The sequence below is a fragment of the Kitasatospora sp. NPDC051705 genome (assembly GCF_044453265.1).
In the GTDB taxonomy this organism is placed as follows: domain Bacteria; phylum Actinomycetota; class Actinomycetes; order Streptomycetales; family Streptomycetaceae; genus Kitasatospora.
Map to the genome: position 1 here is coordinate 171274 of NZ_JBITCO010000010.1, position 56856 is coordinate 228129.

49 protein-coding genes (1 of these 49 only partly in view) are annotated in these 56856 nt (G+C 74.6%); 32 read left to right on the plus strand and 17 right to left on the minus strand.

Annotated features, from left to right (window positions below; all coding sequences use genetic code 11):
* The 6 genes from ACIA8Q_RS15890 to ACIA8Q_RS15915 all read left to right on the plus strand — a co-directional run.
* Positions 1 to 2418 carry the 3' portion of a M28 family peptidase gene (locus ACIA8Q_RS15890; protein WP_396317318.1) on the plus strand. It extends 789 nt beyond the left edge of the window, so 2418 of the gene's 3207 nt are visible here — the last part of the coding sequence; the start codon falls outside the window, past its left edge; it ends in the stop codon at positions 2416 to 2418.
* Positions 2419 to 2611: 193 nt separating this feature from the next.
* Positions 2612 to 3859: a cytochrome P450 gene (locus ACIA8Q_RS15895; RefSeq protein ID WP_396317319.1), complete on the plus strand. Its 1248-nt coding sequence runs from the start codon at positions 2612 to 2614 to the stop codon at positions 3857 to 3859.
* Between the two features lie 117 nt (positions 3860 to 3976).
* Positions 3977 to 4279: a muconolactone Delta-isomerase family protein gene (locus ACIA8Q_RS15900; RefSeq protein WP_360208486.1), complete on the plus strand. Its 303-nt coding sequence runs from the start codon at positions 3977 to 3979 to the stop codon at positions 4277 to 4279.
* A complete protein-coding gene (locus tag ACIA8Q_RS15905) occupies positions 4276 to 4635 on the plus strand; it encodes an SgcJ/EcaC family oxidoreductase (protein WP_360208483.1) in 360 nt (119 codons plus the stop codon). Before ACIA8Q_RS15900 ends, ACIA8Q_RS15905 begins: the two co-directional genes overlap by 4 nt.
* Before the next feature lie 99 nt (positions 4636 to 4734).
* Positions 4735 to 5241 (plus strand): carboxymuconolactone decarboxylase family protein, encoded by a 507-nt coding sequence (locus ACIA8Q_RS15910; protein WP_387899729.1) that lies wholly within the window; start codon positions 4735 to 4737, stop codon positions 5239 to 5241.
* 167 nt (positions 5242 to 5408) lie between these two features.
* Positions 5409 to 5918: a hypothetical protein gene (locus ACIA8Q_RS15915; RefSeq protein WP_360208480.1), complete on the plus strand. Its 510-nt coding sequence runs from the start codon at positions 5409 to 5411 to the stop codon at positions 5916 to 5918.
* A 91-nt stretch (positions 5919 to 6009) separates the two neighbouring features.
* Here ACIA8Q_RS15915 and ACIA8Q_RS15920 read toward each other — a convergent pair whose 3' ends face one another.
* The gene (locus tag ACIA8Q_RS15920) at positions 6010 to 7290 is read right to left on the minus strand and encodes an FAD-dependent monooxygenase (RefSeq protein WP_360208477.1); all 1281 of its coding nucleotides are present in this window, start codon (positions 7288 to 7290) and stop codon (positions 6010 to 6012) included.
* Between the two features lie 393 nt (positions 7291 to 7683).
* Between ACIA8Q_RS15920 and ACIA8Q_RS15925 the strand changes: the two genes are divergently transcribed.
* Together ACIA8Q_RS15925 and ACIA8Q_RS15930 are read left to right on the plus strand one after the other, a co-directional pair.
* Entirely contained in the window at positions 7684 to 8055 is a 372-nt protein-coding gene (locus ACIA8Q_RS15925) for a peptidase inhibitor family I36 protein (protein WP_360208474.1), read from the plus strand.
* 7 nt (positions 8056 to 8062) lie between these two features.
* Positions 8063 to 8959 (plus strand): hypothetical protein, encoded by an 897-nt coding sequence (locus ACIA8Q_RS15930; protein ID WP_387899735.1) that lies wholly within the window; start codon positions 8063 to 8065, stop codon positions 8957 to 8959.
* A 59-nt stretch (positions 8960 to 9018) separates the two neighbouring features.
* Here ACIA8Q_RS15930 and ACIA8Q_RS15935 read toward each other — a convergent pair whose 3' ends face one another.
* The 4 genes from ACIA8Q_RS15935 to ACIA8Q_RS15950 all read right to left on the minus strand — a co-directional run bounded on the left by ACIA8Q_RS15935 (position 9019) and on the right by ACIA8Q_RS15950 (position 17967).
* A complete protein-coding gene (locus ACIA8Q_RS15935; protein WP_360208469.1) occupies positions 9019 to 9735 on the minus strand; it encodes a hypothetical protein in 717 nt (238 codons plus the stop codon).
* Positions 9732 to 13976 carry an NEW3 domain-containing protein gene (locus tag ACIA8Q_RS15940; RefSeq protein WP_396317320.1) on the minus strand — a complete coding sequence of 1415 codons (4245 nt, stop codon included), beginning with the start codon at positions 13974 to 13976 and terminating at the stop codon, positions 9732 to 9734. Before ACIA8Q_RS15940 ends, ACIA8Q_RS15935 begins: the two co-directional genes overlap by 4 nt.
* A 48-nt stretch (positions 13977 to 14024) precedes the next feature.
* Entirely contained in the window at positions 14025 to 16472 is a 2448-nt protein-coding gene (locus ACIA8Q_RS15945; protein ID WP_396317321.1) for a discoidin domain-containing protein, read from the minus strand.
* A 340-nt stretch (positions 16473 to 16812) separates the two neighbouring features.
* The gene (locus ACIA8Q_RS15950; protein ID WP_387899739.1) at positions 16813 to 17967 is read right to left on the minus strand and encodes a LacI family DNA-binding transcriptional regulator; all 1155 of its coding nucleotides are present in this window, start codon (positions 17965 to 17967) and stop codon (positions 16813 to 16815) included.
* Positions 17968 to 18136: 169 nt separating this feature from the next.
* Here ACIA8Q_RS15950 and ACIA8Q_RS15955 point away from each other — a divergent pair, with 169 nt between their 5' ends.
* From ACIA8Q_RS15955 to manA, 7 genes are all read left to right on the plus strand, one after another.
* Entirely contained in the window at positions 18137 to 19426 is a 1290-nt protein-coding gene (locus ACIA8Q_RS15955) for a sugar ABC transporter substrate-binding protein (RefSeq protein WP_360208457.1), read from the plus strand.
* Between the two features lie 99 nt (positions 19427 to 19525).
* A complete protein-coding gene (locus ACIA8Q_RS15960; protein WP_360208454.1) occupies positions 19526 to 20398 on the plus strand; it encodes a sugar ABC transporter permease in 873 nt (290 codons plus the stop codon).
* Between the two features lie 4 nt (positions 20399 to 20402).
* Positions 20403 to 21374, plus strand: a complete 972-nt coding sequence (locus ACIA8Q_RS15965; RefSeq protein ID WP_396317322.1) for a carbohydrate ABC transporter permease — start codon at positions 20403 to 20405, stop codon at positions 21372 to 21374.
* A 67-nt stretch (positions 21375 to 21441) separates the two neighbouring features.
* Positions 21442 to 22698 carry a glycosyl hydrolase gene (locus ACIA8Q_RS15970; protein ID WP_360208450.1) on the plus strand — a complete coding sequence of 419 codons (1257 nt, stop codon included), beginning with the start codon at positions 21442 to 21444 and terminating at the stop codon, positions 22696 to 22698.
* 36 nt (positions 22699 to 22734) lie between these two features.
* Complete coding sequence (locus ACIA8Q_RS15975; RefSeq protein ID WP_396317323.1) at positions 22735 to 25779, plus strand: alpha-mannosidase; 3045 nt, start codon at positions 22735 to 22737, stop codon at positions 25777 to 25779.
* A gap of 135 nt (positions 25780 to 25914) precedes the next feature.
* Positions 25915 to 26865 carry an ROK family protein gene (locus ACIA8Q_RS15980; protein WP_396317324.1) on the plus strand — a complete coding sequence of 317 codons (951 nt, stop codon included), beginning with the start codon at positions 25915 to 25917 and terminating at the stop codon, positions 26863 to 26865.
* Positions 26866 to 26889: 24 nt separating this feature from the next.
* Complete coding sequence (gene manA / locus ACIA8Q_RS15985; RefSeq protein ID WP_396317325.1) at positions 26890 to 28224, plus strand: mannose-6-phosphate isomerase, class I; 1335 nt, start codon at positions 26890 to 26892, stop codon at positions 28222 to 28224.
* Here the strand turns inward: manA and ACIA8Q_RS15990 are convergent.
* From ACIA8Q_RS15990 to ACIA8Q_RS16020, 7 genes are all read right to left on the minus strand, one after another.
* Positions 28188 to 28583, minus strand: a complete 396-nt coding sequence (locus tag ACIA8Q_RS15990) for a DUF2267 domain-containing protein (protein ID WP_360208441.1) — start codon at positions 28581 to 28583, stop codon at positions 28188 to 28190. The genes manA and ACIA8Q_RS15990 overlap by 37 nt on opposite strands.
* A gap of 291 nt (positions 28584 to 28874) precedes the next feature.
* Positions 28875 to 29420 (minus strand): thioesterase family protein, encoded by a 546-nt coding sequence (locus tag ACIA8Q_RS15995; RefSeq protein ID WP_360208439.1) that lies wholly within the window; start codon positions 29418 to 29420, stop codon positions 28875 to 28877.
* Entirely contained in the window at positions 29417 to 29728 is a 312-nt protein-coding gene (locus tag ACIA8Q_RS16000) for a hypothetical protein (RefSeq protein ID WP_360208437.1), read from the minus strand. The genes ACIA8Q_RS15995 and ACIA8Q_RS16000 overlap by 4 nt, the downstream gene beginning before the upstream one ends.
* A gap of 265 nt (positions 29729 to 29993) precedes the next feature.
* Positions 29994 to 30953, minus strand: coding sequence for a DUF6528 family protein (locus tag ACIA8Q_RS16005; protein ID WP_360208435.1), 960 nt, complete (start codon positions 30951 to 30953; stop codon positions 29994 to 29996).
* 111 nt (positions 30954 to 31064) lie between these two features.
* Positions 31065 to 32453 (minus strand): NAD(P)/FAD-dependent oxidoreductase, encoded by a 1389-nt coding sequence (locus tag ACIA8Q_RS16010; protein WP_396317326.1) that lies wholly within the window; start codon positions 32451 to 32453, stop codon positions 31065 to 31067.
* A 105-nt stretch (positions 32454 to 32558) separates the two neighbouring features.
* On the minus strand, positions 32559 to 33056 hold the full coding sequence (locus ACIA8Q_RS16015; RefSeq protein WP_360208431.1) for a flavoprotein: 498 nt from the start codon (positions 33054 to 33056) through the stop codon (positions 32559 to 32561).
* A 134-nt stretch (positions 33057 to 33190) separates the two neighbouring features.
* Complete coding sequence (locus ACIA8Q_RS16020; RefSeq protein ID WP_360208428.1) at positions 33191 to 33676, minus strand: cysteine/serine endopeptidase inhibitor; 486 nt, start codon at positions 33674 to 33676, stop codon at positions 33191 to 33193.
* Between the two features lie 255 nt (positions 33677 to 33931).
* Between ACIA8Q_RS16020 and ACIA8Q_RS16025 the strand changes: the two genes are divergently transcribed.
* Positions 33932 to 34129: a hypothetical protein gene (locus ACIA8Q_RS16025; RefSeq protein ID WP_360208425.1), complete on the plus strand. Its 198-nt coding sequence runs from the start codon at positions 33932 to 33934 to the stop codon at positions 34127 to 34129.
* A gap of 102 nt (positions 34130 to 34231) precedes the next feature.
* On the opposite strand, the gene ACIA8Q_RS16030 is transcribed toward ACIA8Q_RS16025, so the two are convergent.
* A complete protein-coding gene (locus tag ACIA8Q_RS16030) occupies positions 34232 to 35272 on the minus strand; it encodes an enolase C-terminal domain-like protein (protein WP_360208423.1) in 1041 nt (346 codons plus the stop codon).
* 498 nt (positions 35273 to 35770) lie between these two features.
* On the opposite strand from ACIA8Q_RS16030, the gene ACIA8Q_RS16035 reads away from it, so the two are divergent.
* The 9 genes from ACIA8Q_RS16035 (at position 35771) to ACIA8Q_RS16075 (ending at position 46741) form a co-directional block, all read left to right on the plus strand.
* Positions 35771 to 36721, plus strand: coding sequence for a TauD/TfdA family dioxygenase (locus ACIA8Q_RS16035; protein WP_360208420.1), 951 nt, complete (start codon positions 35771 to 35773; stop codon positions 36719 to 36721).
* Between the two features lie 22 nt (positions 36722 to 36743).
* The gene (locus ACIA8Q_RS16040; RefSeq protein ID WP_360208417.1) at positions 36744 to 37988 is read left to right on the plus strand and encodes an ROK family protein; all 1245 of its coding nucleotides are present in this window, start codon (positions 36744 to 36746) and stop codon (positions 37986 to 37988) included.
* Positions 37989 to 38067: 79 nt separating this feature from the next.
* Entirely contained in the window at positions 38068 to 39654 is a 1587-nt protein-coding gene (locus ACIA8Q_RS16045) for an ABC transporter substrate-binding protein (RefSeq protein WP_396317327.1), read from the plus strand.
* 18 nt (positions 39655 to 39672) lie between these two features.
* Positions 39673 to 40617, plus strand: coding sequence for an ABC transporter permease (locus tag ACIA8Q_RS16050; RefSeq protein WP_360208411.1), 945 nt, complete (start codon positions 39673 to 39675; stop codon positions 40615 to 40617).
* 4 nt (positions 40618 to 40621) lie between these two features.
* Positions 40622 to 41476 carry an ABC transporter permease gene (locus ACIA8Q_RS16055; RefSeq protein WP_360208409.1) on the plus strand — a complete coding sequence of 285 codons (855 nt, stop codon included), beginning with the start codon at positions 40622 to 40624 and terminating at the stop codon, positions 41474 to 41476.
* Complete coding sequence (locus ACIA8Q_RS16060) at positions 41473 to 43059, plus strand: ABC transporter ATP-binding protein (RefSeq protein ID WP_360208406.1); 1587 nt, start codon at positions 41473 to 41475, stop codon at positions 43057 to 43059. Before ACIA8Q_RS16055 ends, ACIA8Q_RS16060 begins: the two co-directional genes overlap by 4 nt.
* Positions 43056 to 45422 (plus strand): arylsulfatase, encoded by a 2367-nt coding sequence (locus ACIA8Q_RS16065; protein WP_360208403.1) that lies wholly within the window; start codon positions 43056 to 43058, stop codon positions 45420 to 45422. Before ACIA8Q_RS16060 ends, ACIA8Q_RS16065 begins: the two co-directional genes overlap by 4 nt.
* 178 nt (positions 45423 to 45600) lie before the next feature.
* Positions 45601 to 46254, plus strand: a complete 654-nt coding sequence (locus ACIA8Q_RS16070) for a 4'-phosphopantetheinyl transferase superfamily protein (protein ID WP_360208401.1) — start codon at positions 45601 to 45603, stop codon at positions 46252 to 46254.
* Between the two features lie 103 nt (positions 46255 to 46357).
* Positions 46358 to 46741, plus strand: a complete 384-nt coding sequence (locus tag ACIA8Q_RS16075) for a barstar family protein (protein ID WP_360208398.1) — start codon at positions 46358 to 46360, stop codon at positions 46739 to 46741.
* A gap of 126 nt (positions 46742 to 46867) precedes the next feature.
* Here ACIA8Q_RS16075 and ACIA8Q_RS16080 read toward each other — a convergent pair whose 3' ends face one another.
* Positions 46868 to 47866, minus strand: coding sequence for a polysaccharide deacetylase family protein (locus tag ACIA8Q_RS16080; RefSeq protein WP_396317328.1), 999 nt, complete (start codon positions 47864 to 47866; stop codon positions 46868 to 46870).
* A gap of 352 nt (positions 47867 to 48218) precedes the next feature.
* On the opposite strand from ACIA8Q_RS16080, the gene ACIA8Q_RS16085 reads away from it, so the two are divergent.
* Complete coding sequence (locus tag ACIA8Q_RS16085) at positions 48219 to 49787, plus strand: CehA/McbA family metallohydrolase (RefSeq protein ID WP_396317329.1); 1569 nt, start codon at positions 48219 to 48221, stop codon at positions 49785 to 49787.
* Between the two features lie 244 nt (positions 49788 to 50031).
* Positions 50032 to 50556, plus strand: coding sequence for an ATP-binding protein (locus tag ACIA8Q_RS16090; protein WP_360208390.1), 525 nt, complete (start codon positions 50032 to 50034; stop codon positions 50554 to 50556).
* 21 nt (positions 50557 to 50577) lie between these two features.
* Here the strand turns inward: ACIA8Q_RS16090 and ACIA8Q_RS16095 are convergent, their stop codons facing one another.
* On the minus strand, positions 50578 to 51036 hold the full coding sequence (locus ACIA8Q_RS16095; RefSeq protein WP_360208550.1) for a DinB family protein: 459 nt from the start codon (positions 51034 to 51036) through the stop codon (positions 50578 to 50580).
* A 349-nt stretch (positions 51037 to 51385) separates the two neighbouring features.
* Here ACIA8Q_RS16095 and ACIA8Q_RS16100 point away from each other — a divergent pair, with 349 nt between their 5' ends.
* Positions 51386 to 52198, plus strand: a complete 813-nt coding sequence (locus tag ACIA8Q_RS16100; RefSeq protein WP_387899770.1) for a class I SAM-dependent methyltransferase — start codon at positions 51386 to 51388, stop codon at positions 52196 to 52198.
* Between the two features lie 196 nt (positions 52199 to 52394).
* Positions 52395 to 52907, plus strand: coding sequence for a DUF5994 family protein (locus ACIA8Q_RS16105; RefSeq protein WP_396317330.1), 513 nt, complete (start codon positions 52395 to 52397; stop codon positions 52905 to 52907).
* A gap of 142 nt (positions 52908 to 53049) precedes the next feature.
* Here ACIA8Q_RS16105 and ACIA8Q_RS16110 read toward each other — a convergent pair whose 3' ends face one another.
* On the minus strand, positions 53050 to 53253 hold the full coding sequence (locus ACIA8Q_RS16110; protein WP_360208382.1) for a cold-shock protein: 204 nt from the start codon (positions 53251 to 53253) through the stop codon (positions 53050 to 53052).
* Positions 53254 to 53678: 425 nt separating this feature from the next.
* On the opposite strand from ACIA8Q_RS16110, the gene ACIA8Q_RS16115 reads away from it, so the two are divergent.
* Positions 53679 to 53906 (plus strand): hypothetical protein, encoded by a 228-nt coding sequence (locus tag ACIA8Q_RS16115; protein WP_360208379.1) that lies wholly within the window; start codon positions 53679 to 53681, stop codon positions 53904 to 53906.
* 73 nt (positions 53907 to 53979) lie between these two features.
* Here ACIA8Q_RS16115 and ACIA8Q_RS16120 read toward each other — a convergent pair whose 3' ends face one another.
* A complete protein-coding gene (locus ACIA8Q_RS16120; RefSeq protein WP_387899772.1) occupies positions 53980 to 54129 on the minus strand; it encodes a hypothetical protein in 150 nt (49 codons plus the stop codon).
* A gap of 190 nt (positions 54130 to 54319) precedes the next feature.
* On the opposite strand from ACIA8Q_RS16120, the gene ACIA8Q_RS16125 reads away from it, so the two are divergent.
* Together ACIA8Q_RS16125 and ACIA8Q_RS16130 are read left to right on the plus strand one after the other, a co-directional pair.
* Positions 54320 to 55720 carry a condensation domain-containing protein gene (locus ACIA8Q_RS16125; RefSeq protein WP_396317331.1) on the plus strand — a complete coding sequence of 467 codons (1401 nt, stop codon included), beginning with the start codon at positions 54320 to 54322 and terminating at the stop codon, positions 55718 to 55720.
* 118 nt (positions 55721 to 55838) lie between these two features.
* Positions 55839 to 56810: an NAD-dependent epimerase/dehydratase family protein gene (locus ACIA8Q_RS16130; protein ID WP_396317332.1), complete on the plus strand. Its 972-nt coding sequence runs from the start codon at positions 55839 to 55841 to the stop codon at positions 56808 to 56810.
* The last annotated feature ends 46 nt before the right edge of the window (positions 56811 to 56856 follow it).

Here is a 56856-nt window from a genome sequence, read left to right on the forward strand (position 1 = left end):
AAGGAGACCGGCTGCGGCGACGCGATGTTCGCGGCCCAGAAGGAATGGGACATGCTCCGCGACTGGCTCGGTCGCAACGGACACGACGGCAACGGCGGCAGCTGGCCGGTCAAGGTCGGCCTGAACGACGTCAACGCCTACTGGGACGGCAGCTCCATATCGATCGGCCACAGCCAGGCCAACGAGTGGATCGCCGCCATCGACGTGGTCGGGCACGAGTTCGGCCACGGCATCGACCAGTACACCCCGGGCGGCGCCAACAACGAGAACGGCCTCGGCGAGGGCACCGGCGACATCTTCGGCGCGCTCACCGAGGCGTACGCCAACGAGCCCTCCCCGTACGACAACCCGGACTACACCGTCGGCGAGATGATCAACCTCGTCGGCAACGGGCCGATCCGGAACATGTACAACCCCTCGCTGGTGAGCAACAACCCCAACTGCTACTCCTCCTCCATCCCGAGCACCGAGGTGCACGCGGCGGCCGGCCCGCTCAACCACTGGTTCTACCTGCTCGCCGAGGGCTCCAACCCGGGCGGCGGCAAGCCCACCAGCCCCACCTGCAACAACTCCTCCGTCACCGGCGTCGGCATCAAGGACGCCGGCCGGATCTTCTACGGCGGCATGCTGCTCAAGACCAGCGGCATGACCTACAAGCGCTACCGCACCGCCACCCTGACCGCGGCCAAGAACCTGGACCCCTCCTGCACGACCTTCAACCGGGCCAAGGCCGCCTGGGACGCCGTCAGCGTCCCCGCCCAGAGCGGTGACCCGACCTGCACGCCGTCCGGCAACAACGACTTCTCGCTCGCGCTCGGCCCGGCCTCCGGCTCGGTCCAGCCCGGCTCGTCGGCCACCGCGACGATCAGCACCGCCGTCACCTCCGGCACCGCGCAGACCGTCAACCTGACCGCCTCGGGCGCCCCCGCCGGAGTCACCGCGACGGTCAACCCCTCGTCGGTGCAGGCCGGTTCCTCCGCCACGCTGACCCTCTCGGCCTCCTCCTCGGCGGCCCCGGGCACGTACGTGATCACCGTCACCGGGACCGCCGGCGCGGCCACCCACACCGCCCAGTACACCCTGACGGTCGGCGGCGGCACCCCCGGCGGGCCCGCACCCGACATCGACGTCGCCAAGGTGCAGGCCCACCTGACCCAGCTGAACACCGTCGCCAACCAGAACGGCGGCAACCGCCGGGCCGGCACCGCCGGGCACAGCCAGTCCCTGGCCTACATCAAGGGCAAGCTGCAGGCGGCCGGTTACACCGTCACCGAGCAGACCTGCACCTCCTGCACCTACCAGTCCAACAACCTGATCGCCGACTGGCCCGGAGGCCCGACCGACCAGGTCACCATGTTCGGCGCCCACCTGGACAGCGTCTCGGCCGGCCCCGGCATCAACGACAACGGCTCCGGCTCCGCCACCCTGCTGGAGAACGCCCTCGTCCTCGCCCAGCAGAACCCCGGCCTGACCCGGCACGTCCGGTTCGCCTGGTGGACGGGTGAGGAGCAGGGCCTGCAGGGCTCGCAGTCCTACGTCGGCCAGCTGAGCTCCACCCAGCGCTCCGCGATCAAGGCCTACTACAACTTCGACATGATCGGCTCGCCCAACGCCGGCTACTTCATCAACAACATCGGCTCCGCCGCGTCCGCCCCGATGAAGGCCTACTGGGACTCCCTCAACCTCCAGCCGGAGGAGAACGTCGAGGGCCAGGGCCGCTCGGACGACTACTCCTTCCAGCAGGCCGGCATCCCCACGTCGGGGTACGCCGCCGGCGCCAGCGACACCAAGAGCTCGGCCCAGGCGGCCAAGTGGGGCGGCACCGCGGGCCGTTCCTACGACTCCTGCTACCACCAGTCCTGCGACACCACGGGCAACGTCGACGCGACCGTCCTCAACCGCAGCGCCGACGGCGTCGCCTACACCATCTGGAAGACCTCCGTCGGCGGCACCACGCCGACCAACGACTTCTCCCTCGCGGTGAACCCGTCCGGCGCCACCGTCACCCCCGGCGGCAGCGCCACCGCGACCGTCTCCACCGCCACCACCGCCGGCTCGGCGCAGACGGTCAACCTGACCGCCGCGGGCGCCCCGGCGGGCGTCACGGTCTCCTTCAACCCGTCCTCCGTGCAGTCCGGCGGCTCCGCGACGCTCACCGTCTCCACCGCCTCCTCCACCGCGGCCGGCACCTACACCATCACCGTCACCGGCACCGGATCGGCCACCCACACCAGCACCTTCTCGCTGGTCGTCGGCACCGACCCGGGCAACCCGGGCGGCACCTGGAAGGCCGGCACCACCTACCAGGCGGGCGACGTCGTGACCTACAACGGGATCAGCTACCGCTGCATCCAGGGCCACACCGCCCAGGTCGGCTGGGAGCCGCCGATCGTCCCCGCCCTGTGGCAGCAGCTGTGACCCGCGCGGTCCGCAGCTGACGCCACCACCGACGCTGCGCCGCGGTCCGTCGAGGGGGACGGACCGCGGCGCAGCCGCATGCCCGGGTGGCGGAAGCGCACGCCCGGGCGCCCCCGGCGGGCCGGCCCGGCCGGCCGCGGCCTGGCATAGAGTCGGCACGGACGCCCCGTCAGCACGTCGGAGGAGAACACCCGTGACCACGGACCCGCGCCCCGTCCCGGAGCTGGCACCCGAGGCCGTCGAGGAGTGGCGCGCCGAGGAGGCCGAACTCGTCGACCTGCTCGCCCGCGCCCGGCACCGCGTCGGCGGCGTCGCCGCCTTCCGACTCGGACCGACACCGACCGTCCTGGTCACCGACCCGGCGGCCGTGCAGCACGTCCTCGGCCGCCACCCGGAGCGCTACGTCAAGCGCTCGCACCGCGCCCGGATGCTGGTCGGCGACGGCGTGCTCTCCGCCACCGGGGACGCCTGGAAGCGCCAACGACGGCTGCTGCAGTCCCAGTTCACCGGCACCGGGATACGCCGCTACGAGCGGCGGATCGCCGCCGCCGCCCGCCGCACGGCCGACCGCTGGGAGGGGTACCGCCGCAGCGGCGCGACCTTCGACCTCGCCGAGGAGATGCGCGGCTTCGCCCTGGACACCGTCTGGCGGGCCCTCACCGGGCTGCCGCTGGACGACCACACCGACCGCGAACTCCGCGCGGTGGAGCGGGTGGTGGCGGTGATGCCGACCCTGCCGAGCAACGCCGCCGACGCCCGCGACGCCGTCGCCGGGGAGCTCGCCCGGATCGACGCCGTCGCCCAGGCCGCCATCGACACCGCCCGCGCGGCCGTCGACACCGAGGAACCCGGCGTGCTGCGCGTCCTGCTCGACGCCGCCGACCGGCACCCCGAGTACACCGACCGGCTGATCCGCGACGAGCTGGTCACCCTGCTCGTCGCCGGCCACGAGACCACCGCCACCACCCTGACGTGGCTCTACCTCCTGCTCGACCGCAACCCCGCCGCCCACCGGGCCCACCGGGACGACCCGCAGGCCCTGGTCAGCGAGACCCTGCGGCTCTACCCCTCCGCCTGGCTGCTGCCGCGCCACGCGGTCGAGGACGACGTGCTCGCCGGGCACCGCATCGCCGCCGGCACCGACGTCCTGGTCTGCCCCTTCCTCACCCACCGCGACCCGGCCCTGTGGCCCGACCCGGAGCGCTTCGACCCGGCCCGCTTCACCGCGGCCGGCACCCGCCCCGGCCCGCTCGGCGCCTACCTCCCGTTCGGCCTCGGCGCCCGCGCCTGCCTGGGCACCCAGTTCGCCCTCCGCGAGACCACCGCCCTGCTGGAGCTGCTGCTCCCGCTCGGCCTGCCCACGTTCCACTCCATCCCCACCGGCGCCTCCTACAGCATCACCGTCCGCCCCGACGGCCCCACCCCCGCGGTGCTGCGGTAGCGCCCGGCGGCCCGCGCCCCGCCTCCGACGCCCGACACGCGCCCCCGACGGCGTGGCACCGCCCCTCGCCACGGGCCGCCCCCCGATACTCCGGGTGACCCGTACGAGAGGACACCGATGGAATTCCTGGTCGACATGGTGACCACCGTCCCCGAGGGCACCTCCGCGGAGGCGGTCGCCGACATCCGCACCCGCGAGGCCGAGCGGGCCCGCGAACTCGCCTCCCAGGGGAACCTGTTGCGGCTCTGGCGGCCCCCGCTGACCCCGGGCGAGTGGCGCACCTGGGGGCTGTTCTCCGCCCCGGACGCCGAACGGCTGGAGCAGCTCCTCGCCTCGATGCCGCTGCGGGTGTGGCGGCGGGACACCGTCACCCCGCTCACCCCGCACCCCAACGACCCCGGATCCGCAGGTGCCCGATGAACGACGAAGCCGTCCTGCACGAGGTCCTCGACCGCTGGAAGGGCGCCGTCGACGCCCACGATCCCGACCGGGCCGCCGCCTGCTTCACCGAGGACGCGATCTTCCAGGGCCTGCACCCCTACTCCGTCGGACGGGCGGGCGTCGCCGGGTACTACGCCTCCCAGCCGCTCGGCATGACCGCCGCCTACCGCGTCCAGGAGACCCGCCGCCTCGCCGACGACCTCCTCCTCGGCTACCTCGCCGTCGACTTCTCCTTCACCGACCGCCCCACCCTGACCGTCAACCTCGGCGTCCTGCTCCGGCGGACCGCCGACGGCTGGTCCATCGCCCACTACCAGGTCTCGCTGCTCCCCTGACCACCCGCCGTCACAGAACTCCCGACCGGCCCCCGTCACAATCCCCCGCCGTGATCCGTCGGACCTCCGGAAGCACCGACCGCCCCGAGAGGAACCGCCGTGGAAACCCGATCGATCACCACCGAGATCCCGCTCCGCCCCCGCATGACCCAGGACCCGGTCGAGCTCGTCCCCGAGCTCGCCGAGGTCTCGGCCGCGCTGTTCAAGGCCACCGGCAACCGCACCGTACCCCGCACCACCATCAGCCTCGTCCAGCTGCGGGCCGGCCAGCTCGCCGGAAGCACCTACCTGACCGTGCTGCACACCGGCTTCCTCCGCAAGGCCGGCGAGTCCGAGGAACGCATCACCTCGGTCTCCTCCTGGCAGGACTCGCCGTACTTCAGCGCCCCCGAGCGCGCCGCCCTCGCCCTCGTCGAGGCCGTCCTGCAGCCCAACCCCCACGGCGAGCGCGTCACCGACGCGCTCTACGCCGAGGTCGCCGCGCACTACGACGAGCGGGCGCTCACCACGCTGACCGCGGCCATCGGCCAGGTCAACTTCTTCACCGCCATCGCCCTGATCGCCAAGCCCGTCCCCGGCCGCTCCTTCACCGATCCCTGGGCCTGACGCCCGGGCGGGCCGGGGTGGGGCGGGGCCCGGTGGACCGTACCGGTCACCGTCCTCAGCCGTTCGGGGGACAGCTCGGCACCCGCCGTGCGCCGCCCGCCCCACCCGGGCATCCGTGACCCCGCCCGGCCCTGCGAACACCCGGAGGGCGGCAGCGAGGAGACACCATGGACGACGAGCAGGTCGTGCCCGCCCAGGACGCCGCATTCATCTCACTGAGGGAGTACGCCACACCCGAAGCCGCCCCCGCCCTGCACCGACTGCTCGCCGGGATCGACGCCTCCGACCACCCGCTGGCGCTCCCGCTGTCCTTCTCCGGAGTGAAGGTGCTCGGCGACGTCGTCACCGGCGACGCCACCGTCAACCTCTCCCTCGGAGAGGAGCCCACCGGATCGTTCTGGGTGCTGTTCTTCACCCCCCAGGACGACACCGGAATCCCCCTGCCCCCTCCCCACGGCGACCGCACCGGCGGCACCGCCATCCTCTTCCCCGGCGCCACCAGCGTCCTCTCCCCCGCCGCGCCGGCCGCCGACCGCCGCCGCGGCTACTGCGTCGAGGCCCCCCAGGTCATCACCTCACCGGCCGGCGTGCTCGTCGCCGGCCGGTGCGACCTCTTCGGCGACCACACCCTGCTGGGCGGGCTCGGCTTCCAGGTCACCCTGGGGCTGCTGCCGTAGTACGGCCCGGGCCCGGGTGCCGGTGGCGCACCCGGGCCCGGACCGCAAGGGGCCCGCCGCACCGCGGCCGACGCGCGGCGGGCCCCGGCCCTCAGTAGTCCACCAGGTCGAACACGGTGGCCGCCCGGAACGCCTCCTCCATCTCCGGACCGGGCCGCTCGAACCCCGCGAGGCCTACCGGCCCTCCCTCCTCCGCGGGCTCGGCGTCCCCGCCGAAGACGTCACCGGTCAGTTCCAGGATCGCCTGGTTGGCCGCCACGTGGTCGCGCAGCCGCCGCTCGTAGGCCGGGAACGCGGACAGGTGGTCGCCGTCCGCCGCGGACAGCTCCCCGGCCAGGACGTAGGCGGCCGTCAGCGCCACGCTGGTGCCCTGACCGGTCAACGGCGAGCAGCAGAAGCCCGCGTCACCGACCAGCGCCACCCGCTCCTTCCACCAGCGCTCCATCCGGACCTGGGCGACGACGTCGTAGTGGAAGGCCTCCGACTCCCACATCTCCCGGAGGAACCGCGGCACCTCCCAGCCCAGGTGGGCGCAGCGCTCGGCGACCAGCCGGCGCTGGTCGCCGCGGTCGCGGGGCAGCATCCGGTCGAGCGGCTCGTCGCTGCGGAAGCCGACGAAGACCCGCAGCTCGGTGTTCTCCCGGGCCGTCATCACCAGGCAGTTCCACCCGGTGTCGCCCCCGTTCTGGTGGAGCACCTCCCAACGGTCGAGGCCGAGGTGGTTGGGGACGCTCCAGCCCGCGATGAAGGTGTCGAGGGGGTGGAGGAAGTCGCCCTCCGGGCCGAAGACCAGACGGCGGGTGTTCGAGTGCAGGCCGTCGGCGCCCACCACCAGGTCGAAGGCCTCCTCGGCGCCGCCGCGGAACCGGACCTGCACGCCGTCCCGGTGCTGCACCAGGGTCTCGATCGAGTCGCCGAACCGGTACTCGACGCCCGGGCCGGTGGCGCCCGCGATCAGGCCCGCGAGCTCGTCGCGCAGGATCTCCACGTCGGGCCCGCCGACCGGGCCGCCGCTGGCCGTCCACTCCGTGGTGCGGCCCAGCTCGCGGCCCTCGCCGTCGACCAGGGACATCCCGCGCAGGCCGGTCCGGCGCGCCCGGACCTCCTCCAGCAGGCCCATCCGTTCGACGACCTCCAGCGCGTTGCCGCGGATGTCCACGGCCTGGCCGCCGCCGCGCAACGACGGCGCGCGCTCGACGACGGTGACGCGGAAGCCGTAGCGCTCCAGCCAGTAGGCCAGCGCGGTGCCGGCGATCCCGGCGCCGGAGACCAGGACCGAGGTCGTCCGGGCGCCGCGCGGCGGAGTGGTCCCGTCGGGCAGGGCGGTGACGTCAGGCGGGGTGGTTCCGTCGGGCGGGGTGGTGTTCGACATGCTGGGTCTCCCGTGGGTCGGTGCTGCATCCGTCGACCACCCTCGCCCTGCCCGCTCACAGCACACGAACAAACCGCTGACACCACCGGCAGCCCGCTGACAGCATCCTGACGTTACGTCATGTCGCGCCTGGCGCGGCACCGTCGAGCGCTCGGCCGGACCCCTCGATCGGCGCACCACCGCCCCGGGGACGTCCCTCCTTCGGCCGGGACGGCCGGGGGACGCGCTGCTCAGGCGCGTGGGACGGAATCCCGCCGTCCCGGGACGCAGCCGGTGGATGGCGATCTTTCCGACCCCTGCCACAGGCTGGGCGTCGCCGACGGGGCGTCACACCCGTCGGTGCAAGGCACCTTCACTGAACGGCACCTTCACTCGATCACGGGGAGCCACCACATGTTCAAGAAGACCGTCGCCTCACTAGCCGTCGCCGCGAGCCTCGCCCTCGGCGCGGGCGTCGCCCTCGCCCCCGCGGCCCAGGCGGCCCCGTCGGGCTGCAACTCCGGCGGCCTGTGCGTCTACTGGAACTCCAACTACGGCGGCGCGGTCCAGACCGTCTACCAGGACAACAACGACCTGAGCCAGTACAACAACTTCGCACACAGCTACGGGGGTTCGGCGTACAACAACGGCAACAGCTGCAGCGTCGTCGTCTACGCCCAGAAGAACGCCCAGGGCCAGGGCTGGATCCTCTACCGCGGCCAGGGCTGGACCTTCATCGGGGACAACCTGCCGAGCATCCTCTCCAACCGCTGGTGCACGGTCTGACCCGGTCGTGAACACCAGGATCGCTCTCGCCCTCGCGGCGTCGCTCCTGGGCCTCGGTGCCGCCGGATGCTCCTCGTCCGGCGGCACCACCACGCCCGGGGCCCAACCACGTCCCTTCGACGGCGTCACCCACTACGACGAGCAGCAGCGCCTCGCCCTGCACGGCGCCGAGGAGAGCCTCGTCGCCTCCTGCATGCGCGGGCGCGGCTTCGACTACCGCCCCGCGGGCCTCACCACCGGGGACCACCGGGTCGACGCCAACCCGTACGGCCTCCTCACCGGCGCCCAGGCCGCCGCCGACGGCTTCGGCGTCATCAGCACGGCGCTGGACCTGAAGCCGGCCGCCGACCCCAACCAGGCGCACGCCGGGGAGGAGCCCTGGCAGGCCGCACTGCTGGGGACGGAGGCGCACCGGGTCACCGTCGACCTGCCCGACCGGCAGCAGTTCTTCTACAACGACGACTCCTGCCTCGCCTCGGCCCGCGACTCCCTCTACGGCCCGGACTACTTCCGCCTGTTCAACACCTTCCAGGTGCTCGGCGGCAAGGTCGTCGCCGGCGTCCGGGCCGACGGCCGGTTCACCGCCGCCGAGGCGCGCTGGCGCGACTGCATGAGCGCCGCCCACCGGCCGGCCACCCACCTGGGCGACCCGGTGGCCGCGATCGACCAGCAGGTCGAACAGGACGGCACCGACCCGGCGAAGACCCGCGAACTGATCGGCGGCGAACTCGCCCTCGCCGGGGCGAGTGCCCGCTGCCAGCAGCAGGCCGGCCTCGCGGACGCCGTCGCCCGGGCCCAGGCCGACGTCGAGCGGACCGTCCTCGGCGCGGACCAGTCGCTGCTCGACCAGCTGCGCACCCTGCGCGGGCGGGCCCTCGCCCGGGCGAGCCACCCGACGTCCTGACCCGCGAGCCCCCGCACCGGTCTGCCGCCCCCACGCGGCGGTCCGGTGCGGGGGCGTTCTCAGTGGCGGTGGTGGTTGTCGGGCTGGTCCGGGTCGCCGGGGTGTTCGAGGCCCTCGACGAGGGTGAGGCGGCGGGCGCGCTGGTGGTCGAGCCAGCGGACGAAGGCTGCGCGGCGGGCGGCGTCCCGCAGGGCGGGGGCGGGGTCGGGCGGCCGGGGAGGGGCGGAGGTGGCGAGCAGGGCGGCGGTCCACGGGCCCGCGGTGACCCACCGGCCCGCCGGGGCCGCGCGGAGGGCGTCGGCGAGGGCCAGCGGGAGGGTGTCGGGGTCGGCCTCGATCTCGCCGTCGGGGAGGGCGAGGCGCCAGGTCCGGGCGGGTGGGCGGGCGGTGAGTTCGCGGTAGCGGGCGACGTCCGCGGGCGCGGCCTCGACCTCGGCGGTCACGGCGTCGTGGACGGCGCGGACGGCCGCGCTGCCCTCGTAGGCGGCCGCCGTGATGGAGCCGAGCTCGACGGCGGCCCGCTGGTCGAGCCGGGCGGGGCCGGAGGCGTCGACCGGCAGCCCGCGCTCGGCGGCGACGGCCTCGCAGAGCGCCTCGGTCAGCAGCACCTGGGCGACCCACCGGGTGAGCTGCCGGTCCTCCGGGCTCCCCGGCTGCGGCAGGGCGGTGGCGCGCGGTCCGGCCCGCAGGGCGGCCAGCCGCCGGTCGAGCGCGGTGCGCGGCAGGGGGCGGCCGTCGAGCAGGCCGAGGGCCCGGTCGGCCGCTCGGCCGGTCATGCCCGCACCTCCAGGGCGACGGTCGGGGCGTACTGGCAGCGGCCGAACCACATCACCTTGGCCAGGGCCCAGGAGGAGCCGGGGGCGAGCGATTCGGGGGCGGAGATCGTGTAGTCCACGGTGACGGAGGAGCCGGCCGGGACGGTGAAGCCGCGCACCGGCTCGGCGATCGCCTCCCACGTGCCCCACGGCGAGACGAGCTGGAGCTCGCCGCGGATCTCTCCGCACGTCCGGTTGGTGAGTGTGACGCCGAGCGTGGCGCGGCCGCCGGGGGCGACCCGTACCGTCCGGTTCGGGGCGTCGACGTCCAGGCCGGTGTCCCGGCCGGTGAGGGCCTTGGTGCCCTGGGCGGCCGTCCAGTCCTCGGGTGATTCCCCGGCCGCGGGGAGCAGGGCGGGGAGCTCGCCGACGGCGATCGTCACCACGTCCTCGATCTGCTGCCCGTCGTGGTCGATCCGGACGGCCGCGAAGTGCAGTCCGGGCCGGGCGCCGGCCGGCGGGGTCAGGGTGACCGGGAAGCGCAGGTGCCCTCCGGGCTCCAGCCGGTAGGGGCGGCTGCCGGGGGCGGCGGTCCAGCCCTCGGGCGGCAGCACCACGGCCGTGCCCTCGACGGCGGTGTCGCGCAGCTGCGAGGCGAGGGCGACGGAGAGGGTGACGGGCTCCCCGGCCGTCCGCAGCAGGCCGGGCGAGGCGCCGACGGAGACGGGCAGGTAGCCGAGGGGTGCGGGGCCGCGGTTGTGCAGCCAGTAGCGGGCGTGCACGGGCTGGGCGGCTTCGGCGGCCGGGCCGAGCAGCGGGCCGTCCGGCGGCGCCGCGACGCCGGGGGTGGCCAGCAGGGTGGCGATCCGGGAGCCGGTGAGGTGCACGGTCCCGGTGGCTGCGCCAGCTTCGCCGGTGGCCCGTTCGAGCAGGTCGGCGTGGTGCAGCGGGCCGAGGCCGAGCGCGCCGGTGAGCCGTGCGGTCCGGCCGAGGCCGGTCGATTCGAGCAGCCGGAGGGCGAGTTCGGGCCCGGTGGGTGCGGCCGAGCCGTGGGCGACCGGGTTCCCGGCGGGTTTGAGGGTGCCGAGCAGGACCTCCCGCTGCGGCTCGACCCGCAGCCAGGACAGCGTGGCGGGGAGCGGGCCGTCGTGGGCGGGGGCGAGCCGGGCGTGCAGGGGGTGGTTGAACTCCTGGCCCTGGGCGGGCAGCGCCTGGTCCCTCCAGTCGCCCGCGCCGCCGACCAGTGCGTAGTGGAACTCGTGCGTCCAGTGCTGGAGTTGGAAGGAGGCGCCGTCGGGCAGGGTGCGCCGGGGCGGGTCGATCCAGACGCCGGAGGGCCAGCCGGTGCAGGAGCGCATCAGGGAGAGGTGGAGGGCTCCGGTGGGGTCGACGGCGAATCCGGGGAGTCCGAAGCTCAGCAGGGCGACGGTGTGGTCGACGAGGCGGTCCGCGACCGGGACGGGGCAGACGGCGGTGATCCGGGCGTCGGCGAGGTCGGCGACGAGGGTGTCCGGGTCGGCGACCACGAGGGCGGGCAGCGCCCGCAGGTCGCGCAGGTCGGCGTCGGGCCGCCAGACGTCGGCGAGCGGGGTGAGGGCGGGGATCCAGACGGCACCGTGGGCCTTGAGCACCGTCGCGTACTCCTCGCCGGCGCGTTCGATCAGCTCCCGGGCCGCGGCGTTGCGCTCCGGACCGCCGAGGACGATCCGTACGTCGGGCAGGTTGGAGTCGACCTCGAGCCAGCCGTAGCGCGCCCAGTCGGCGCCGGAGGTGGTGGCGGTGACGCCGGCCCGGGCGAGGGCGACGACCAGGGGCCGGGCGTCGGCGGCGTCGTCCAGGGCGGGGACGACGACCTCGGCGACGCCGAGGGCCCGGGTGCCGGTCGGGGTGCCCGCCGGGTCGGTCAGTTCGGCCCGTGCGGTGGCGCCGAGCCCGAACCAGGTGTTCGCCGGGTTGTCGAGGGTCCAGGGCGCCTCCGCCGAATCGACGTCCGGCAGGGCGAAGCCGCGGCCGATGACCGCACCGGCGACCTCGCTGACCGGGAGCGCGCCGGGCAGGTCGACGGGGAAGCGCAGCCGCAGCAGGCGGTCGGCTCCGGAGTGGTCGACGACCCGGGTGCGGCAGTCGACCCGGTCGAGGCCGTGCCAGAGCGTCACGGTCTGCTCGTAGCGGATCCCGTCGACCGACCCGCCGATCAGCAGCCGTTCGCCGAGCGGGCCGGTCTCCCGGCGGACCGTCGCCGCGGCGTCGCCGGAGCCGAGCACCGGGCCGCTGGGCACCAGGTGCCAGGGGCCCTCGCCGAAGTCGGGGTGCTGCGGGTACTCCTGGTACACGCGCAGCTCGTTGCCGATCCGGCCGTCCCGGACCAGTTCGCGGTCGTGGGCGAGGTCCTGGACGGAGCTGAGCCCGCCGCCGCGGGCGGGTTCGGCGGTGACCCGGTACCGGCCGTTGGCGATGGTGCTGCCGGGGGCGGCCGTCCAGGCCGGGGGCGGCGTGCCGTCCACCAGCCGCCAGGTGCGCCAGCCGAGGGCGGGGACGTCGGTGGCGAGGAAGTGCAGGGTGCCGTGGTCGACGGCGCTGGGCACGGGTTCGCCGCGGTCGTCGAGCACCCGGACCGACCGCCCGTCCGGGGGCAGCGGGACGGCCACCAGGTCGGTGCGGTCGAAGGAGAGGGTGTTGGTCACCACGACGGCCCGGCCGGCTCCGATGGTGCGGATCCGCGAGGCGAGCGCGTCCAGGGCCGTGTCGCGCACGGCGGTGGCGAGGTCGTGCGCCTCGCGCCAGCCGCCGAGCAGGTCGAGGTAGACCTGGTCGGACTCGGAGCCGGTGATGGCGTCGTGGTGGGCGCCGTAGGCGAGGTGGCGCCAGACCTTGTCGAGCGCGGCGGACGGGTAGCGGCCGAGTCCGTGGACGGCGGCGAGGGTGGCGAGCTTCTCGGCGTCGACCGCCGCGACCTCACCGGCCCGCTGGGCCTGTTTGGTGTCGATGTACGAGACGTCCTTGCCGGTGTAGACCGGGTTCATGTCGCGGGTCTGCGGGCTGGGCCGGCGGCCGGTGGCGGCGAGTTCGGCCCGGACGGCGTCGAGGAAGTCGCGGGGGACGGCGCAGACGAAGCGCGGCCAGAGGTACTTGGCGGCCCAGGAGCGGTGGATCGCGGTGACCCACTTGTTGGGCGGGGTGTAGTCGGTGCCGACGGGCAGCAGCAGGTTCTTCGTCGCCCCGACGGGCTTGAGCTTGCGGTACAGCTCGTAGACGGCCTGTTCGGCGGTGGCGAGGTCGGGTGCGGAGTCCATCCACCAGCCGGCCGAGTAGTGGTGCGGCATGTAGTGGGTGAGCACGCCCTCCCCGGAGGGCGCGATCCACTCGAACTCGCTCGGGAACTGCATCACCCGGGCGTCGTCCTTGGCCTCGCGGAAGTTCTTCTGGATCGGTCCCCACTGGTGGAAGGGGCCGCGGGCCCAGGCGCTGCCGGTGAGGCCGGCCGCGGCGAGGTGGCCGGGGAACTGCGGGTCGTGCCCGAACACGTCGAGCTGCCAGGCGGTTCGCGGGTCGCCGCCGAGCACGTCGCGCTGGTAGCCGATGCCGTGGACGATGTTGCGGATGGTGGTCTCGGCGCCGGTCAGGTTGGTGTTGGGCTCGTTGTAGGTGCCGCCGACGAGTTCCACCTGGCCGCGTTCCAGCAGCCGCCGCAGGGTCTCGCGGCGCTCCGGGTGCTGGTCGAAGTACGGTTTCAGGTAGTCGACTTCGGCGAGGACGAACTTGTAGACCGGGTCCCGCAGGGCGAGGTCGAGGTGGGCGTCGACGAGGGCGAAGCCGTTGCGCTCCCAGAGCGGCCGGGTGGTGGCGTCGGCGGAGAGCAGCTCCCAGGGGGAGGTGTAGGCGGCCTGGGTGTTCCACCAGACCGGGTCGTAGTGGAAGTGCGAGACCAGGAACATCGTCCAGCCGGGCTCGGCGACCTCGACGACGCCCTGCGCGGACGCCTCCTCGGCGGCGACCCGCCCGGACGCGTCCCCGGCGCCCCGCGCGGCCGGGTGCCCGGCCGTCACGGTGACGGCACGGTGCTCGCCGGGGCGGGCACCGGTGATCTCCAGGGGGACGTCGACCGTCCCCGTGCCGGTCGCCGCGCCGCGCACGCCCGGGCCGCCGACGGTGATCCGGGCGGGCTCCGGGCCTTCGAGCGTGACCCGCAGCACTTGGCGCGGGGCGTCCTCCGGCCCGACGAACAGGTCCGTACTCTCGACGGCGGTGATGGTGACCGGCACGGGGTGGTCCTTTCCGACGGAGGGGCTGGGGGCTGTCCGGTGGACTCCCTAGACTCCCCAGGCCTCGAACTCGTAGATGCGGGCGGCCGGGTCGGTGGTCTGGGTGGGTTTGGTGACGACCAGCCGGACGTAGCGGGCGGCGGTGGCCACGGGGTGGGTGGTGGTGGCGGCGGTGTTGCCGGTGACGGTGGCGACGGTCGTCCAGGGGTCGGTGCTGGTCGAGCGGACCTGGATCGAGAAGTCGCGCGTGTTGTAGGACGCGCTCTCGCCGCCCGCCGACGCGTGCTTGACCACGAAACTGGACAGCTGCTTCGCCGAGCCGAGGTCCACCTCCAACCACTTTCCGCTGGTCAGTGTGCACCACTTGTCGCCGTTGCCGCCGGTGACACTGCCGTTGACGGCCTTGGCCGGGCCCTCCGCGGCGTTGCACTGGCCGGAGGCGGTGGCGGGGCGGTTCAGCGCGAGGTTGCTGCCGGTGGAGGGGGTGCCGTTCCAGCCGACCGTGGTGGAGGCGGCCGTGGAGCGGCCGTAGGTGGTGGAGACGGCCTCGACGTCCAGCGTGGTGGTGTCCTCGGTGCCGGCCCGGTCGAGCCTGCCGACGAAGTAGGCGTCGTTGGGCGTCGCGCCGAGGAAGGTCCGGCTGCCGTCGGCGTTGCGGCGGTACACCTCGTAGTGGTGGACGTTGCCGCCCGGGGCGGCCGTCCAGGAGAGCCGCAGGGACTGGCTGCTGCCGGCGGTCACGTCGCTCGCGCCGAGGACGGTCAGGCCGGTGGGTGCGGCGGGGGCGGTGGCGGCGCCGTCGTGCACGGCGAGCTGGCCGATCCGCACGTCGTACGCCGGGTCGGCGCCCTCGGCCCGGAGCCCGATCTGGGCGATCGTGCGGCCGGCGTACGGGGAGAGGTCGAGGCTGTGCTTCTCCCATCCCGTACCGGAGTTCGCGCCGAGGTCGAGGGTGGTGAAGGTGCTCGGCGCGTCGGTGAAGGAGACCGCGGCCTTGAGCTTGGTCGGCCCGGCGGCCGGGGTCCTGACCACCACGTCCAGCCGGGTGTCCGCCGCGACGGGCAGCCGGGTCTCGTACAGCCGTACGGTGTTGGCGGCGTCCAGGGTGCCGGTGAGGCGCAGCGAGGAGCCGCCCTGGTAGGCGTCGGTGAAGTCGACGGAGGGGGTGAGCCGGCTGCCGGCCGAGTCGACCGTCCAGCGGTAGGTGGGCGGGACGTCCTGGAGGGACAGGTTGTTCCAGCCGCCGGTGGCCACCCGGGTGCCGGCCGCGTTGTAGAAGTCGCCCTGCCCGGTGTTGAAGTTGGTGACGAAGGGCTTGCTCGTGACGGGCGAGGACTCGGCGACGTAGCCGGCCAGGCCGGGCCAGGCCGCGGCGGGGTCGGCGCGGGACGGGTCGCCGTTCGGGCCGACCCAGTAGCGGGCGTCCTTGGCGTAGAAGTCGGCGCGGTCGGTGGCGGACTTCCAGGTCCACTCGGGCCGGTAGAGGCCGAGCGAGGTGGTGTGCGGCTGCCCGGCGGGGAAGAGGGTGTTCCAGTCGACGCCGGTGTTGTAGCCGTTGGCCTCGGTGTCGATGCCGGAGTAGAGGTCGTACTCGCTGCGGCCGAGTTGCCGGGCCAGCGCGCGCGAGGAGTCCAGGCCGGACCGGCTCCAGTCGAAGTTCAGGAACATCGAGTCCGCGGTGCGTTTCGAACCGTCCTGGAGGAAGGGCGAGTTGGCGGAGGTGAGGGCGTTCTGCCAGTTGACCGCGCCGGAGGTGGTCATGGCGTCGTACCACATGAACTCGGTGCCGCTCCGGGCCTTGGTGTACTGCATGAGGTTGCGCACTTCGGTGGCGAGTGAGGAGTCGCCGCCGCCGGTCTCCTGGTTGATGAACCAGCCGTCGAAGCCGTAGTACTGGGCGGCCTGGGCGAGCTTGTCGGCGACGGGGTAGCGGCTGCCGGACTTCTGGACGAAGTCGCGCACCCACTGGGTCTGGCCGCCGTAGGCGGCGGGCGGGAAGAACACGGTGCCGTAGACCTTGACGCCGTTGCGGTGGGCGGCGTCGATGACGGTCGGGTTGGGGGCGAGGATCAGGCCCTCGCCGGCCGAGCCGCCCCAGAACACCAGTTTGTCGACGTACTGCCAGTAGCCGAAGGCGTAGTAGTTGGGGTCGGCGGAGCCCTGCGAGGGGTTGTTGGAGGTGGGGCCGAAGGAGACCAGCGAGGCGATCCTGCCCTCGCCGGCCCGGGCGTTGGGGTTGGCCCTGAGCGCCGGGTCGCTGGTGCGCGGCTGGAGCGGGACGCGGGAGCGGTTGAACCGGGCGTCCGGGTCGGTGGCCGGGTCCCAGGTGAGGATGGTGTCGGGGTACCAGTACGAGGCGTAGGGCTGGTTGCCCGCGGCGGCGGCCGCCGGCCCGGGCGCGGCGACCGCTGCCGGGTCGGCCCGGGCCGCGGGGGTGGCGGTCAGGGCGGCCGTCGCGAGGGCGGCGCTGAGCAGCAGGGGGAGGCGTCGTGACATGCGGTGGCTCCGATCGGGCGGAGGGGGGTGGGGGCGGGCCCGCCGTGGTGTGCGGGGCCCGGCTGCATGTGGGCGTGCCGGTGCTGGGAGCTGGTCGGTGCCGGTCCGGGCGGCACCGGGGCGCGTGGCGCCGGAGTACGGGGCACCGGAGTGCGTGGCGCCGACGGGCGTGGTGCCGGAGTACGGGGCGCCGTTGCGCGCGTGGTGCGGGAGGTACCGGGGTGGCGGCACGGGTGGGGGTCCTCGCCGCTGCGGTGGTTCCCCGGGCGTACGGGGCGCAGCGGGAGCCGGACGGAGTGCGGCGGAGCGCGCCGAGCGGCTCCCGCTCGGCGCTGCGAGGCTAAACCGGTTCAGAACCGCTGTCAACGACTCGCGCAGGAACCACCCCGGGGAGCGAACCGGCCCCGGAACGGGCCGCCGCCCCGGCGGCCGGCCCGGCCGTGGAGGGGGTCGCCGGAGCGGCGGGGGCACCGCCGGGGGCGCCCGGCGGCGAGGTGGACTCCCGGACGGTCAGCCGCGGCGTGGGCATCTGCAGGTCCCGGCCTGGCCCGGCCCCGTCGAGGGCCTCCAGCAGGCTGCGGGCCACCTGCTCGCCGAGCGCGAAGGTGTCCCGGCTGAGCGCGGTCAGCGGCGGGTGGACGATCCGGGCGAGCACCGAGTCGTCGAAGGACACGATGGACAGCTCGCCGGGCACCGCGACGCCCATCTCCCCCGCCACGCCGAGCCCGGCGACGGCCATCACGTCGCTGTCGTAGACGATCGCGGTGGGCCGCCGGGCGCGGGAGAGCAGCGTGCGGGTGGCGGCCGCACCCTCGGCGTCGCTGAAGTCGGTGGGCACCGAGACGGCTTCCTCCAGGCCGAGCCGGCGGGAGGCGTCGCGCAGCGCGCGGATCCGGCGCTGGGTGTGCTGGAAGTGCGGCAGCCCGGCCAGGTGGGCGATCCGGCGGTGCCCGACGGCGGCCAGGTAGTCGACGATCGAGAGCATCGCCTCCCGGTCGTCGGCCCAGATCCGGAGCTGGTTGCCGCCCTTGCCGGGGCCGCCGAGGACGACGGCGGGCAGCCCCAGTTCGTCCAGCACGGGCAGTCGCGGGTCCCTGACCTGCAGGTCGACCACGATGAAGCCGTCGACCCGGTGCTCGGAGGCCCAGCGGCGGTAGACCCCGATCTCGGCGGCGGTGTCCTCGACCACCATCAGGTGCAGCGCGACCGAGCTGGCCGAGAGCACCGCCTGGAGTCCGGAGAGCAGCTGGCTGAAGAACGGCTCGACGCCGATGGTGCGGGCCGGGCGGGCGATCACCAGGCCGACGGCGTCGGACCGGGCGCCGCCGAGGGCCCGGGCGGCGCTGTGCGGGCGCCAGTTCATCTCCTCCGCGACCCGCAGGATCCGGGCCCTGGTCGCCTCGCTGACGCCCGGGCGGCCGTTGAGCGCGAAGGACACCGCGCCCTTGGAGACACCGGCCTGGCGGGCGATGTCGGCGATCGTCGGTCTGCCCAAGGGACCCGACTCCTCTCTTGACATCCAAGTTTAGGCGGGAGCATAGTCCCTGCCATAGCTAGACCGGTTTAGTTGGTTGGACAGTACGTGAGTCAGGTGCCGGAATCCGGCACGACCCCCGAGCTCGGCACGATCCCCCACCCACCCCCCCCAGGACCGGGAGACCCTCATGCGAAGAATCTGGGCGGCACTGACGACGACGGCCCTCACCGCGGCGGCGCTCACCGGCTGCGGACTCGGCTCCGGCGACACCAAGAACGGCGACAGCGTGGCGAGTGCGGCCGCCACCGGCGAGGTCAAGGGCAAGGTCTCGCTGCAGACCTGGGCGCTCAAGCCGAAGTTCACCGACTACGTGCAGGGCGTGATCGACGGTTTCAAGAAGAAGTACCCCGGCGTCGAGGTCGAGTGGCTCGACCAGCCCGGGGAGGGCTACTCCGACAAGGTGCTCAGCCAGGCCGCCGCCGGCACCCTGCCCGACGTGGTCAACCTCCCGCCGGACTTCGCCCTCCCGCTGAGCAGGAAGGACCTCCTGCTGGACGTCGCCAAGGCCGACCCGAAGCTCGCCGACGAGTACGTCGCCGGCGGTGTGGACGCCTACCGCTTCGCCGGCCGGCAGGGCGTCTTCGGCTACCCCTGGTACCTCAACACCGATGTGAACTACTGGAGTTCCGAACTCCTCACGAAGAACGGACTGGACCCGAAGAAGCCCCCGACCAGCCTGGACGAGCTCATCGCCCAGGCCCGGGTGATGAAGGAGAAGTCCGGCGGCCAGACCTACCTGATGAGCCGCAAGCCGGGCCTCGGGGACCTCTACAACGCCGGCGTGAAGATCATGTCCGACGACGGCACGGCCTTCACCTTCAACACCCCCGAGGCCGCCGCGCTGCTCGACAAGTACCGGGACGCCTTCAAGGAGGGCCTGCTGCCCAAGGACGTCCTGACCAACACCTACGCCGGGAACACCAAGCTGTTCAACGCGGGCACCGTGGCCTGGACGACCGCGGGCGCCAACTACATCACCAGCCTCGCCACCGACAACCCGACCCTCGCCCCGAAGGTCGTCTCCTCACCCGCGTTCGCCACCCCGCCGCTGTACGTCCAGGGCCTGTCCATCCCCAAGAACACCAGGAACCCGGCCGCCGCGGTCGCCCTCGCCCGCTGGGTCACCAACGCCGAGAACCAGGCCGCCTTCGCCCACCTGACCAGCATCTTCCCGTCCACCAAGGCCTCCGCGAACGACCCGTTCTTCAGCAAGGGCGACGGCACCAACGCGGGCGACGCCAAGGTGGTCGCCTTCACCTCGCTGGCCAAGGCCAAGCTGATCCAGCCCGTCCAGGTCGACGACGCGATGAGCACCGTCATCAACCAGCAGATCGCCCTCGCCATCAGCGGCGACGCGAGCTCCAAGCAGGCGCTGGACACCGCCGTGGAGCAGTGCGACAAGCTGCTCAAGGGCTGACCCCGGCACGCTCCGTCCGACCACCGGCGACGCGGCGGGCCCCCACCCGCCGCTCCCGGGCACGACCCGCACCACCCCAGGCCCCAGGAAGGCAGGCGCATGACCCACCGGCGTTGGTTCACCCCCTGGCTGCTCGCCGGGCCCGCGATCGTCTGGCTGGCCGTCTTCAACCTCTGGCCGGCCGTCAACACGGTGATCCTGTCCTTCACCAACGCCAAGCCCCTGGGCGGCGGCCGCTTCACCGGCCTGGAGAACTACGGCCGCCTGCTGGACGACGCGCAGCTCGCCGACGCCCTGCTCAACAGCATCGTCTTCATGCTGGTCTGCCTGCCCCTGCTGACCGTCCTGCCGCTGCTGCTCGCCCTGCTCGTCCAGCGGAGGATCCCCGGCATCACCTTCTTCCGCACCGCCTTCTACACCCCGGTGATCGCCTCGGCCGTCGTGGTGGCGCTGATCTGGGGCTGGGTCCTGGACGACCGGGGCCTGGTCAACGGACTGCTCCGGCAGACCGGGCTGGCCGACTCCCCGGTCTCCTTCCTCACCGACCGCTGGCTGCTGCTGTTCAGCGCGATCGCCCTGACCGTCTGGAAGGGCCTCGGCTACTACATGGTCATCTACCTGTCCGCCCTCGCCAACGTCCCGCGCGAGCTGCACGAGGCGTCGGCCGTGGACGGCGCCGGGCCGGTCCGCCGGTTCTGGCACGTCACCCTGCCCGGGGTCCGGCCGACCATGGTCCTGGTCTCCGCGCTGATCTCGGTGAGCTCGCTGCGCGTCTTCTCCGAGCTGTACGTGCTCTCCAACGGCCAGGGCGGCCCCGGCGGGCGGGACATGTCGGTGGTGATGCTCATCCAGATGTACAGCCGCGGCTTCAACGGCCACCTCGGCTACGCCTCGGCGCTCAGCCTGCTGCTGTTCGTCGTCACGCTCGGCCCGATGCTGTTCCTGATGCGCCTGAACCGGAAGGCGGCCTGATCCCGTGACCACCGTCCGCCCGAACACCGCGGGGGCCCCCGGAGCGGCCCCGGCCCCCGCGGAGCCGGCCGCCGCCGGGACCGCCGGGTCCCGCGGGGGCTCCCACACCTCCCGCGCCCCCCGCACCTCCCGGGGCTCCCGGGGCTTCAACACCGCCTCCCCCGCCCAGACCGCCGTGCGCTACCTGCTCCTGCTGCTCGTCCTGCTGCTGGTCGTCGGCCCCTTCCTGTGGCAGCTCTCCACCTCGCTCAAGGGCCCCGCCGAGGACGTCTTCACCCGCACCCCCGTCTTCGTGCCCGAGCAGCCCACCCTCGGCAACTACGGCAAGGTCGCCGAGACCATCCCGGTGTGGACGTACGCGCTGAACTCGGTGATCGTCGCCGCGGTCTGCATCACCGGCAACGTGGTCGGCTGCACCCTGGCCGGCTACGCGCTCGCCCGGCTGCGCTTCCGCGGCGCCAGGCTCGTCCTCGGGCTCTTCCTCGCCACGCTCGTCCTGCCCGGCGAGGTCACCATCGTCTCCCAGTACGTGCTGGTGCGCGGTCTCGGCCTGGCCGACACCCTGGCCGGCGTCGCCCTGCCGGGCTCGATCGCCATGCTCAACGTGCTGCTGATGCGCACCGCCTTCGCCGCCGTGCCGGTCGAGCTCGACCAGGCCGCGCTGGTGGACGGCGCCACCGTCTGGCAGCGGCTGTGGCACATCGGCCTGCCGAACGTGCGCGGCATGATCAGCGTGATCGTGATCTTCACCTTCATCGGCGCCTGGGACGACTTCCTCTGGCCGCTGATCGTGCTCAACGACCCGCAGAAGTACACCCTCACCGTCGGGCTCCAGTACCTCAACGGCACCTTCTCCGCCAACCCCCGGCTGATCGCGGCCGGCACGATGATCGCCTTCCTGCCGATCGTCGTGGTGTTCGGCGTCTGCCAGCGCTTCTTCTTCAAGGGCGTCGAGGAGGGAGCCGTCAAGGGGTAGGTCCACTCCGGACCGGCCCCGGCGCCACCGTCCGCACGCCCCCCCACCACGTCGAGGAAGCCATCCGATGACCACCGCTCCCCGCTTCGGCGTCAACTACACCCCCAGCGTCGGCTGGTTCCACCACTGGCTCGACTTCGACCTCGACGCCGTGCGCGCCGACTTCGACTCCATCGCCGCCCTCGGCCTGGACCACGTCCGGGTCTTCCCGCTCTGGCCGCTGTTCCAGCCCAACCGCAGCCTGATCCGCCCGCGCGCCGTCGACCAGCTGGCGGACCTGGTGGTCGCGGCCGGTGAACGCGGGCTGGACGTCGCGGTGGACGGCCTGCAGGGCCACCTGTCGAGCTTCGACTTCCTGCCCTCGTGGACGCAGACCTGGCACCGGCGCAACCTCTTCACCGACCCCGAGGTCGTCGAGGGCCAGGCCGCCTACCTGCACACCCTCGCCGGAGCGCTGCGCGGGCGGCCCAACTTCCTCGGCATGACGCTCGGCAACGAGATCAACCAGTTCTCCGGCGGGCCGCACCCCGACCCCGACCGGGCCACCCCCGCCGAGGTCGAGGCCTGGCTGCGCCGGATGCTCGACGCCTGCGAGTCGGCCGCCCCCGGCCGGCTGCACCTGCACGCCTCCTACGACGCCGCCTGGTACCTGGACGAGCACCCGTTCACCCCCTGGCACTCGGCCCGGCTCGGCGCCGCCACCGCCGTGCACTCCTGGGTGTTCAACGGCACGGCCCAGCGCTACGGCGCCCACTCCACCGCCACCGCGCAGCACGCCGCGTACCTGGTCGAGCTCTCCAAGGCCTGGGCGGACGACCCGGCCCGCCCGGTCTGGCTGCAGGAGGTCGGCGCGCCGGCCCCGCACATCACGCCGGAGGACGCCGCCCGGTTCACCGGCGCCACCGTCGAGGCCGTGCTGGACTGCCCGGACCTCTGGGGCGTCACCTGGTGGTGCTCCCACGATGTCGACCGGTCCCTCGCCGACTTCCCCGAACTCGAGTACAGCCTGGGCCTGCTGACCACCGGGCGGAAGGTCAAGCCGGCCGGCGCCCGGCTCGCCGAGGCCGCCGCCGAGGCCCGCCGCTCCTGGCGGCCGCCCCGGCCGCGCAGCACCGCCCTGGTGGTCGCCACCGGCGACGAGGTGACCTCCCCGAAGCGCTCGGTCTGCGGCCCCGGCGGCCCGGTGTACGAGGCGTTCATGCGCCTCGCCGAGGACGGCGCCCGCCCGACCACCGTCCTCGCCGAACGCGCCGAGGACCGCGCCCACCTCGCGGCGCGCGGAATCACCGAGGTGGTCCACCCCGACGACGTACCTTGCCCGTAGTCCGACCCCCTCAGTCACCCAACGGAGCCCGCTGACATGCACGATGACCGCACCCTGGTGGAATCCCGTCTCAAGCGCGTCCTGGACGAGCGCATCCGCCCCGCCGTGTACCCCGAATCCGTCCCGCTGGAGGTCGGCATCTGGACGGCCCCCGGCGAGCCCGTCCCGGTCGCCGAGGGCCTGGCCGCTCCGCGCGCCCCGATCGCCGTCGGTGACGCGTGGGGCGCCCCCTGGGGCACCAGCTGGATCACCGTGACCGGCACGGTGCCGGCGGCCTGGGCCGGGCGGACGGTCGAGGCGCTGATCGACCTCGGCTTCGACGCCAACATGCCCGGCTTCCAGTGCGAGGGTCTGGTCTACCGCCCGGACGGCACCCCGGTGAAGGGCCTCAACCCGCAGAACCAGTGGGTGCGGATCGCCGCCCCCGCGGCCGGCGGCGAGCAGGTGCTGCTGCACGTCGAGGCGGCCTCCAACCCCGTCATCCTGGACTACCACCCCTTCCTCCCCACCGAGTTGGGCGACCGGGAGACGGCCGGCGACCAGCCGCAGTACAAGCTGGCCCGGATGGACCTCGCCGTCTTCGACGAGACGGTCTGGCAGCTGGTGATGGACCTGGAGGTGCTCGGCGAGCTGATGGCCGAGCTGCCGGTGGAGGGCGCCCGCCGCTGGGAGCTGCTGCGCGCGATCGAGCGGGCGCTGGACGCCGTCGACCTTCAGGACGTCAACGGCACTGCGGACGCCGCGCGTTCGGAGCTCGCCGGGGTGCTGGCCGCGCCCGCCGCGCCGTCCGCGCACCGGATCGGCGCGATCGGCCACGCGCACATCGACTCGGCCTGGCTGTGGCCGCTGCGCGAGACCGTGCGCAAGGTCGCCCGCACCACCGCGAACATGACCGCGCTGCTGGAGGACGAGCCGGACTTCCTCTACACGATGTCCCAGGCGCAGCAGTACGCCTGGATCAAGGAGCACCGCCCCGAGGTGTACGCCAGGGTCCGGAAGGCCGTCGCCGAGGGCCGGTTCGTCCCGGCGGGCGGCATGTGGGTCGAGTCCGACACCAACATGCCGAGCTCGGAGGCGATAGCCCGGCAGTTCGTGCACGGCAAGCGGTTCTTCCTGGACGAGTTCGGGGTGGAGAACCAGGAGGCCTGGCTTCCGGACACCTTCGGGTTCACCGGCGGCCTGCCGCAGATCATCCGCAACGCGGGCTCGAAGTGGCTGCTGACGCAGAAGATCTCGTGGAGCCAGGTGAACCGGTTCCCGCACCACACCTTCCTCTGGGAGGGCATCGACGGGACCAGGATCTTCACCCACTTCCCGCCCGTGGACACCTACAACTGCTCCATGAAGGGCAGCGAGATCGCCCACGCGGCACGGAACTTCAAGGACAAGGGGGTGGCCCGGCACTCCCTCGCCCCGACCGGCTGGGGCGACGGCGGCGGCGGCACCACCCGCGAGATGGTCGCCAAGGCGGCCCGGCTGAAGGACCTGGAGGGCTCGGCCACCGTCCGCTGGCAGAAGCCCGCCGAGTTCTTCGCCGAGGCCGAGGCCGAGTACCCGGACCCGCCGGTCTGGGTCGGCGAGCTCTACCTGGAGCTGCACCGGGCCACCCTGACCAGCCAGGCCAAGACCAAGCAGGGCAACCGGCGCAGCGAGAACCTGCTGCGCGAGGCCGAACTCTGGTGCGCCACCGCCACCTTGCGCACCGGCGCGGAGTACCCCTACGAGCAACTCGACCGGATCTGGAAGACGGTGTTGCTGCACCAGTTCCACGACATCCTGCCCGGTTCCTCCATCGCCTGGGTGCACCGCGAGGCCGTGGCGACCTACGCGGCGCTGGCCGAGGAGCTGGGGGAGCTGATCACGTCGGCGCAGCGGGCCCTCGCCGGGGATCACCGGGGCGAGCACGAGCTGGTGTTCAACGCGGCGCCGCACCAGCGTTCCACGGTCCCGGCCGGGGGCGCCGCCGTGGTGGCCCCGCCGGCGGAGGGCTGCACGCTGGCCGAGCGCCCCGAGGGCGGCTACTTGCTGCGCAACGGCCTGCTGGAGGTCGTGGTCGACGCGGAGGGCCTGGTGTCCTCGGTGGTCGAGGTCGCGAGCGGACGGGAGAGCGTCGCCCCGGGCACCCGCGCCAACCTGCTGCAGCTGCACCCCGACTTCCCCAACATGTGGGACGCCTGGGACGTCGACCGGTTCTACCGCAACACCGTCACCGACCTGACCGGCGTGGACTCGCTGACCGTCTTCGCGGAGACGGCGGAGACGGTCTCCGTCCGGGTCGTGCGCTCCTTCGGCTCGTCCACCGCCGTCCAGACGCTCACCCTGCGGGCGGGCGAGCAGCGCCTGGACATCGAGACCCTGGTGGACTGGCACGAGACCGAGAAGTTCCTCAAGGCCGCCTTCCCGCTGGACGTCCACACCGAGCGGTACGCCGCCGAGACCCAGTTCGGCCACCTCTACCGGCCCACCCACACCAACACCAGTTGGGACGCCGCCAAGTTCGAGGCCTGCAACCACCGCTTCGTCCACCTCGACGAGCCCGGCTGGGGCGTCGCCCTGGTCACCGCCTCCACCTACGGCCACGACGTCACCCGCACCGTGCGCGAGACCGACGGCGGCACCACCACCACCGTCCGCTTCTCGCTGCTGCGCGCGCCCCGCTTCCCCGACCCGAGGACGGACCAGGGCGTGCACCGCTTCCGGCACGCCCTCGTGCCGGGCGCGGCGATCGGCGACGCCGTCCGCGAGGGCTACCGGATCGGCCTGCCCGAGCGGCGGATGACCGGCAGCGTCGAGCGGGTCGCGCCGCTGGTGGCGGTGGACCACGACGCGCTCGTGGTGAGCGCGGTCAAGCTCGCCGACGACCGCAGCGGGGACCTGGTCGTCCGGGTCTACGAGGCCGGCGGCGGCCGCGCCCGGGGCCGGCTGAGCACCTCCTTCCCGCTCGCCGGCGCCGTCCCCTGCGACCTGCTGGAGCGGCCCTGGGACGGCACCCGTGGCGAGGTGTCGGTGGTGGACGGCGCGGTCCACCTCGCGCTGCGCCCGTTCGAGCTGGTCACGCTCCGGCTGACCGCCGCCGGCTGAGCGACGGCGCTGTTCTACGCTGAGCGGCGCCCCGGCCCTCCCGGCCGGGGCGCCGGGCACCGCCGGCCCCATCGGCCCGCCCCGCCCGCCAGCCCACCCAGTCCGCCCGTCCGCACCCGCCTGGAGCCCGCCGCGATGACCCGTACCCCGCCGCCCGCCGCCGCCCCGCTGTTCGCCGCCGTCGACATCGGCGGCACCAAGATCGCCGGGGCACTGGTCGACGGCGGGGGCCGGCTGCGGCACCGGCTGCAGCTGCCCACCCCCGCGCAGGAGCCGGGCCCGGCCGTGCTCGCCGTCGTGCACCGGGTGCTGGACCGGCTCGCCCACACCGCGGACTGGGCCGGTGTGACGGCCGTCGGGGTCGGCAGCGCCGGACCGGTCGACCTCGCCGACGGCACCGTCAGCCCGGTCAACATCCCCGGCTGGCGCGGCTTCCCGCTGGTCGCCGAGGTCGCCGCGCACCCGGCGGTGGCCGCCCTCGGACTGCCCGTACGGCTCGCCGGCGACGGCGTCGCGATGGCCGCCGCCGAACACTGGCAGGGCGCGGCCCGCGGTGCCGCCAACGCGCTCTGCCTGGTGGTGTCCACCGGCGTCGGTGCCGGCCTGGTGCTCGACGGCGCGGTGCGGCCCGGCCCCAGCGGCAACGCCGGCCACCTCGGGCACATCAGCGTCGACCTGGACGGCGAGCCCTGCCCGTGCGGCTCGCGCGGCTGTCTGGAGGGCCTGGCCAGCGGCACCGCGATCGCACGGCGCGCCCTCGCCGGGGGCTGGCACCCGAGCGGGGAGGACCGCTCGGCGCGCGCCGTCGCCGCCGACGCCGCCGCGGGCGACGGGATCGCGCTCGCCGCCTTCGACCGCGCCGCCCAGGCCCTGGCCGCCGGGATCGCGGCCACCGCCGCCCTGGTCGACCTCCAGCGGGTGGTGGTCGGCGGCGGCGTCGCGACCGCCGGCGACGTCCTGTTCACGCCGCTCGCCCGCCACCTCGACCACTACGCCACGCTGTCCTACGTCCGCGGCCTGGACGTGCGCCGCGCCGAACTCGGCACCGACGCCGGGCTGATCGGCGCGGCCGCGCTCTGCCGCTGACCCGCCCCACCGGAGGCCCGCGCCATGCCGCTCCCGCCGTTCGCCCTGCTGCACAACCCGGTCCGCGCCTACGCGTGGGGCTCGACCACCGCGATCCCCGAGCTGACCGGCACCCCGGGCACCGGCGCCCCGCAGGCCGAGCTGTGGATGGGCGCGCACCCGTCCGCGCCGTCCGCCCTCGGCCCCGCGGACGGGGCCGGCGGTCCGCGGCCGCTGGACGGGCTGATCGCGGCGGACCCGGACGGGCTGCTCGGGCCGGAGACGGTGCGACGGTTCGGCCCCGGGCTGCCGTTCCTGTTCAAGGTGCTGGCCGCCGACCGGGCGCTCTCCCTCCAGGTCCATCCGACCCGGGCCCAGGCGGTGGCCGGCCACGCCGCCGAGGACGCCCGGGGCGTTCCGCGCGACGCACCCGGCCGGGTCTTCCGGGACCGCGGCCACAAGCCCGAACTCATCTGCGCCCTGGGTGACTTCGAGGCACTGTGCGGCTTCCGTCCGGCCGCCGGGACGGCCGGGCTGCTGGAGGCGCTGGACGTCCCGCTGCTCGCCCCCTGGGCCACCGCGCTGCGGACCCGGCCGGCCGCCCAGGCGCTGCCCGCGCTGCTGCGCGGCGCGCTGGCCACCCACCGGCCCACCGGTTCGCAACTCGCTGCGGTGGAAGCGGCCTTGCGGCGGCTCGCGGGCTCGGGCGGCCGGTACGCCCGGGCCTGCGCGGCCTACGCCCGGGTCGCCGCGCAGTACCCCGGGGACCCGGGGCTGGTCGCCGCACTGCTGCTCAACCACGTGCCGCTCGCCGCCGGCCAGGCGCTGTACCTGGACGCCGGTGTCCCGCACGCCTATCTCCGCGGCGTGGGCGTGGAGTTGATGGCCAACTCGGACAACGTGCTGCGCTGCGGGCTGACCGCCAAGCACGTCGACGTCGACGGCCTGCTGGCGGTCACGTCCTTCCGCACCGGCGGGCCCCGGGTGCTCGAACCTCAGCCGTGGGGCCCGGTCGAGGCCGGCTTCCGCTCCCCCGCCGAGGAGTTCCGGCTCTCCCGGCTGCGGCCGGGCGCGATGGCCGTCCGGGTCGAGCTGCCCGCCCCGCAGATCCTGCTCTGCGTCGCGGGCCGGGCCCGGCTGCGCGCGCCCGGGCACCCCGACCTGGCGCTGCCGCCGGGTGCCTCGGCCTACCTGCGGCCGAGGGCCGGGCCGGTCGAGCTGACCGGCCCGGGCTCGGAACTGTTCCGGGCCACCACGGGGGAACCGCCCACCCGGGCCACCACCGGCGCCCCGGCCCGGTCCGGCGCCGGCGCGCCCGCGCGGGCCGGCAGGGCTGCGCCTGCTCAGGCCGGCAGCGGGTGGCCGAACAGCAGGTCGTAGCCGTCCGGAAGCTGCTGGAGCACCCGGTCGATCAGCCCGTCCGGGGCGAGGTCGGCGACGGTGCTGAGGACCGCCCCGACGTCCCACTGCGCGGTCGTCCCGGTCGCCCCGTCGATCCAGCCGCCGACCGCCTGCACGAAGCGCTCGGCGGTCAGCGGCTCACGGGCGGGGGCGGCGTCGCGCAGTAGGGCGGCACAGGTCTCGGGCAGGGCGTCGGCGAGCTCGATCCGCTCCGCGCCCACCAGGTGCTCGCCCAGCAGCCCGAGGACGACCCGGACGGCGTGTTCCGCCTCGGCGTCGCCCCGGTACTCCCCGCGTTCGACGACACGGGCGCGGAACTCCTCCCAGGCGATGGTCATCGCGTCCTCCTTCCGGGTCGGCGGAGTCTGCGGGACCGGTGCCGGTCGGGCCGGACGCCGGTGGCGGCGGGGTCCGGTCGGCGGCTCCGTCGCTGCCCGTGACCGGCCGTGGGCCGCACCGGTGCCCGTGCTGCTCAGCGTAGTCCTGCGCCGGGGCCGCGGGGAGCCCGGCCGGGCGGATCGACGCCGTTGTCGATCACGCCGCCGGCCCGGGCCGCCGTGGGGGTGGGCCCGGGAGCCGGGGCCCGGAGCGGGGCCGCGCGGCAGTCCGCCGGGGTGGCCGGCCCGGCCTCAGGCCGCCGAGGCGCGACAGTGCCGCCGGGTGCGGCGCGTCGAGGAGAACCCGGGCCGGGCCGCTACGCGCTGTTGCGGCGCCACCGGAGGCGCGGTGGGCGGTGCCGCGACCGCCCGCACGGCCTCCGGCATAAACGCGGCGAGAAATCTCCGCTCGTTCGAGCTGAGTTTCCTCGACCGGCCGGATTCGCGGTCCCGGGCGACCACCACGGTTCTCGCCCGCATAAACGTGAGCGGATCCCGGCAGACATTCACCACGACGTGCGCGGAACTCCGCCCGAGGCGTTCCACGGTCAGCCGCACCGACAATGGCTCGGGCCGGTGGTGCAACTGCTCCAGGTAATCGATCTCGTGCCGCGCGATGATGAATCCGGACGAGAACAGGGATTCCCGGACGGCGGTCGCGTGGTGGCAGAACAGGTCGTAAATCCCCTCCTGGACGTAACCGATCAGCCGGACGTTGTTGATGTGCCCGTTCTCGTCGACGTCGCTCCACCGGGTGGGGCAGGACAGCACGTGCACGCCCGGGTGCAGCGCGCTCACTGCTGCATCGACCCGGCGCCGCCCGCCACGGGCAGCAAGGCGCGCCGCAGCCTCGCGTAGTAGCCCGAGTGCTCGGCCGCCATCCGGGCCGCCGTCCAGCCCTCCTCGGCGGCTTCCGCGGCGGCCTGGACGACCAGGCTGTCGAGCACCGCGTCCACCGAGCGGCAGAGCTCGGCGACCGCCGCGAGGCGCTCGGTGACGGCGGCGCCGCCGGCCGGATTCCGCGCCGGGAATGCCGCCAGCGAGTCCACCGCGAGCTGCAGATCGTCGATCGCGCCCGGCAGGTCTTCCGAAAGGCAATTCTGCATGTTTTTCTCCAGGACTTATCACGGCCATTACGGCCCGGTAACCAGCGTTCGAATGCACCGGATCGGTGTCGGCCCCCCGACGCCTTCGACGCTATCCCAGTCGGAGCGGGTCGGCGGATGGTTTGCGGACGGTACCGGGAAACTCACTTCCATTGGAGTAGTTTGCCGGGGTACACAATATGCCCCATCAGCCGAATGCCGTCGGCAGATCGGGTGGTTTCACCGACCCGACCGGCAGAATCCGCTACCGTGCGTCACGGATCTGCTACCGCCCTCCCCACCAGCGTGCCTTGTAGAGGTGCGTCCCGCGCAGGGCCCGCACCCCGTCCGGACGGTGCAGGGTGATCACCGAGGTGCACCAGTCGCACGGCCCCGTGTGGTCCGGGGCGGCGGTGAGGATCCGCCCGGTGCCGGGCTCGTCGCCGATGCTCTTCACGTCCCGTTCGGCCGCGGGAGTGCCCAGGTGGACGGGGGTGAAGCGGTCGGCCGACGGGTCGTAGCTCCACAGGTGCTCCAGCGTGCTCACCCAGTACCGGCCGGGCGCGGACAGCACCGGGGCGAGGTCGTGACCGCCGCGGTCCGGCAGCGGGGTCGTCCGCACGACGGTCAGGGTGGGCGCGGGCGGCGTCCCGCCCACCCGCAGCGCGAGCAGCACGTCGTCGCCGAGCGCGAGGAGCAGACCCGTCCGGGCGTCCCGGTGCACGCCGTGGGCCCCGGGCAGCGGGACGGCGGCGTGCGCGGTGGCCCGGGGGCCCTGGGAGGCCGCGTACAGCCGGATCCACCCGCCACCGCTCGCCACCACCGCGACGTTGCCGTCCGGCAGCAGCTCGGCGCTGTGCGGGTTGGCGGCGCCGCCCACGTCGACGGCCCACCGGGTGCGGCCGGTCGCGGTGTCGACCACCGCGACCAGTCCGCCGGAGGCCGTGACCAGCAGGTGGCGCCGGCCCTGCCGGATCCGGATCCTCGCCTCGTCCGGGTTGCTCCAGCTCCGTTCGGGCGCGAGGTCCGCCAGGCCGGGCGCCCGGTCGGCGCTCCAGCTCCAGACCACCGGCAGCCGGTCGGGGCCCTGGTAGGCCATCAACTCCTCGGCGCTCTGCAGCACCAGGACCCGGCGCGACGCCTGGTCCACGGCGACGACCGCCCAGCCGGGCGAGCGGGCGCGCGCGCCGGTCGCGGGCACGCAGAGCAGCAGGGCGCACAGGCCCACCAGGGTTCTCCTCAGCACGCCCCCACCGTGCGGGCCGCCGGGCGGCTCCGCACGGCGGGGCGTCCGAACGGCCGCGCCCGCCGCCCGGGCCCGGCGGGCCGCGGAGGCCGGGCGCGGGCCGCTCGTGGGTCAGTGCCGCCCGGCGACGACGTCCGCGACCCGGGCGATCGGCGAGGTGGTCGCCCGCCCGGCCGCCTCCTGCCGGTCGGCCGCGTGGTAGGCCGCGTACATCGCGTGCACCCCGATCCAGCGCAGCGGCTCCGGCTCCCAGCGCCGCACGGTGTGGCCCACCCAGGGCAGCCCGGTCAGTCCGGTGTCCCGGCCCAGGACGAGGTCCCGCAGCGTGCGGCCGGCCAGGTTGGTGGTGGTGACCCCGCTGCCGACGTAGCCGCCGGCCCAGCCGAGCCCGCTCGCCCGGTCCAGCTCGACCGTCGCGCACCAGTCCCGGGGGACGCCCAGCACGCCGGCCCAGGCGTGGTCGATCCGGGCCCGGGCCGCGCCGGGGAAGAAGCGGTCGAGGATCGCGCGCAGCTGGCGCACCGTCTCCACCTGGGTGCCGCCGTCCGCGTCGGTGCGGGAGCCGAACCGGTAGGGCACGCCCCGGCCGCCGAGCGCGATCCGGTCGTCGGCGGTGCGCTGCGCGTACATGTAGGCGTGCGCGAAGTCGCCCAGCACCTCGCGGCCCTGCCAGCCCGCCTCCGCCCAGAACGCGGCGGGCAGCGGTTCGGTGGCGATCATCGCCGAGTTCATCGGCAGCCAGGTCCGGCGCTCGCCGCGCAGCCCGGCGGTGAAGCCCTCGGTCGCGCGCAGCACGTACTCGGCGGTCACCGTGCCGTGCGGCGTCACCGCCCGGGGGCGGCCGTACGCGGTGCCCGGCAGGATCGCGGTGACCTCCGTCCCCTCGTGCACCGCCACCCCGAGGTCCGTGACCACCCGGGCCAGCCCGCGGGCCAGCTTGGCCGGCTGGATCCGCGCGCCGTACGGGGACCAGGTGCCGCCGAGGGCGCCCGCGACGGCGATCCGGTCGGCCGTCTCCTTGGCGCCGAGCAGCTCTACCCGGCCCTCGCCGTACCCGCGCTCCGCCTCGGCGAACTCCCGCAGCCGGGCCAACTGGGCCGGGTTCCTGGCCACTTCGAGCACCCCGCCGCGCACCACGTCGGCATCGATCCGCTCGGCGGCCGCGACGTCGACGACCTCGCCGACCGACTCGTCCATCGCCCGCTGCAGCGCGGCGGCGGCGCCCCGGCCGTACCGTCTGGCGAAGGCGCCGCGCCCGGCGAAGCCGTTGTAGAGCCAGCCGCCGTTACGGCCGGAGGCGCCGTAGCCGCAGAAGCGGCGCTCCAGCACCGCGATCCGCAGGGAGGGGTCGGCCTTCTTGAGGTAGTACGCCGTCCAGAGCCCGGTGTAGCCGCCGCCGACGATGCACACGTCCACGTCGGCCCCGCCGGGCAGCGGCGGCCCGGGCTCCGGGAGCCCGCTCGCCGCGTACCAGAACGACACCTCGCCGTTGACCGCCACCGGATCCTCCTGCACCGTCGCTGACCTGCCCGGACGCTACTCCCTCCGGTTCGTCCCCGAACACCGGCACAGTGCCAGGATCCGCGATCCCGGCCAGTCACCCTGTCAGTCGGCGACGACGTCCAGCAGGTGCGTCGTCCAGCCGTGTTCGCCGGGCTCGGGGTCCACGAACCGCACGCCCATCCTGCGCAACCGGTCCAGGCTCTCCTCGTACGCCGGGTGCGCCGCCTGCGCCGAGCTCACGCACGGCTGGACCACCACCGGCATGCCCAGGCCGTAGGACTCGCAGAGGATGCCGAGCGCGAGGGTGTCCGAGATCCCCGCCGCCCACTTGTTGATCGTGTTGAACGTGGCGGGGGCGACGATGATCGCGTCCGGGTCCGGCAGCGGGCGGGGGTCGCCGGGCCTGCGCCAGGCGGAGCGGATCGGGTATCCCGTCCGCGCCACGATCGCCTCCTGGTCGATGAAGCCCATGGCCTGCGGGGTCGCGACCACGCCGACCTCCCAGCCGCGCTCCTGGGCGGCCCCGATCAGCTCCTCCACCCCGCCGGCGCCGGCGGTCCCGGCCGCGCACACCACGACGTACAGCACCGGCTTGGTCATCTCCTGGGCTCCCCTCGCGTCACCGACCCGCCACGATACGAGGTCCGGTGGCGGCGCCGGGCCCCGGGCGCCCGCCCCCGCACGCGGCCGGGCCGGGCGGGGGCGGGCCGGAGCGGTCCCGAGGGCGGGGCCGGTCAGCCGAGGGTGGAGCCGGTGACGGGCTCGGAGAGCGCCACGGTCGTGCCGTTCAGGCCGGCCTTGACGAACTGCCAGGTGAGTCCGGTGATGACGCCCTTGCCGAGGGGCGCGAGCCGGGCGAAGGCGGGCTGGCTGAGGTCGATGTGGGTGGCGTCGCAGGACGGACACTGGTCCCTGACGGGCACGGTGACGGTCTTGCCCTGGTAGGTCACCTTGACCGAGATGCCCTTGCAGACCGGGTCGTTGTTGGGGTTGGCGGTGGTCCACCAGGTGTGCGAGACGGCGACGAGCATCTGGGTGGCGGCGTTGATCTGGGTGCCGCAGGCGCCGAAGCCGGCGTCGTTGTAGTAGGTGGCCTTGCCGCTCATGGGCTTGTTGATCGGTATCGCGGCGCTGGCGGTGCCGGCGGTGAGGGCGATCAGGGCGGCTGCGGCGAGCGGGGCGCCGGCGAGGATCCTGAGGTTCTTGGCGATGGCGCGCATGGTTCCCTCCAGGCTTTGATCATGTTCATGACATGCATACAGCGATGGAACTCCCCGCGGCCGCGCTCGAGTTCACGGCGACGGGCAAGGCGACGGTACGCGTCGGCGATCTACGTGGTCCAGACCTCCGCACTGTTGTCATGAACACAAGGCAGGGATCTTTACGAATGCGGCCGAAGGGGCGAAGATGCGTGACCGCCCGGCGACGCAGGGTGTTGACAGGCCACCACGCCCGTCCCCCGGAGGCCCCGCCCCATGCGCACCGCACTCGCCGCCCTGCTCCTCGGCACCGTCCTGATCCCGGCCGCGGCCACACCCGCCGCGGCCGCCACCACCGCGCCCCGCGCGGTCAACCAGGGCTACAGCATCCCGGTCGGCGGGGTCACCGACCTGGGCGCCCTGCCCGTGCTCGGTAGCCTCGGACTGGACTTCGCCCGGTTGCTGGGCCAGTAGCCACCCACCCCCGGAGCCCGCCCGGCGTCACCACGACGGCCGGGCGTCACCACGGCGCCCGGACGTCACCACGGCGCCCGCCGCCCACGCGGCCGTCCCGCGTCACCACGCCCGCTCCAGCGTCCACCGCCGCCGGTCCAGCTCCAGGCCCAGCCCCGGCCCGGCGGCGGGCCGCAGCCACGCGCCGGCGCCGGCCTCGGCCGGGCGCACCGCGTCCGCCCGCCAGGCGGTCTCGCCGTACGCGAACTCCGTCTCCACCGACGGCCCGAGCGCCACCGCCAGGTGCACCCCCGCCGCCGTGGCCACCGGCCCGGCCGGGTTGTGCAGCGAGACGCCCGCCCCCGCCCCCAGGGCCGCGGACACCAGCGACGTCGCCGCCCGGAAGCCGCCCGCGTGCTTCACGTCGGGCAGCACCCAAGCCAGCAGGCCCTCCTGCAGCGCGGGTTGGAGCTCCGAGAGGTCGGCGGCGAGCTCCCCGCCGGCCAGCGGAGCGATCCCGGCGACCGCCCGCAGGGATGCCACCGGCGCCGCGTCCTCCAGCCACCGCAGCCCCAGCGCCCCCAGTTCGCGGGCCGACGCGAGAACGTCATCCACCCGCAACAGCCCGTGCACGTCGACCATCAGTCCGGCCTGCGGCACCGCCCGCCGCACCGCGACCGCCCGGGCCAGACCCACCCGCAGCCGCACCTCCGCCGGCAAGCCGTCGAACGGCGCGCACTTGACCGCCCGGTACCCGTCCGCCACCGCCGCCCGCGCCACCTCGGCGAACTCCTCCGGCGTGCGCAGCCGCAGCGCCCGGTCGATGCTGGCGTGCCGCGCGACGGGCCGGGGCTCCGTACCGCCCAGCCAGCGCCAGAGCGGCTGACCGGTGCGGCGCGCCGCGAGGTCGGCCGCGGCCAGCTCCAGCGCGCCGCGCACCGTCCGTACGGCCAGCGGGCCCCGGCGGTTCAGTCCGGCCACCACCGCCGAGACCGACCCGCCCTCGGCGAGCCCGGCCGCGACCGCCGCCCAGACCCCGTCGGCCCCGGGCCCGGCGTCCGAGTACTCGCCCAGCCCGTACGCTCCGTCACCATCGGTCAGCTGCACCACCCGCCAGGTGGTCCCCGCGGACACCCGGGCCTGCAGCAGCTCCAGCACGGGCACCCGCCCGCCCCCCTTTCGCGAACCACCGGCCCCGGGAGGGCTGCCCCCCGGCGTCCGGACTTACTTCCGCTCGGCAAGTTAGTAACCGACATGTGCCCGTCACAAGGCCGAACATCCGCGCGACGTGCGCCCGTCACCCTCGCGACACCGGCCGTCATCTGCCGCAATGCACCAGCAACACCCGTTCCCAGCAGCCAAGATGCCGATTGACAGCCCCCCGTGCCCTTCAGCACGATGGGCGCCGAGCCCACTCGCAGCGAACCGGAAGGAGGGGCGATGAACCGCGTTGTCCGCCCCGTCCCGGCCTGCCGCCCGCGCCGCAGCTGTCCCGGCGCGCTCGCCTCCTGACCGTCCGGCACCCCCGGCCGGCCGCTCTGCGCCACCCCGCCCCACGGCCCCGCCGGGCCGTTCCGGCTGCCCCGGCACCGGCTGTCAGGGCGGGCGAAGGCCTCCCCTCTCATCACTCACCGTCACCATCTCCCCTGAAAGGGATCCGTCATGACCACTGCCCTGACCGAACTCCGCCTCACCCCCGCCGCCGGCCGCATCGGCGCGGTCGTCCACGACGTCCGCCTCGACGGCGACCTGCCCGCCGAGACCGTGGCCGCCCTCGAGAACGCGCTGTACGAGCACAAGGTGCTGTTCTTCCGCGGCCAGCAGCACCTCGACGACGCCGGGCACGAGGCCTTCGCCCGCCTGCTCGGCCACCCGGTCGGCCACCCGACGGTGCCCAGCGCCGACGGCCGCTACGTCTTCGAGCTCGACGCGACCAAGGGCGTGCGCGCCAACAACTGGCACACCGACGTGACCTTCGTGCCCTCCTACCCCAAGGCGTCCATCCTGCGTTCGCTCGAACTGCCCCCGGCCGGCGGCAGCACCGTCTGGGCCAACACCGCCGCCGCCTACCAGGACCTGCCCGCACCGCTGAAGACCCTGGCCGAGAGCCTGCGGGCGGTGCACACCAACGACTACGACTACGCGGCCCGGCTGGCCCTGCGCCCGGAGCTCGCGGACGACGCCGAGATCGCCCGGCTGTTCCGCGACGTGTTCGTCTCCACCGCCTTCAAGACGGAGCACCCGGTGGTCCGGGTGCACCCGGTGACCGGCGAGAAGTCGCTGCTGCTCGGCGCCTTCGCGCAGCGGATCCAGGGCGTCTCCGGGGCCGACAGCCGGGCCCTGATCGACCTCTTCCAGCGCTACGTCGAGCGGCTGGAGAACACCGTCCGCTGGGACTGGCAGGTCGGCGACGTGGCGATCTGGGACAACCGCGCCACCCAGCACTACGCCGTCAACGACTACGGCGACGAGCCGCGCCTGGTCCGCCGGATCACCCTGGACGGGGACCTGCCGCACGGCGTCGACGGCGTCCCGAGCCGCCTGCTGGAGCCGGCCGACCCGCCGCGGGTGGCCGGTCTGGTGCCCGCCGAGGAGCTCGAAGCCGCCAACTGACCGGAAGCCGGGTGCCACCGCCATGTCCACCACCCTGCTCCCCCGCCCGGCCGCCCGCACCGGGGACGACCGCCGGGACGCCAACGCCGCCGCCGTGCTGCGGACGGTGCTCGACCACGGGCCGGTCGCCCGCAGCCGGGTCTCCGCCCTGACCGGGCTCAGCGCCTCGGCGGTGTCCCGGCAGGTGGTGGACCTGGTCCGGCTCGGCGTGCTGCGCGAGCGGCCGGAGCTGGCGGCCGCCCGCGCCGGCGGCGCACTCGGCCGCCCGCAGCTGCCGGTGGCCGTGGACACCGACCGGCTCGCCGTCGCCGGGCTGCACCTCGGCGTCCCGTACACCACCTTCGCCCTGCTCGACCTGCGCGGGCGGGTGCTGCACCGGCAGGAGATCTCCAACCGCGGCCGCACCGGGTTCGCCGTCCTGCGGCCGCTGCTGGAGCGGCTGCCCCGGCTGCTCACCGCGGTGCGCGGCGGCCGGACGGTGGTCGGCCTCGGGGCCGTCACGGGCGGCACCGTCGACCCGGAGCGCGGCCTGACGCTCCGGCACGGGCCCCTGGGCTGGACGGACCTGCCGCTCCGGGACCTGCTGGCGGACGCCACCGGCCTGCCCGTCCAGGTGGACAACCACGCCCGGGCGCTCACCCTGGCGGAGATCCTCTTCGGCCACCCGGCGGCCCGCCGGAGCATGGTCCACCTGTTCGTCGGCCACGTGGTGGACGCGGCGCTGGCCGTCGCCGGGACGGTCCACCTGGGCCCGCCCTCGGCCGCCGGCGACCTCGGCCACCTCCCGGTCGCCGGGCCGCCCGGGCAGCCCGTCCCCGGGGGAGACGCCCGCTGCCACTGCGGCCGCCCGGGCTGTCTCTCGACCGCCGCCTCGGACACCACCCTGTTCGAGGCCGCGGCCGCCGAGGGGATCACCCCCGGGCCGGACCGCGCCCGGCTGGTCGACGCCGTCCGGCGGGGCGATCCGCGGGCCGACCGGCTGGTCCGCGCCCGGGCCGGGACGATCGGCCGCGCCCTGGCCCTGCTCGCCGACGTGGTCAACCCCGACCTGCTGGTCCTCACCGAGACCTTCGCCGTCCTCGATCCCCGCTACCTCGACGTGGTCCGCGCCGAGTTCGCCCGCCACTCCCACCTGCACCGCAGCGCCGACCTGCTGATCGCCCAGACCCGCGGCGCCGACGCGCTCGCCGTGGCGGCCGGCGCCCCGGTGCTCGGCGAGCTGTACGCCCGCCCGTTCCGCGCCCTGGCCGCCGCGCCCGCGCCCTGACCGTGCCGCGTCCGTCCGTCCGTCCGTCCGCACCCGATCGCCCGCCCGCACGCCGCCCGCCCGTCTCCGAAGGACCGCCATGACCGCGTTCACCCGCCCCTCCGCTCCCGGCCTGTCCCGCCGCGCCCTGCTGCGCGGCGGCCTCGCCGGCGCCGGCCTGCTGACGCTGGCGGCCTGCCGCTCCGCCGCCGACACCGCGGCCTCCGCCGCGGGCGCTCCGAGCGGCCCGCGCCGCGGCGGCGTCCTGTCCGTGGCCACCGGCGTCGACTTCACCCCGAGCCTGCTCTTCGCGCAGAGCGCCAACACGCTCGTCCAGCGGCTCGTCTTCAACACCCTGACCAGGTACGACGACCAGCTCCGGCCGCAGCCCGAGCTGGCCACCTCCTGGCAGGTCGCGGCGGACGGCCTGAGCGTCACCCTGAAGCTGCGCGAGGACGTCACCTTCCACTCCGGGCGCAGGTTCACCGCCGACGACGTGGTGTTCGCCGTCAGGAACCTGCAGGACCCCTCCCGGGCGGCCCAGTTGCGCTCCACCGCCGCCGCCGTCACCGACTTCCACAAGAACGGCGACTTCGAGCTGACCCTGGTGCTCGCCCACCCGGTCAGCAACCTCTTCGACCTCTTCGAGTTCATGATCGTCCCGGACTCGGCCAGCGTCGCCGACGCCCTCGCCGGGAACAGGCTGATCGGCACCGGCCCGTTCACCCTCACCGACCGCAAGCCCGGCTCCTCGCTCACCCTCGCCCGCAACGAGAAGTACTGGAACCCCGGCCGCCCCTACCTCGACGGTGTGGAGATCCGGGTCGTCCCGCAGGCCGAGTCGCTGCTCTCCTCGCTCCGGACCGGCCAGACCCACCTCTCCTACGCCGTCCGCGGCAAGGACGTCGCCACGCTCAGGAACGACCCGCGGTTCCGGATCAGGCAGTACGACACCGGCTCCGGCGCCTACTACATCGGCGTCAACCTCACCGCCGAGCACGTCGGCGACAAGCGCGTCCGGCAGGCCATCGCCTGGGCCGTGGACCGCGAGCGCTTCGTCCAGCAGGCGCTCGGCGGGTACGGCACCGTCTCCTCGGTGCCGTGGCCCAAGTCCTCCCCCGCCTACAGCGAAGCCGGCGCCGCCCACTACCGCCACGACCCGGAGAAGGCGAAGGCGCTGCTCAGGGAGGCCGGCGCGGAGTCCCTCACCCTCCCGTTCGCGCACTCCAACGACCCGGGGTCGACCGCCGTCGCGCAGATCCTGCAGTACGACCTCCAGCAGGTCGGCATCGAGGTGGTGCTGCAGCCCACCGACTCGCCCACCATGCAGAAGCAGCTCATCGCGCAGAGCATGCCCGCGCTGTGGACGCTCAGCCACGGCTTCGCCCAGCTCCACCCCGCCACCCTCGCGGTGAGCGCCTACCCCTTCAACGAGGCCAAGAACAGCTCGCGGTTCAGCTCCCCCGCCTACACCGACGTGGTCCAGCGGGCGTGGAACCGCAGCGACAGCGAGAGCCCCGAGGCCAGGGCCCTCTACCAGCAGATCACCGACGTGCTGCTGGACGAGGAGTTCGTCATCGACCTGGCCATCGCCGGGCTGGTCGAGGTGGCCGGCGCCGGGGTGCAGGGCGTGACGCTCAACAAGTTCAGCTACCTCAACCTCGACGACGCCTACCTGACGGCCTGAGCGGGAGCCCCGACCCCCATGCGCACCTTCCTCCTCAAACGACTGCCCAGCGGGCTGCTCGTCCTCGTCCTCGCCTCCTTCCTGATCTTCCTCATCCTGCGGCTCATCCCCGGCGACCCCGCCACCGCCCTGGCCGGACCGGACGCCTCCCCGGCGACCCTCGCCGCCGTCCGCGACCGGCTCGGGCTCGACCAGCCGCTGCCCGGCCAGTACCTGCACTGGCTCGGCGGCGTGCTCGGCGGCGACCTCGGGCCGAGCTACGCGATCGGCGGCCGGGTCTCCGACCTGATCGGCAACGGCATCGCCGCCACCGTCCAGCTCACCCTCGGCGCCCTGCTCCTGGTCGTGCTGCTGGCCCTGCCGCTGGCGGTGGCCGGCGCGACCACCCGGCGCCGGCCGGTCGCCGCCGCCGTCCGGGCCCTCACCACCGCCGTGCTCGCCGTACCGCCCTTCGTCACCGGCGTCCTGCTGGTCCTGGTCCTCGCCGTCACGCTCGGGCTGCTCCCCGCCGGCGGGCACGAGTCCCTGCTGGACGCCCCCGACCTGGCCGTCCAGTACCTGGCCATGCCCGCGCTCTGCCTGGCCCTGCCCAGCGCCGCCGTCGTCGCCCGCCACCTCGAGGACGGCCTCCGGCGCGCCCTCGCCGAGGACTACGTCCGCACCGCGACCGCCCTCGGCGTCTCCCGGCGGCGGATCGTCTGGCAGCACGCGCTGCCCAACGCGCTGCCCTCCGCGGTCACCGTACTGGGCCTGCAGGTCGGCCAGCTCATCGCCGGCGCCGTGGTGGTGGAGCGGATCTTCGCCTGGCCGGGCCTCGGCCAGCTGATCGAACAGGGCGTGGTCCGCCGGGACTACCCCGTCGTGCAGGACCTGCTCCTGCTGGTCGTCGCCTGCTACGTCGCCGTCCAGCTGCTCACCGACCTCGCCTACACCTGGCTCGACCCCCGCGTCCGGTGGGAGTGACCCGATGACCATCACCGCCCCGGCCCTGCGCACCGCCCGTCCGCGCGGCCGCCACCGCCACCTGTCCGCCCTGCTGACCTGGCGCGGCCTCACCGGCCTCGCCCTGGTCGGCGTGACCGGCCTCGCCGGACTGCTCGCACCGCTGCTCACCGGCCTCGACCCGAACGCCCAGAGCGCCCTCGCCCTGGCCGGCCCGAGCGCCCGGCACCCGTTCGGCACCGACGACCTGGGCCGCGACGTGCTCAGCCGGGTGCTGCACGGCGTCGGCACCGACCTGACGATCATCCTCACCGCCGTGCCGATCGGCGCCGCGCTCGGCTGCGCGGCCGCCCTGCTCGCCGCCACCTCCCGGTGGGCCGACCTCGCCGTCCAGCGCGGCTTCGACCTGCTGCTCGCCTTCCCCGGGCTGATCCTCGGCCTGGCCGTCACCGCCGTCCTCGGCCCCGGGCGCTGGCCGGTCGTGATCGTCATCGCGCTCGTCGAGATCCCGGGCTTCGGGCGGCAGCTGCGGGCCGGCATCCTGGTCCAGCGGGAGCGGGAGTACGCCCTGGCGGCCCGCGTCGGCGGCTCCTCCCGGGCCCGCGTGCTGCTGCGCCACGTCGTCCCCAACGCCGTGGACCCGCTGATCGTGCAGACCGCCCTCGCGCTCTCGCTGGGCGTGTTCATCGAGGGCGCGCTCAGCTTCCTCGGCCTGGGCGTCCGCCCGCCGGAGCCCACCCTCGGCAGCATCCTCAGCCAGTCGGTGGCCTACCTGTCGACCGACCCGACCTTCGCGGCGGCCCCGTTGGCCGCCACCACCGCCCTGGTGCTCGGCTTCACGCTGATCGCCGAGGCCCTGAACCGGGGGATCCGCCGATGAACACCGTCCTGCGGGTCGACGACCTCACCGTGGCCTTCGACGGCTCCACCGCCGTCGACGGCGTGGGCTTCGAGCTCGCGGCCGGGGACACGCTCGGGATCGTCGGCGAGTCCGGCTCCGGGAAGTCCACCACCGCGCTCGCCCTGCTGCGGATGCTGCCGCCCGGCGGCCGGATCACCGCCGGCTCCGTCGAGCTCGCCGGCCGGGACCTCGCCGCCCTCCCGGAGGAGGAGCTGCGCGCGGTGCGCGGCCGGCGGATCGCGATGATCTTCCAGGACCCGATGTCCTCGCTCAACCCCGTCCTCACCGTCGGCCGCCAGCTCGACGAGGCGCTGCGCGCCCACGGCAGCCGCCCCCGCGCCGAACGGGCCGCCCGGGCAGCCGAGTTGCTCGACCTGGTCGGGATCCCGGACGCCGCCGGACGGCTGCGCGACCACCCCCACCAGTTCTCCGGCGGGCAACGCCAGCGCATCATGATCGCGCTCGCCCTCGCCCACGACGCCGAGGTGCTGGTCGCCGACGAACCGACCACCGCCCTCGACCCGACCGTCCAGCGGCAGATCCTGCGACTGCTCACCCGGATCAACCGGGAGACCGGCACGGCCCTGGTGGTGATCAGCCACGACCTCGGGGTGATCGCCCACACCTGCCGCCGGCTGCTGGTGATGCGCGGCGGCCGGGTCGTCGAGCGGGGCGACACCGCGGACGTCCTCGGCACCCCCCGGCACCCCTACACCCGAGAGCTCCTCGCGGCCGTCCCCCGGCTGGACGAGCCCTCGGCGGCCGCCGCCAACAGCACGCCGGGGGCCACCCCGCTGCTCACCGTCAGCGGGCTGGGCAAGACCTACGGCTCACGACGGCGCAGCGTCACCGCCCTGCACGGCGTCGACCTCACCCTGCACCCCGGCGAGACCCTCGGGCTGGTCGGCGAGTCCGGCTCCGGCAAGTCCACCCTGGCCCGGGCCCTGGTGGGCGCGCACCAGCCGTCCGCGGGCCGGATCCGCTTCCGCGGCGAGGAGGCGGGCCGCGCGCCGCACCGGGAGATCCAGATGGTCTTCCAGGACCCGTACTCCTCGCTCAACCCGCGGATGACCGTCGGACGGATCATCGCCGAGCCGCTGATCGCGCACCGCCTCGGCGACCGCGAACGGCGGGCCGCCCGGGTCGCCGAACTGCTCACCCAGGTCGGCCTGGATCCGTCGGCCGCCGACCGCCACCCCCGCGCCTTCTCCGGCGGCCAGCGCCAGCGCATCGGCATCGCCCGGGCGCTGGCCCCCGAGCCGAGCGTGCTGATCTGCGACGAGCCGGTCTCGGCGCTGGACGTCTCGGTCCAGGCCCAGGTGATCGAGCTGCTCGCCCGGCTGCAGCGCGAACTCGGCCTCGCCGTCCTCTTCATCGCCCACGACCTGGCCGTCGTCCGCCGGGTCAGCCACCGGATCGCCGTGATGCACCGGGGCCGGATCGTCGAGACCGGGCCGGCCGACCGCGTCGTCACCGCACCCGAACACCCCTACACCGCCGAACTCCTGGCCGCCGTACCGGCCCTGGACGCCGCCCGACCCACCACCCGGAGCACCGCATGACCGCCACCCCGACCACCGAGCCGCCCACCGGCCCGCACGGCGCCGACCCGCACCGGCGCGACCCCTACGCCGGCTTCCCCGGCACCGTCGGCCGCACCTTCCGCGAGTCCACCCCGGCCTGGCCCCGGCGCGTCCGCCCCCGCGAGGGCGCCCCCAACATCGTCGTCGTCCTGATCGACGACATGGGGTACAGCGACATCGGCCCGTTCGGCGCCGAGATCCCCACCCCGACCCTCGACCGCCTGGCCGCCACCGGCGTCAGGCTCGCCAACTACCACACCATGCCGCTCTGCTCCCCCGCCCGGGCGGCGCTGCTCACCGGTCTCAACCCGCACCGGGTCGGCTACTCCTTCGTCGCCAACGCCGACCCGGGCTTCCCCGGCTACGGCATGGAGGTCGCCGGGGACATCCCCACCCTCGCCGAGCTGCTGCACGACGCCGGCTACGCCACCTACGCCGTCGGCAAGTGGCACCTGACCCGCGACTCCGCCTCCAACGCCGCCGACGACCGCGCCAACTGGCCCCTGCAGAAGGGGTTCGACCAGTACTACGGTGTCCTGGAGGGCCTCACCAGCCTCTTCCACCCCCACCAACTCGTCCGCGACAACAGCCCGTTGGACATCGACGAGTTCCCCGACGACTACTACTACACCGACGACATCACCGACCAGGCCGTCAAGATGGTCAAGTCGCTGCGCGCCCACGACGCCGAGAAGCCGTTCTTCCTCTACCTCGCCCACAACGCCGTCCACGGCCCGCTCCAGGCCAAGCCCGCCGACCTCGAACGCCACCGCGGCCGCTACGACGGCGGCTGGGACGAGCTGCGCCGCAGCCGCTTCGCCCGCCAGCTCGCCGCCGGGCACTTCCCGCCCGGCACCGAACTGCCCGAGCGCAACTCCGAGGCCGGCCACGAGGTCGGCCCCTGGGACGAACTGACCGACGTCCAGAAGAAGTTGTACGCCCGCTACATGGAGGTCTACGCCGCGATGGTCGACAACGTCGACCAGAACCTCGGCCGCCTCACCGACACCCTCGAAGCCCTCGGCGAACTCGACGACACCATCATCGTCTTCACCTCCGACAACGGCGGCACCGGCGAGGGCGGTGCCGAGGGCACCCGCAGCTACTTCAGCCGCTTCGTCCACCACCCGGGCCTGCCCGAGGACTGGAACCCGGATGTCGAGCGCGAGATCTCCCTGATCGGCGGCCCGCAGAGCCTGGTGCACTACCCGCGCGGCTGGGGCATGGCCTCCAACACCCCGTTCCGCCTCTACAAGGGCCAGACCTACGCGGGCGGTGTCCGCGTCCCGTTCGTCCTCTCCTGGCCGGCCGGCCTGCCCCGCGCCGAGGGCGACACCGGAGTCCGCGCGCAGTACCAGTACGTCACGGACGTGCTGCCAACCCTGCTCGAACTCGCCGGCGTGGAACGGCCCTCCCGGCGGTCGGAGCACCCCGTGCAGGAGCTGGACGGGATCGCCTTCGGCTCCGTCCTGCGCGACGGCGCGGCCCCCAGCACCCACCCCGAGCAGTACTGCGAGATGACCGGCAACCGCAGCTACTACCGCGACGGCTGGAAGCTCGTCACCCTGCACCGCTTCGGCGCGCCCTACGACGACGAGGAGTGGGCGCTGTACGACCTGCGCACCGACCCCACCGAGATCCACGACGTCGCAGCCGAACACCCCGACCTGGTCAAGGAGTTGTCCGCCGCCTGGGAGGCCTCCGCCTGGCGCGACGGAGTCTTCCCGCTCGCCGACGGCAGCGGCGCCCTCGCCCTGCGCGGCCCCGAGGACGAGCGCCTGCGACGCCCCGTCACCCTGCTGGCCGGCACCCCCGAGCTGGAGCGCTACCGCTCCTCCCGGCTGATCTCCTTCCGCTCCTTCGTCGTCGAGGTCGCCCTCGACCGGCACCGCGACGGCGACCAGGGCGTGCTGGTCTCGCACGGCGACCAGGGCGGCGGCTACAGCCTGTACGTCGAGGACGGCCGGCTGCGGTTCGCCTACAACCAGTACGGCGAGCTGCTGGAGGCCGACGCGGGGCCCGTGCCGGCCGGTACCCGGCTGGTCGTCGTCGAGGCGACGGCCGTCGCCGACCTCAAATGGGAGTTCCGGCTGCTCGTCGACGGCGTCGAGGGCGGCCGGCTCGGCCCGGTCCACCAGCTGATCGGCATGGCGCCGTTCCAGGGCGTCAGCGTCGGCGTGGACCGCAAGTCCCCGGTGTCCTGGCCGGTGTACGAGCGGCACCGCTCGTTCCGCTACACCGGCGCCCTGCACTCCGTCACCTACCTGCCGGGCGAACCGGCCCCGTACGACCCGGAGACGGTCGCCCGGGCGCTGCGCGAGGCGGCGGCCGCCTTCGAGTGACGGCCGCGGCACCTCCGGGTGACGACGGCGGCCGCGGGCCCCGGGTGCCGACCCGGGGCCCGCTCCCTCCTGCCCCAGGCCTCCCACCAGCCACAAGTGCCCCCTCCCGAACGGCCGCCACCCGCGTTAGGCTCGGTCGGCGCGGTGCCCGGCCGCGCGTTCGACCGAGGGGGAGAGAGTGATCGGGGACCTGCTGCCGGACACCGTGGTGACCGAAGTGGCCTACGGCGACCCGCCGGAGGCCCGGCTGGAGCCCGAGGAGGCCGAGGCCGTCGCCCGGGCGGTGGAGAAGCGCCGCCGCGAGTTCACCACCGTCCGCCACTGCGCCCGGACCGCCCTCACCCGGCTCGGTGTCCCCTACCGCCCGCTGGTCCCCGGCCTGCGCGGGGCCCCGACCTGGCCGGACGGCGTGGTCGGCAGCCTCACCCACTGCGACGGCCTGCGCGCCGCGGCCGTCGCCCGTTCCGGCGACCTCCTCTCGATCGGCATCGACGCCGAGCCCGCACTGCCGCTGCCGGACGACGTCCTGGAGGCCGTCGCCCTGCCCTCCGAGCAGCGCCGGATCGCCGACCTGCTCGCCACCCACCCGGACACCCCGTGGGACCGCCTGCTGTTCAGCGCCAAGGAGTCGGTCTACAAGGCCTGGTTCCCGCTGACCGAGCTGTTCCTGGACTTCAACGAGGCCGAGCTGGCCCTCTCCCCCGACGGCACGTTCACCGCCCGGCTGCTCGTCCCGGGCCCGGTGGTCGGCGGCCGGCTCGTCCAGGGCTTCCACGGCCGCTGGGCCGTGCGCGACGGCCTGCTGGCCACGGCCATCGCGGTACCGGCCTGAGCGCCGCCGCCCGGCCCGCCTGAGCTCCGCCGCCCCGGTCCGGCCGGGGGCCGCCCCCGGTCCGACCGGAGCGATCCCCGGAGGGCGGCATATCCTCGACCCCGTGACCGTGACCTATGTGATCGATGGCACCCGGATCGACACCCTGGACGACTTCTGGGACGTCGTCGGCGAGACCATCGGCGCCGACGGCTACTTCGGCCGCAACCTCGACGCCTTCGCCGACTGCCTGCGGGGTGGCTACGGCACCCCCGAGGACGGCGACTACGTGATCGAGTGGCGCGACCACGAGACCTCCCGGCGCCACCTCGGCCACCCGGAGACGGTCCGTCAGCTGGAGCTGCGGCTCGGCCGCTGCCACCCCGCCAACCGCGAGCACGTGCGCGCCGAGCTCGCCGCCGCCCGGGCCGGGCGGGGGCCGACGGTCTTCGACTGGCTGGTGCGGATCATCGAGGAGGAGCACCCGGGGGGCCTGCGTCTGCGCTGAGGCCGGCCCGGTCGGAGCGCGGCCGGCGCGAGGGCGGCCGTTCCGAGGGCGGCCGGCACGCCGCCCGGCCCGGGGCGGGCCCTGGTCCACCCGGGTGACGCCCGCCCGCGCCGGGGCGCCCGGCCCTCACCCGAGGACGTCGGAGAGCCGGACGAACCGCCGCCCCGCCGCCAGCAGGCCCGGCACCGCCGCCGCCACGCCGGGGGCGGTGCCGCCGCCCGGGTGGTTCAGGTGCCCGATCACGATGGACCCCGGCGGGGCGGCGGCGACCTCCTGCCGGACCTGGGCGGCGCCGAGCGTCGCCCCGCCGTCCCCGTTCACGGTGAACCCCGCGACCCGTTCGCCCAGGTCGGCGACGATCCGGGTGGCGACGTCGTCGTAGTGCGCGGTGCCGGAGCGGAAGAACCGCACCGGGTGGCCGAGCAGCCCGGCCAGCTTCTGCGCGTTGCCCGCCACCTCGTCGTGCACCGCGCCGACGCCGTCGGTGCCGGCGATGCCGTAGGCGGAGCGACCGGTGACGGAGAGCGGCCGGTGCGCGGTCCCGTGGTTGCCGATCTCGAACAGCGGGTCCCCGGCGAGCTGCTCGAACACGTCCGGGTTGGCGTCGATCCAGCGGGCGTTCAGGAACAGGGTCGCCGGGACGGCGTTCGCGCGCAGGAAGTCGATCAGGTCGGCGTCGTAGCCGTTCCCGCCGGGGCCTCCGCAGGCGTCGAAGGTGAGCGCCGTCGCGCGCTCTCCGTCGGGCAGTTCGGTGATCACCCCGGAGACCTCCAGCCCCCATTCCGCGGGGGCGGTGCCGCCGTAGCGCTCCACCAGTTCAGCCCTGGTCGGCAGCCGGCCCGCGGTGGGCGGGGTGGCCGACGGGGTGGCCGGCCCCGCCTCGGTGGCCGACGGGGTGGCCGGCCCCGCCTCGGTGGCGGACGGGGCCGCGGACGGTATCGCGGTCCGGACGCCGGAGGCTGCTCCGGTCGCGGCGGAGGCCTGCTCGACCGCGGCGGCCGTCCCGGCCGCTCCCGTCACCGGTGCCGGGGCCGTCGCGGCGGGTCCGCCCCGCCCGGCGGCCGCGCACCCGGTCAGCGCGCTCCCGGCCATCGCTATCAGCAGTGTCCGTCGGTTCAGTGTCACACCCGCCTCCTCCACGACGATCCGATGTCAGGGCGATCCGGCGTCAGACCGGCCCGGCTCCGCGACGGTCCGACTCCGCGACGGTCCGGTCCCGCTCCGGCCCGTCGGACGCGACGCGACGCGGCACAGCACGGTGCAGGGCCGTGCGGCAGGACGCAGCCCTCACCGCGAGGCCGTCACCGCCTTCACCCATGAATATGAACCGACGATTCATCACGCCCCGCAACTCGCTGCCCCGCCCCCGGCCCCTCCTTCACCGACCCGCCCCACCCCCGTGGGCCCCGGCTCACCCCCGGTTCACCGCCCCGGGTAGGAACGCCGGCGGACCCGATCCCCAGCCCGGAGGCCACCCATGCCCACCGACCCAGGCTCCCCCCGCCCCGCCCGCCGCGACCTGCTGCGCACCGGCCTCGCCACCGGTGCCACCACCGCCCTCGGCCTCGCCGCGGGCGGCGGCCGGGCCGCCGCCGCGCCGGGCGCCGCCACCCCCGCCGACCGCACCCTCGTGCTCACCGGCCATCTCCCCACCGGCGCGCCCGACTTCGTCCACCTCCCGGTCGAAGTCCCGGACGGCGTGCGCGAGCTGGCCGTCTCCTACGGCTACGACAAGCCGACCGTCCCGGCCGGCACCCCCGGGAACTCCTGCGACATCGGCGTCTTCGACGAGCGCGGCACCGACCTCGGCGGCCCCGGCTTCCGCGGCTGGTCGGGCGGCTTCCGCACCGAGTTCAGCATCGCCCGCGACACCGCCACCCCCGGCTACCTCCCCGGCCCGATCAACCCGGGCACCTGGCACATCGTCCTCGGCCCCTACCAGATCGCCCCGCAGGGGCTCGACTACCGCGTCCAGGTCACCCTCCGGTTCGGCGCCCCCGGGCCGGAGTTCACCCCGCACTACCCGCCCGAGCGGGCCCGCGGCCGCGGCCGGGCCTGGTACCGGGGGGACTGCCACCTGCACACCGTGCACTCCGACGGGCGACGCCTGCCGGAGGAGGTCGCGGCCGGCGCCCGCGCCGCCGGCCTCGACTTCATCGTCTCCACCGACCACAACACCAGTTCCTCGCACGCCGTCTGGGGCCCGCTGGCCGGGCCGGACCTGCTGATCCTGCCGGGCGAGGAGGTCACCACCCGCAACGGCCACTGGCTGGCCCTCGGCCTGGAGGCCGGCCAGTTCGTCGACTGGCGCTACCGCTCCCGCGACGAGGAGTACCCGCGCTTCGTCCGCCAGGTGCACCGCTCCGGCGGCCTGGTCGTCCCCGCGCACCCGTACTGCCCGTACGTCGCCTGCCAGTGGAAGTTCGGCTACGAGCAGGCCGACGCCGTCGAGGTCTGGAACGGACCGTGGACCTACGACGACGAGTCCGCGGTCGACACCTGGGACGCCGGGCTCGCCGTCGCCCTGCGCGAGGGCCGCTCCTGGCTGCCCGCGATGGGCAACAGCGACGCGCACAGCGCCCCGCAGGTGATCGGCTCCCCGCACACCGTGGTGCTGGCCGAGGACCTCACCCGCGACGCCGTCCTCGACGGGATCCGCGCCGGGCGCAGCTGGCTGGCCGAGTCCTCCGCGGTGCGGCTGGAGTTCACCGTCACCGGGCACGGCCGCCGGGCCGGCATCGGCGAGGAGCTGACCGTCCCGGCGGACGCCCCGCTGGACGTTCGGCTCACCGTCTCCGGCGTCCCGGGCGGGACGGTCCGGCTGCTCACCGACGAGGGCCAGCTGCACCAGGAGTCGCTGCCCGCCGACGGCGCCGGCACGGTGGTCTGGCGCACCACCGCCTCGCTCGCCGCCTACGTCCGCGCCGAGGTGCGCCACCCCCGGCCCGACGGGACGCCCGGCCGGGGAAACGCGATGGGACCGGACCTCCCCTGGGGCCCGATGGCCGCCCTCACCAACCCGGTCGTGCTGCGCGCCGAGGAGTGAGCCGGAACGGCCCGGACGGCTCCGGGCCGGGCCGTGCGGCGGGCCCGGCCGCCCCGGGGAACCGGTCCGGCCATGAGGGGGGACGACTCGGGGCACCGGCGTGGACTAGGTTGATCCCCGAAAGCATCAGTCGTAGGGACGAGGCGGTCGGCTGTCCGCATCCGGGTCCGACCGGCCCTTTCGCACTCCGACCGCCTCGCCCCGGCTACCCGTCCGTCCCCGGCCCGCGAAGGGATCAGCAGCTGTGAACCGTACGACCGTAGGTGGGCCGGAGCTCGGGGGCGGCCGGGGTGCCGGGGGCGTCCTCGTCCTCGTCGACCCGTCCGGGGCCGGGAGGAGCGCGGTCGCGGGGCTGCTCGCTGCCGAGCTGCGACCGAGCGTCCACCTGCGCGCGCACGACTTCGTGCGGGTCATCCGCAACGGTCAGCTGCCGCCCCACCTGCCGGAGGCCGGGCGGCAGAACGCCACCGCCCTCGCCGCGGCCGCCCAGGCCGCCTTCGCGTACGCCACCGGCGGGTACCAGGTCGTCGTCGAGTGCCCGGCCGTCCCGCCCGCCCTCGACACCTTCCGCCGCGAGAGCCGCACCACCGGCGCCGCCCTCCACTACGTCGTCCTGCGCTCCGGTGCCGCCGCCGACGATCCGCAGGCCCCGGACGCAGGGGAGGCCCGGGACGCCCACGTGCTGGACACCGCCGGGCTCACCCCCGAGACCACCGCCAAGTCCGTGCTGGACGCGCTGACCCACCGCACCCACCTGCTCGGCTGGTAGCCCGCCCCGCCGCCCCGGGCGCTACGCGCCGACCGTGCCGTCGATGGCCTCGCGCAGGAAGTCGGCGTGGCCGTTGTGCCGGGCGTACTCGTGGATCAGGTGCAGCATCACCAGGCGCAGCGAGACCTCCGCCTGCCAGCGCGGCTGGTAGCCGGTGACGTCCAGCGAGGCGGCGGCGAGCTCGATCCGGCGGGAGTGCTCGACCTCGTCCTGCCAGGCGGCGAAGGCCTCGGCCCGGGTGGCGCCGGAGGCGTCGTAGGCCACCTGGTAGTCACCGTCCGGGGACCAGACCAGCGGGACGTCCTCGGCGTCGATGACCCGACGGAACCAGGTGCGCTCCACCTCCGCCATGTGCCGCACCAGCCCGAGCAGGGTCAGCGTGGACGGCGGGCTGGAGCGCCGGCGCAGCTGCTCGTCCGTCAGCCCCTCGCACTTCATCGCGAGCGTCGCCCGGTGGAAGTCCAGGAAGGCCCGCAGCATCTCGCGCTCGCCGCCGGTCAGCGGCGGGGCGGGGCGTTCGTCGGTGTTCACGGTGTCGGCTCTCCCTGCTCCGCGCCCGGCCCCCGCGGGCCGGGCTCCCCGGCCCGGACGACCGCCGGACCCTCGGGCCTGTCGCCGCCCCGCAGACGCGGGTTCGAGGACGGGCCCCAGCGGACTGTAGCGAAACGGCCACCGCACCCCCACCGGTTTTCCCTCCGGCAGCACCCCGCCCCGGAACTCCACTCCGCTCACTCACCGTGTTCACGATCTCACCGGTTTGGGTACGTACCTCGGCGCGCCCGAGGGCCGGGCGCGGCGACCAGGCGAGCAGCAGGAGACCGGACGACCCATGGACCAGAACCGCATCCCCCCGACCGTCCGCCGGACGTACGGCGCGGACGACCTCAGCACCGCCCCGTCATTCGGCGGCGGCTTCATCAACTTCGGCTACTGGCAGGGCATGGACCTCACCGCCCCGACCCCCGAGGACCGGGTGCACAGCCAGGAGCAGCTGTACCGCCGGGTGCTGCGGGAGTTCCCCGAACCGCGCGAGCACCGGCGGCTGGCCGAGGTCGGCTGCGGCCGCGGCCTCGGCGCCGCCCTCGCGCTGCGCGAGTTCCGCTTCGCCACCGTCACCGGGGTCGACATCCACCCCGACCAGGTTGAACGCGCCCGCGCAGTCAACGCCAAGGCCCTCGCCACCTACCCCGACCGCCTCGCCTACACCCTCGGCCCGGCCGACGACCTCCCCTTCGCCGACGGCTCCCTGGACGGCGTCTACTCCGTCGAGGCCGCCCAGCACTTCCGCGAGCTCACCGGCTTCGCCCACGAGGCCGTCCGGGTGCTGCGCCCCGGCGGCCGCCTGGTCGTCACCACCTTCTTCACCGCCGACGGGCCCGACGTCGCGGAACGCCTCAGCATCCTGCTCGGCAGCTTCGCCGACGGCCTCGACGTCCCCCACCCGCTCTCGGCCTTCACCGCCGACCTCGGCAAGGCCGGCTTCGGCGACGTGACCGCCACGTCCATCGGCGCCGACGTCTGGCCCGGCCTCGACCGCTACCTCGCCGACACCGTCCCGCCCGGCCACTGGAGCCGCAACTTCCACCACGCCTGGCGCACCGGCCTGCTCGACTACCACGTCGTCACCGCCGATCTCGCCTGAGCCCGTCCGCCGCTGCCCACCACCACCCACCGGTGCCCGCCCCGGACGGCCTCACGGACGGTTCCGTGGCGGCGGCCCGGCGGCGACCGCGACGGAGTAGCGTGGAAGGCAACCGAGGACATTCCGCACACCGGCATCAGCGTCGGCGTCGCCCTGGGTCTGACGGGTCCCTCGCGGACCGGACGGGCGGCTTCGCATGATGCCGGTTCCTCTCCCCTATCCCTCGTCCTCCGGACCGTGGCCGCCGCAGGGCTCCCCGCTGCTGCCGCGCCTGCTGCTGGAGCCCACGATGACGCGGGACGGCGTCTTCGACGGGGCCTGGTGGCCCCGCTCCAACCGCGTCGCCGCCGAGCTGCCCGACCTGATCACCGCGCTCGGTGCCCACTTCGGGCGCATCGTCCGGGTCGGTCTCGACACGGCGACCTGGGCGGGGGTCCCGAGGTCCGTCGTGGTCAACGGCCTGATGATCAAGATCAACTGGTTCGCCGGGAGCGACGCGACGATCAGCGTCACCCGGGGCTTCCAGGACCACATCCTCCTGCTGGTGGTGCCACCCGGCACCGACGCGCTGACGGCCGCCTCCGCGATGGCCGGCGCCTCGGCGACCGGGAACCACACGCCGGCGGCCGAACTGCTGCTCGCCCGCGCAATGCGGAGCGGCCCGGGCCCGGACGCACCGGACGGACCCCCGACACGGCTCCCGATCTGAGCACGCCCCGGACCCGCGCGGGCCCCGGAACGTCACAGGCCGTCCCCACCTCACGGTGGGAACGGCCTGTGACCTTCAAGAACGCCGGTTCGGACGACGCGGGCCCGGGCCCGCGCCCCGCCCCCGGCCGGGGGCGGTGGTCCTACAGCGGGCGGATGTTCTCGGCCTGCGGGCCCTTCTGGCCCTGCGTGACGTCGAACTCGACCTTCTGGCCCTCGAGCAGCTCGCGGAAGCCGCTGGCGTTGATGTTCGAGTAGTGGGCGAAGACGTCGGGGCCGCCACCCTCCTGCTCGATGAAGCCGAAGCCCTTTTCCGCGTTGAACCACTTCACGGTACCGGTGGCCATGGGAGATCTCCTTCGAGAGACTTTTCGAAGCCTGCACGGTGCAGACTTTCGCGTCGCCGCGATGAGAACCCACCGGGAAAGATCCGGAAAAACAGAAAATGCGCCCGCAGCGATCAGCAGGCGCACACAAAGTCCATGGGAACCACAACTGCAACTACCTCGACTGTAGCAGGATCCGGTCCCGACCGGCGGAAAATCCGGGGGAATTTTCCGGCCCGGCCACCGGATGGCGGTACCTCCGGCCCCGCCGCACCCGGAACGCCCTTGGTCCGGGAGGAACTTGCCGCCACGCCCCGCCACGCCGCCCGGTCCGGAATCTTTCTCCGGGCTGCCACCCCGCCCCCCGACCGGAGGATTCCCGGCGACGGGAAATCCGCTGCTCCCCACCGGCCCGGCGGGCGGGTTTTCGGAGCATACTGGCCACGATGAGTAAAACACCGGCAGTCCGACGCCCCCTTCCCACCAGCCCTTTCAAAGCCAAGCCCGACAAACCGCCCAAGCACTTCGCGGTGGGTGACCGCGTCACCCACGACAGGTACGGTCTCGGCCGCGTCATCGAGGTGGAGGACGGAGCCAGCGCCGCGGTGCTGGTCGACTTCGGCTCGCGACAGGAGCGGATAACGCCGCCGTACGCGGCGATGTTCGTCCTCTGACCGGCGCTCCGACGACGGCACCGGCCCCTCCCCGGGAGCCGGTGAACCGAAGCGCGGGGCAGCGCCGTTGGAGTCAGTGGTGGGCGGTCGGCGTGTTGTGGGGCACGCCGCCGCACACCACGAGCACTCTGCGCACCGCACCGCCGCCGCACACCACGAGAACGCCGCGCGGCAGGACGGCGGCCCGGGCCACGGGCCAGGCCGCCGACGAGGAAGCCCCCACCGGAGCACGGTACTGCCGTGCTCCGGTGGGGGCTTCGTCGTTCCCCGGACGCCCCGGACCGCCCCGACGGGCCCACCCGGCCCACCCTCGACGGCGGGCGGGCGGTGCGCCACACTCTCCCCAGCAGCACCCGCGCTCCCAACGCACCGGTACGACGTCGCGACCCACCGCCACAACGGAGAGCCACACGGTGACCACTCGTCAACTGCTGGAGATCCCCTTCTCGTCCGGCCGGTCCGGGGCCGGCCCGGCCACCTGGGGGCAACGCGCCATCTGGGACGCCGTGAGCCGGCTGCCCGCGGCCGACGCACCGCGGTACAACATCGGCACGGCGGCGCCGATCGACCCGGGGCTGCCGCTCCCCGTCGTGCTGGGCGGCCTGGAGCAGCTGCTGCACCTGCACGACTCCCTGCACACCAGGCTGCTGCCGGACGGCGACGGCGGTCTGCGCCAGGTCGTCGACCCGGACGGACGGCTGGCGGTGGAGGTCCGCACCTGCCCGGGCAGCACCGGCCCGGACCGCACCGGCGTGGCGGAGGCCGGCGCGCGACTGCACGAGGAGCTGTCCGCCCGGCCGTTCGACACCGCCGAGCAGTGGCCGCTCCGGGTCGGCGTGGTGGAGGCCGACGGGCTGGCCCGCTACGTCAGCCTGGTGCTCTCGCACACGGCGGTCGACGGCTCCGGGATGAACCGCCTGGTGGCGGACCTCACCGCGCTCTGCCTCGGCAGCTCACCGGCGGACCTGGCCGAGCTGCGCGAGCCCGCCCGGCAGCCGCTGGAGGAGGCGGCGTTCCAGGACTCCGAACGCGGCCGGAAGCGCGACGCGGGAGCCCGCAAGCAGTTCCTGCGCAAGCTGCGCCTGGGCCCGGCCCGGCTGTTCCCGCCGCCCGCCCCGCCGGCACCGGACGCCCCCGCCGCGCCGTTCCCGAACGCCGTCCTGCGCTCCCCCGCCCTGCCCGCGGCGGTGGAGCGGGTGGCCGCCGCGCACCGGGTGAGCTCCTCCTCGGTGCTGCTGGCGGCGACGGCCGCGATGACGGCCCGGCTGTCCGGCACTCCGGAGGCGGTGCTCAACGTCGTGGTGAACAACCGCTTCCTGCCCGAGCTGACCAACGCGGTGAGCGTCGTCGCGGGCGACGGCCTGTTCCACCTCCCGGATGCCACGGCCGAGTTCGGCGACGTCGTCCGGCGCACCCACGCCGCCGCGATCGGCTCCTACCGGCACGCCTACTACGACAAGCTCCGGTTGAGCACCGAGATCGAGCGACTCGCCGCCGAGGGCGTTCCGCTGGCCGACCGGTCGTGCGTCTTCAACGACACGCGCGAGCTGGTCCCGGCGGCGCCGGAGCCCGACGGGGGCCCGCGGCAGGAGACCACCCTCAGCTGGCCGGTGGAGTTCGAGCCGCGCCCCGGCCTGACCTACGCCCTGGACGCGCTGCAGTCCCCCGAGGCCCTGAGCCTGGCCATGACCGCCGACCCGGCGGTGCTCCCGCGCCCGGCGGTGGAGCGCTTCCTCTACGGGATCGAGGAGTTGATCCTCACCGAGGCCCACACCGTCGGGGCCGACCACTCCGGGTCGGACCCGCGGGCCTGACCGTCCGGCCCGGCAAGTGCGGCCGCGGGCGCGGTGGTTGACCATCCCTCGTGTTCAACCACCGCACCCCGCAGTCGAATCACGGCAGCGCCGCCCGTCCCGACCGTAGGCTGAGCCCATGCGGATCCTCATTCTCGGCGGCACCTCCTTCGTCGGCCGCGCGATCGCGGACGACGCCCTGCGCAGCGGTGCCGAGGTCACCCTGTTCACCCGGGGCCGGACCAACCCCGGCCTCTTCCCGGACGCCGTCCACCTGGTGGGCGACCGCGACACCGGCGACTACGACGCCCTGCGCGGCGGTTCCTGGGACGCCGTCGTGGACGTCACCGGCTACCGCCCGCACCAGGTCGACCAGGCGATGGACGCACTCGGCGACCGGGTCGGCCGCTACCTCTTCGTCTCCAGCCACTCGGTCTACGAGCAGGAGGGCCTCGCGCCCGGCTCGGACGAGTCCGCCCCGCTCCGGGCGCCGCTGCGCGAGGCGGCGCAGCTGACCGACGCGACGTACGGCCGGCTCAAGGTGGCCTGCGAGGACGACGTGAGGGCCCGCTACGGCGATCGGGCGACGATCGTGCGGCCCGGAAAGGTGGCGGGCCCGCACGACGACCAGCGCGGGCTCACCTACTGGGCCCGCCGGGCCGCCCAGGGCGGGCGGATCGCACTGCCGGGGCGCCCGGAGCAGCCCGTCCAGCTGGTCGACGTGCGCGATCTGGCCCGGCTGGTGGTCCGGCTGGTCCAGGACGACCGGGCGGGCGCCTTCCACGCCGTCGGTCCGGCCGAGCCGACCACCCTGGGCGCCCTGATCGCCACCTGCGCCGAGGCGGCGGGCATCGAGGCGGAGGTCGTCCCGGTACCGCCGGAGAGCTCACCGCAGATGTTCTTCCCGCTGGTGCGGCCGGAGCCGACCTGGACCGGCCAGCAGCGCAGCGCGGCGCGGGCGCGCGCGGCCGGCCTGCCGGCGACCCCGCTCGCGGTGACGGCCGCCGACGTCCTCGCCTGGGACCGGGAGCGCGGCGAGCCGCCGCTCGGCCACGGCTTCACCCCCGAGCAGGAGGCCCTCGCCCTGGCGAGCGTCGCGCGGTCGCGCTGACCGGTCCCGGTGCCGCGGTCCCGCTGAAGGGGCGCTCACCCGGCCG

What these genes read in the sequence shown, in the direction of transcription:
- ACIA8Q_RS15900 (WP_360208486.1), top strand. Translation starts at nt 3,977, where the DNA reads ATGGAATTCCTGGTCGACATGGTGACCACCGTCCCCGAGGGCACCTCC.
- ACIA8Q_RS15905 (WP_360208483.1), top strand. Translation starts at nt 4,276, where the DNA reads ATGAACGACGAAGCCGTCCTGCACGAGGTCCTCGACCGCTGGAAGGGC.
- ACIA8Q_RS15915 (WP_360208480.1), top strand. Translation starts at nt 5,409, where the DNA reads ATGGACGACGAGCAGGTCGTGCCCGCCCAGGACGCCGCATTCATCTCA.
- ACIA8Q_RS15920 (WP_360208477.1), bottom strand. Translation starts at nt 7,290, where the DNA reads ATGTCGAACACCACCCCGCCCGACGGAACCACCCCGCCTGACGTCACC.
- ACIA8Q_RS15925 (WP_360208474.1), top strand. Translation starts at nt 7,684, where the DNA reads ATGTTCAAGAAGACCGTCGCCTCACTAGCCGTCGCCGCGAGCCTCGCC.
- ACIA8Q_RS15935 (WP_360208469.1), bottom strand. Translation starts at nt 9,735, where the DNA reads ATGACCGGCCGAGCGGCCGACCGGGCCCTCGGCCTGCTCGACGGCCGC.
- ACIA8Q_RS15945 (WP_396317321.1), bottom strand. Translation starts at nt 16,472, where the DNA reads ATGTCACGACGCCTCCCCCTGCTGCTCAGCGCCGCCCTCGCGACGGCC.
- ACIA8Q_RS15955 (WP_360208457.1), top strand. Translation starts at nt 18,137, where the DNA reads ATGCGAAGAATCTGGGCGGCACTGACGACGACGGCCCTCACCGCGGCG.
- ACIA8Q_RS15960 (WP_360208454.1), top strand. Translation starts at nt 19,526, where the DNA reads ATGACCCACCGGCGTTGGTTCACCCCCTGGCTGCTCGCCGGGCCCGCG.
- ACIA8Q_RS15970 (WP_360208450.1), top strand. Translation starts at nt 21,442, where the DNA reads ATGACCACCGCTCCCCGCTTCGGCGTCAACTACACCCCCAGCGTCGGC.
- ACIA8Q_RS15975 (WP_396317323.1), top strand. Translation starts at nt 22,735, where the DNA reads ATGCACGATGACCGCACCCTGGTGGAATCCCGTCTCAAGCGCGTCCTG.
- ACIA8Q_RS15980 (WP_396317324.1), top strand. Translation starts at nt 25,915, where the DNA reads ATGACCCGTACCCCGCCGCCCGCCGCCGCCCCGCTGTTCGCCGCCGTC.
- manA (WP_396317325.1), top strand. Translation starts at nt 26,890, where the DNA reads ATGCCGCTCCCGCCGTTCGCCCTGCTGCACAACCCGGTCCGCGCCTAC.
- ACIA8Q_RS15990 (WP_360208441.1), bottom strand. Translation starts at nt 28,583, where the DNA reads ATGACCATCGCCTGGGAGGAGTTCCGCGCCCGTGTCGTCGAACGCGGG.
- ACIA8Q_RS16000 (WP_360208437.1), bottom strand. Translation starts at nt 29,728, where the DNA reads ATGCAGAATTGCCTTTCGGAAGACCTGCCGGGCGCGATCGACGATCTG.
- ACIA8Q_RS16015 (WP_360208431.1), bottom strand. Translation starts at nt 33,056, where the DNA reads ATGACCAAGCCGGTGCTGTACGTCGTGGTGTGCGCGGCCGGGACCGCC.
- ACIA8Q_RS16020 (WP_360208428.1), bottom strand. Translation starts at nt 33,676, where the DNA reads ATGCGCGCCATCGCCAAGAACCTCAGGATCCTCGCCGGCGCCCCGCTC.
- ACIA8Q_RS16025 (WP_360208425.1), top strand. Translation starts at nt 33,932, where the DNA reads ATGCGCACCGCACTCGCCGCCCTGCTCCTCGGCACCGTCCTGATCCCG.
- ACIA8Q_RS16035 (WP_360208420.1), top strand. Translation starts at nt 35,771, where the DNA reads ATGACCACTGCCCTGACCGAACTCCGCCTCACCCCCGCCGCCGGCCGC.
- ACIA8Q_RS16040 (WP_360208417.1), top strand. Translation starts at nt 36,744, where the DNA reads ATGTCCACCACCCTGCTCCCCCGCCCGGCCGCCCGCACCGGGGACGAC.
- ACIA8Q_RS16045 (WP_396317327.1), top strand. Translation starts at nt 38,068, where the DNA reads ATGACCGCGTTCACCCGCCCCTCCGCTCCCGGCCTGTCCCGCCGCGCC.
- ACIA8Q_RS16050 (WP_360208411.1), top strand. Translation starts at nt 39,673, where the DNA reads ATGCGCACCTTCCTCCTCAAACGACTGCCCAGCGGGCTGCTCGTCCTC.
- ACIA8Q_RS16055 (WP_360208409.1), top strand. Translation starts at nt 40,622, where the DNA reads ATGACCATCACCGCCCCGGCCCTGCGCACCGCCCGTCCGCGCGGCCGC.
- ACIA8Q_RS16060 (WP_360208406.1), top strand. Translation starts at nt 41,473, where the DNA reads ATGAACACCGTCCTGCGGGTCGACGACCTCACCGTGGCCTTCGACGGC.
- ACIA8Q_RS16065 (WP_360208403.1), top strand. Translation starts at nt 43,056, where the DNA reads ATGACCGCCACCCCGACCACCGAGCCGCCCACCGGCCCGCACGGCGCC.
- ACIA8Q_RS16085 (WP_396317329.1), top strand. Translation starts at nt 48,219, where the DNA reads ATGCCCACCGACCCAGGCTCCCCCCGCCCCGCCCGCCGCGACCTGCTG.
- ACIA8Q_RS16095 (WP_360208550.1), bottom strand. Translation starts at nt 51,036, where the DNA reads ATGCTGCGGGCCTTCCTGGACTTCCACCGGGCGACGCTCGCGATGAAG.
- ACIA8Q_RS16100 (WP_387899770.1), top strand. Translation starts at nt 51,386, where the DNA reads ATGGACCAGAACCGCATCCCCCCGACCGTCCGCCGGACGTACGGCGCG.
- ACIA8Q_RS16105 (WP_396317330.1), top strand. Translation starts at nt 52,395, where the DNA reads ATGATGCCGGTTCCTCTCCCCTATCCCTCGTCCTCCGGACCGTGGCCG.
- ACIA8Q_RS16110 (WP_360208382.1), bottom strand. Translation starts at nt 53,253, where the DNA reads ATGGCCACCGGTACCGTGAAGTGGTTCAACGCGGAAAAGGGCTTCGGC.
- ACIA8Q_RS16115 (WP_360208379.1), top strand. Translation starts at nt 53,679, where the DNA reads ATGAGTAAAACACCGGCAGTCCGACGCCCCCTTCCCACCAGCCCTTTC.
- ACIA8Q_RS16130 (WP_396317332.1), top strand. Translation starts at nt 55,839, where the DNA reads ATGCGGATCCTCATTCTCGGCGGCACCTCCTTCGTCGGCCGCGCGATC.